The 56,969-nt window shown below is 61.2% G+C and carries 53 protein-coding genes (2 of these 53 cut by a window edge); 22 read left to right on the top strand and 31 right to left on the bottom strand.

What is annotated here, in order from left to right; all coding sequences use genetic code 11:
- The 3 genes in view from M2497_RS17565 to pepN are tightly spaced (at most 13 nt apart) and all read left to right on the top strand, a layout consistent with a single transcriptional unit that may run on beyond the window.
- Nucleotides 1-108, top strand: the 3' end of a protein-coding gene (locus M2497_RS17565) for a DUF1315 family protein (protein WP_017528545.1). 153 nt of this gene lie to the left of the window's left edge; only the last 108 of its 261 coding nucleotides appear in the window; its start codon lies off the left edge, out of view; its stop codon occupies nt 106-108.
- A complete protein-coding gene (locus M2497_RS17560; protein ID WP_248481963.1) occupies nt 105-935 on the top strand; it encodes a DUF2797 domain-containing protein in 831 nt (276 codons plus the stop codon). The genes M2497_RS17565 and M2497_RS17560 overlap by 4 nt, the downstream gene beginning before the upstream one ends.
- Before the next feature lie 13 nt (nt 936-948).
- Nucleotides 949-3,606: an aminopeptidase N gene (gene pepN / locus M2497_RS17555; RefSeq protein ID WP_248481961.1), complete on the top strand. Its 2,658-nt coding sequence runs from the start codon at nt 949-951 to the stop codon at nt 3,604-3,606.
- Between the two features lie 51 nt (nt 3,607-3,657).
- Here the strand turns inward: pepN and M2497_RS17550 are convergent, their stop codons facing one another.
- Nucleotides 3,658-4,704, bottom strand: coding sequence for an aldo/keto reductase (locus M2497_RS17550; RefSeq protein ID WP_248481959.1), 1,047 nt, complete (start codon nt 4,702-4,704; stop codon nt 3,658-3,660).
- Nucleotides 4,705-4,865: 161 nt separating this feature from the next.
- Here M2497_RS17550 and M2497_RS17545 point away from each other — a divergent pair, with 161 nt between their 5' ends.
- From M2497_RS17545 to M2497_RS17530, 4 genes are all read left to right on the top strand, one after another.
- Nucleotides 4,866-5,582 carry a YafY family protein gene (locus M2497_RS17545; protein ID WP_248481957.1) on the top strand — a complete coding sequence of 239 codons (717 nt, stop codon included), beginning with the start codon at nt 4,866-4,868 and terminating at the stop codon, nt 5,580-5,582.
- A gap of 52 nt (nt 5,583-5,634) precedes the next feature.
- Entirely contained in the window at nt 5,635-5,970 is a 336-nt protein-coding gene (locus M2497_RS17540; protein WP_071490655.1) for a nuclear transport factor 2 family protein, read from the top strand.
- A 15-nt stretch (nt 5,971-5,985) separates the two neighbouring features.
- Nucleotides 5,986-7,089, top strand: coding sequence for a cell division protein ZapE (gene zapE, locus M2497_RS17535; protein ID WP_248481955.1), 1,104 nt, complete (start codon nt 5,986-5,988; stop codon nt 7,087-7,089).
- Nucleotides 7,090-7,262: 173 nt separating this feature from the next.
- Nucleotides 7,263-7,754 carry a GNAT family N-acetyltransferase gene (locus M2497_RS17530; protein WP_248481953.1) on the top strand — a complete coding sequence of 164 codons (492 nt, stop codon included), beginning with the start codon at nt 7,263-7,265 and terminating at the stop codon, nt 7,752-7,754.
- A gap of 88 nt (nt 7,755-7,842) precedes the next feature.
- Here the strand turns inward: M2497_RS17530 and M2497_RS17525 are convergent, their stop codons facing one another.
- The 4 genes from M2497_RS17525 to M2497_RS17510 form a co-directional block, all read right to left on the bottom strand.
- Nucleotides 7,843-8,064: a hypothetical protein gene (locus M2497_RS17525; protein ID WP_071496030.1), complete on the bottom strand. Its 222-nt coding sequence runs from the start codon at nt 8,062-8,064 to the stop codon at nt 7,843-7,845.
- A gap of 144 nt (nt 8,065-8,208) precedes the next feature.
- On the bottom strand, nt 8,209-10,437 hold the full coding sequence (locus M2497_RS17520; protein ID WP_248481951.1) for a TonB-dependent siderophore receptor: 2,229 nt from the start codon (nt 10,435-10,437) through the stop codon (nt 8,209-8,211).
- Nucleotides 10,438-10,551: 114 nt separating this feature from the next.
- Entirely contained in the window at nt 10,552-12,309 is a 1,758-nt protein-coding gene (locus M2497_RS17515) for a phosphoethanolamine transferase CptA (protein ID WP_248481950.1), read from the bottom strand.
- 161 nt (nt 12,310-12,470) lie between these two features.
- On the bottom strand, nt 12,471-12,650 hold the full coding sequence (locus M2497_RS17510) for a DUF6026 family protein (protein ID WP_255337132.1): 180 nt from the start codon (nt 12,648-12,650) through the stop codon (nt 12,471-12,473).
- 269 nt (nt 12,651-12,919) lie between these two features.
- Between M2497_RS17510 and gnd the strand changes: the two genes are divergently transcribed.
- From gnd to M2497_RS17490, 4 genes are all read left to right on the top strand, one after another.
- Nucleotides 12,920-13,903, top strand: coding sequence for a phosphogluconate dehydrogenase (NAD(+)-dependent, decarboxylating) (gene gnd / locus M2497_RS17505; protein ID WP_248481948.1), 984 nt, complete (start codon nt 12,920-12,922; stop codon nt 13,901-13,903).
- On the top strand, nt 13,900-15,423 hold the full coding sequence (gene zwf / locus M2497_RS17500) for a glucose-6-phosphate dehydrogenase (RefSeq protein WP_248481947.1): 1,524 nt from the start codon (nt 13,900-13,902) through the stop codon (nt 15,421-15,423). The genes gnd and zwf overlap by 4 nt, the downstream gene beginning before the upstream one ends.
- Nucleotides 15,420-16,253, top strand: a complete 834-nt coding sequence (locus M2497_RS17495) for an HAD family hydrolase (protein ID WP_248481946.1) — start codon at nt 15,420-15,422, stop codon at nt 16,251-16,253. The genes zwf and M2497_RS17495 overlap by 4 nt, the downstream gene beginning before the upstream one ends.
- Before the next feature lie 153 nt (nt 16,254-16,406).
- On the top strand, nt 16,407-16,622 hold the full coding sequence (locus M2497_RS17490) for a hypothetical protein (protein WP_248481945.1): 216 nt from the start codon (nt 16,407-16,409) through the stop codon (nt 16,620-16,622).
- A gap of 1 nt (nt 16,623) precedes the next feature.
- On the opposite strand, the gene M2497_RS17485 is transcribed toward M2497_RS17490, so the two are convergent.
- Complete coding sequence (locus tag M2497_RS17485; protein WP_058424885.1) at nt 16,624-16,884, bottom strand: hypothetical protein; 261 nt, start codon at nt 16,882-16,884, stop codon at nt 16,624-16,626.
- Nucleotides 16,885-17,227: 343 nt separating this feature from the next.
- Between M2497_RS17485 and M2497_RS17480 the strand changes: the two genes are divergently transcribed.
- Nucleotides 17,228-18,553 carry a sigma-54 dependent transcriptional regulator gene (locus tag M2497_RS17480; RefSeq protein ID WP_248481944.1) on the top strand — a complete coding sequence of 442 codons (1,326 nt, stop codon included), beginning with the start codon at nt 17,228-17,230 and terminating at the stop codon, nt 18,551-18,553.
- 153 nt (nt 18,554-18,706) lie between these two features.
- On the opposite strand, the gene M2497_RS17475 is transcribed toward M2497_RS17480, so the two are convergent.
- The 7 genes from M2497_RS17475 to M2497_RS17445 form a co-directional block, all read right to left on the bottom strand.
- Nucleotides 18,707-20,008 carry a hypothetical protein gene (locus M2497_RS17475; RefSeq protein WP_248481943.1) on the bottom strand — a complete coding sequence of 434 codons (1,302 nt, stop codon included), beginning with the start codon at nt 20,006-20,008 and terminating at the stop codon, nt 18,707-18,709.
- A gap of 49 nt (nt 20,009-20,057) precedes the next feature.
- Entirely contained in the window at nt 20,058-20,801 is a 744-nt protein-coding gene (locus M2497_RS17470; protein ID WP_058424882.1) for a hypothetical protein, read from the bottom strand.
- Between the two features lie 38 nt (nt 20,802-20,839).
- A complete protein-coding gene (locus M2497_RS17465; RefSeq protein ID WP_058424881.1) occupies nt 20,840-21,520 on the bottom strand; it encodes a C39 family peptidase in 681 nt (226 codons plus the stop codon).
- A gap of 61 nt (nt 21,521-21,581) precedes the next feature.
- Nucleotides 21,582-22,328, bottom strand: coding sequence for a hypothetical protein (locus M2497_RS17460; RefSeq protein WP_248481942.1), 747 nt, complete (start codon nt 22,326-22,328; stop codon nt 21,582-21,584).
- 67 nt (nt 22,329-22,395) lie between these two features.
- Entirely contained in the window at nt 22,396-22,947 is a 552-nt protein-coding gene (locus tag M2497_RS17455) for an adhesin (RefSeq protein ID WP_248481940.1), read from the bottom strand.
- Nucleotides 22,944-23,405 (bottom strand): hypothetical protein, encoded by a 462-nt coding sequence (locus M2497_RS17450; RefSeq protein ID WP_058424878.1) that lies wholly within the window; start codon nt 23,403-23,405, stop codon nt 22,944-22,946. Before M2497_RS17450 ends, M2497_RS17455 begins: the two co-directional genes overlap by 4 nt.
- 330 nt (nt 23,406-23,735) lie before the next feature.
- Nucleotides 23,736-24,731: a FecR family protein gene (locus M2497_RS17445; protein ID WP_248481938.1), complete on the bottom strand. Its 996-nt coding sequence runs from the start codon at nt 24,729-24,731 to the stop codon at nt 23,736-23,738.
- 154 nt (nt 24,732-24,885) lie between these two features.
- On the opposite strand from M2497_RS17445, the gene M2497_RS17440 reads away from it, so the two are divergent.
- Nucleotides 24,886-25,155 (top strand): PepSY domain-containing protein, encoded by a 270-nt coding sequence (locus M2497_RS17440; protein ID WP_248481936.1) that lies wholly within the window; start codon nt 24,886-24,888, stop codon nt 25,153-25,155.
- Between the two features lie 18 nt (nt 25,156-25,173).
- On the opposite strand, the gene M2497_RS17435 is transcribed toward M2497_RS17440, so the two are convergent.
- On the bottom strand, nt 25,174-30,330 hold the full coding sequence (locus M2497_RS17435; RefSeq protein WP_248481934.1) for a DUF6543 domain-containing protein: 5,157 nt from the start codon (nt 30,328-30,330) through the stop codon (nt 25,174-25,176).
- A 189-nt stretch (nt 30,331-30,519) separates the two neighbouring features.
- Here M2497_RS17435 and M2497_RS17430 point away from each other — a divergent pair, with 189 nt between their 5' ends.
- Complete coding sequence (locus tag M2497_RS17430) at nt 30,520-31,548, top strand: Ldh family oxidoreductase (protein WP_248481932.1); 1,029 nt, start codon at nt 30,520-30,522, stop codon at nt 31,546-31,548.
- A 33-nt stretch (nt 31,549-31,581) separates the two neighbouring features.
- Here M2497_RS17430 and M2497_RS17425 read toward each other — a convergent pair whose 3' ends face one another.
- Nucleotides 31,582-31,902: a DUF883 family protein gene (locus tag M2497_RS17425; RefSeq protein WP_032887039.1), complete on the bottom strand. Its 321-nt coding sequence runs from the start codon at nt 31,900-31,902 to the stop codon at nt 31,582-31,584.
- Nucleotides 31,903-32,065: 163 nt separating this feature from the next.
- On the opposite strand from M2497_RS17425, the gene M2497_RS17420 reads away from it, so the two are divergent.
- The gene (locus tag M2497_RS17420) at nt 32,066-32,320 is read left to right on the top strand and encodes a hypothetical protein (protein ID WP_058424873.1); all 255 of its coding nucleotides are present in this window, start codon (nt 32,066-32,068) and stop codon (nt 32,318-32,320) included.
- On the opposite strand, the gene M2497_RS17415 is transcribed toward M2497_RS17420, so the two are convergent.
- The gene (locus M2497_RS17415) at nt 32,292-33,206 is read right to left on the bottom strand and encodes a LysR family transcriptional regulator (RefSeq protein ID WP_248481931.1); all 915 of its coding nucleotides are present in this window, start codon (nt 33,204-33,206) and stop codon (nt 32,292-32,294) included. The two genes, M2497_RS17420 and M2497_RS17415, sit on opposite strands and share 29 nt — an antisense overlap.
- Nucleotides 33,207-33,290: 84 nt before the next feature.
- Between M2497_RS17415 and M2497_RS17410 the strand changes: the two genes are divergently transcribed.
- Nucleotides 33,291-34,217 (top strand): carbon-nitrogen hydrolase family protein, encoded by a 927-nt coding sequence (locus tag M2497_RS17410; protein WP_248481929.1) that lies wholly within the window; start codon nt 33,291-33,293, stop codon nt 34,215-34,217.
- Nucleotides 34,218-34,244: 27 nt separating this feature from the next.
- Here M2497_RS17410 and M2497_RS17405 read toward each other — a convergent pair whose 3' ends face one another.
- Entirely contained in the window at nt 34,245-34,706 is a 462-nt protein-coding gene (locus M2497_RS17405; RefSeq protein WP_248481927.1) for an LEA type 2 family protein, read from the bottom strand.
- 12 nt (nt 34,707-34,718) lie between these two features.
- Nucleotides 34,719-36,146 (bottom strand): nucleobase:cation symporter-2 family protein, encoded by a 1,428-nt coding sequence (locus M2497_RS17400; protein WP_058424869.1) that lies wholly within the window; start codon nt 36,144-36,146, stop codon nt 34,719-34,721.
- A gap of 234 nt (nt 36,147-36,380) precedes the next feature.
- On the opposite strand from M2497_RS17400, the gene M2497_RS17395 reads away from it, so the two are divergent.
- On the top strand, nt 36,381-38,006 hold the full coding sequence (locus M2497_RS17395) for a methyl-accepting chemotaxis protein (protein ID WP_248481924.1): 1,626 nt from the start codon (nt 36,381-36,383) through the stop codon (nt 38,004-38,006).
- A gap of 129 nt (nt 38,007-38,135) precedes the next feature.
- Here M2497_RS17395 and M2497_RS17390 read toward each other — a convergent pair whose 3' ends face one another.
- The 10 genes from M2497_RS17390 to M2497_RS17345 form a co-directional block, all read right to left on the bottom strand.
- On the bottom strand, nt 38,136-39,113 hold the full coding sequence (locus M2497_RS17390) for a D-glycerate dehydrogenase (protein ID WP_248481922.1): 978 nt from the start codon (nt 39,111-39,113) through the stop codon (nt 38,136-38,138).
- Complete coding sequence (locus M2497_RS17385) at nt 39,110-40,402, bottom strand: MFS transporter (protein ID WP_248481920.1); 1,293 nt, start codon at nt 40,400-40,402, stop codon at nt 39,110-39,112. Before M2497_RS17385 ends, M2497_RS17390 begins: the two co-directional genes overlap by 4 nt.
- A 45-nt stretch (nt 40,403-40,447) precedes the next feature.
- On the bottom strand, nt 40,448-41,389 hold the full coding sequence (locus M2497_RS17380) for a sugar kinase (protein WP_248481918.1): 942 nt from the start codon (nt 41,387-41,389) through the stop codon (nt 40,448-40,450).
- Complete coding sequence (locus M2497_RS17375; protein ID WP_248481916.1) at nt 41,382-42,164, bottom strand: sugar phosphate isomerase/epimerase; 783 nt, start codon at nt 42,162-42,164, stop codon at nt 41,382-41,384. The genes M2497_RS17380 and M2497_RS17375 overlap by 8 nt, the downstream gene beginning before the upstream one ends.
- 44 nt (nt 42,165-42,208) lie before the next feature.
- Entirely contained in the window at nt 42,209-43,222 is a 1,014-nt protein-coding gene (locus M2497_RS17370) for a LacI family DNA-binding transcriptional regulator (RefSeq protein WP_282579060.1), read from the bottom strand.
- A gap of 109 nt (nt 43,223-43,331) precedes the next feature.
- Nucleotides 43,332-43,919 (bottom strand): LysE family translocator, encoded by a 588-nt coding sequence (locus M2497_RS17365; RefSeq protein WP_248481912.1) that lies wholly within the window; start codon nt 43,917-43,919, stop codon nt 43,332-43,334.
- Nucleotides 43,920-43,973: 54 nt separating this feature from the next.
- Nucleotides 43,974-44,813 (bottom strand): AraC family transcriptional regulator, encoded by an 840-nt coding sequence (locus M2497_RS17360; RefSeq protein ID WP_248481910.1) that lies wholly within the window; start codon nt 44,811-44,813, stop codon nt 43,974-43,976.
- 73 nt (nt 44,814-44,886) lie between these two features.
- A complete protein-coding gene (locus M2497_RS17355) occupies nt 44,887-45,528 on the bottom strand; it encodes a DUF1345 domain-containing protein (protein ID WP_248481908.1) in 642 nt (213 codons plus the stop codon).
- A 146-nt stretch (nt 45,529-45,674) separates the two neighbouring features.
- Nucleotides 45,675-48,767 carry an efflux RND transporter permease subunit gene (locus tag M2497_RS17350; protein WP_248481906.1) on the bottom strand — a complete coding sequence of 1,031 codons (3,093 nt, stop codon included), beginning with the start codon at nt 48,765-48,767 and terminating at the stop codon, nt 45,675-45,677.
- A 6-nt stretch (nt 48,768-48,773) separates the two neighbouring features.
- On the bottom strand, nt 48,774-49,916 hold the full coding sequence (locus tag M2497_RS17345; RefSeq protein ID WP_248481903.1) for an efflux RND transporter periplasmic adaptor subunit: 1,143 nt from the start codon (nt 49,914-49,916) through the stop codon (nt 48,774-48,776).
- 289 nt (nt 49,917-50,205) lie between these two features.
- On the opposite strand from M2497_RS17345, the gene M2497_RS17340 reads away from it, so the two are divergent.
- Both M2497_RS17340 and M2497_RS17335 read left to right on the top strand, forming a co-directional pair.
- A complete protein-coding gene (locus M2497_RS17340) occupies nt 50,206-50,907 on the top strand; it encodes a response regulator transcription factor (RefSeq protein WP_248481901.1) in 702 nt (233 codons plus the stop codon).
- A gap of 3 nt (nt 50,908-50,910) precedes the next feature.
- Nucleotides 50,911-52,212: an ATP-binding protein gene (locus M2497_RS17335; RefSeq protein ID WP_248481899.1), complete on the top strand. Its 1,302-nt coding sequence runs from the start codon at nt 50,911-50,913 to the stop codon at nt 52,210-52,212.
- Here M2497_RS17335 and M2497_RS17330 read toward each other — a convergent pair whose 3' ends face one another.
- Genes M2497_RS17330 through M2497_RS17320 form a run of 3 tightly spaced genes read right to left on the bottom strand, consistent with a single transcriptional unit; the run spans nt 52,213 to nt 53,968 of the window.
- Nucleotides 52,213-52,881, bottom strand: a complete 669-nt coding sequence (locus M2497_RS17330; RefSeq protein ID WP_248481897.1) for an anti-sigma factor — start codon at nt 52,879-52,881, stop codon at nt 52,213-52,215.
- A complete protein-coding gene (locus M2497_RS17325) occupies nt 52,878-53,393 on the bottom strand; it encodes a sigma-70 family RNA polymerase sigma factor (protein WP_248481895.1) in 516 nt (171 codons plus the stop codon). Before M2497_RS17325 ends, M2497_RS17330 begins: the two co-directional genes overlap by 4 nt.
- A 50-nt stretch (nt 53,394-53,443) precedes the next feature.
- Entirely contained in the window at nt 53,444-53,968 is a 525-nt protein-coding gene (locus M2497_RS17320) for a DUF3455 domain-containing protein (RefSeq protein WP_248481893.1), read from the bottom strand.
- A 138-nt stretch (nt 53,969-54,106) separates the two neighbouring features.
- Between M2497_RS17320 and M2497_RS17315 the strand changes: the two genes are divergently transcribed.
- The 3 genes from M2497_RS17315 to M2497_RS17305 form a co-directional block, all read left to right on the top strand.
- Nucleotides 54,107-54,877, top strand: coding sequence for a class I SAM-dependent methyltransferase (locus M2497_RS17315; protein WP_248481891.1), 771 nt, complete (start codon nt 54,107-54,109; stop codon nt 54,875-54,877).
- A gap of 91 nt (nt 54,878-54,968) precedes the next feature.
- Nucleotides 54,969-55,754, top strand: a complete 786-nt coding sequence (locus tag M2497_RS17310) for a sulfite exporter TauE/SafE family protein (RefSeq protein ID WP_058424851.1) — start codon at nt 54,969-54,971, stop codon at nt 55,752-55,754.
- An 82-nt stretch (nt 55,755-55,836) separates the two neighbouring features.
- Nucleotides 55,837-56,969: the 5' portion of an IS256 family transposase gene (locus M2497_RS17305; RefSeq protein ID WP_248481889.1), read on the top strand. Its footprint extends 118 nt past the window's final position; the window shows 1,133 of its 1,251 coding nt (coding positions 1-1,133); it begins with the start codon at nt 55,837-55,839; the stop codon falls past the right edge of the window.

Raw genomic sequence — 56,969 nt, 5'->3', positions numbered from 1 at the left:
CAGAACCTGCCGGAAGACCAGCGCACCGGCTACATGGGCCCGCAGGAATGCCAGTCGAAATCGACCACCGTGCCGAACATCCTGTTCAAGTCGGATGCGATCCATTGATTGAAATTGGTCGCGGTGCAGTCAGCAAGATGTCGGCGCAACTCGGTGAGCCGACCGTTCAATACGCATTTCGCCTAGGCGACGCCGAGGTGCCGGTCAACCCGTTGATCGGCACCCACGTGCGCCTGGAATACCTGGGTGCCATCCATTGCAGCCATTGCGGCCGCAAGACCAAGACCAGCTTCAGCCAGGGGTATTGCTACCCGTGCATGACCAAGCTGGCCCAGTGTGACCTGTGCATCATGAGCCCCGAGCGTTGCCATTACGACGCCGGCACCTGCCGCGATCCAGGCTGGGGCGAAAAATTCTGCATGACCGACCATGTGGTGTACCTGGCGAACTCGTCGGGGATCAAGGTCGGCATCACCCGCGCCACCCAGCTGCCGACGCGCTGGCTCGACCAGGGCGCGAGCCAGGCGCTGCCGATCATGCGCGTGGCGACCCGCCAGCAGTCCGGTTTCGTCGAAGACCTGTTTCGCAGCCAGGTGGCCGACAAGACCAACTGGCGCGCACTGCTCAAGGGCGACGCCCAGTCCGTCGACCTCAAGCAGGTGCGTGACGAACTGTTCGCCGCCTGCGCCGAAGGCCTGCTGGGTTTGCAGGAACGCTTTGGCCTGCAGGCCATCCAACCGGTGACCGACATCGAACCGCTCGAAATCCGCTACCCGGTAGAGCAATATCCGGCCAAGATCGTCAGCTTCAACCTGGACAAGAACCCGATTGCCGAAGGCACGCTGCTGGGGATCAAGGGCCAGTACCTGATCTTCGACACCGGCGTTATCAATATTCGTAAGTACACGGCCTACCAGCTCGCCGTGCATCAGTAGAAGGATGCCACCCATGCGCACCGAACAACCGAAGATGATTTACCTCAAGGACTATCAGGCGCCGGACTACCTGATCGACGAGACCCACCTGACCTTCGAGTTGTTCGAGGACCACAGCCTGGTCCACGCGCAACTGGTGATGCGCCGCAATCCTGAGCGTGGCGCCGGTTTGCCACCATTGGTGCTGGACGGCCAGCAGTTGGAACTGCTGAGCGTAAACCTGGCCGATCAGGCACTGACTGCTGATGACTACGAACTGACCGACAGCCACCTGACGGTACATCCGAGCAGCGCGACGTTTACCCTGGATACCACGGTAAAGATCCACCCGGAAACCAACACTGCGCTGGAAGGCCTGTACAAGTCCGGCAGCATGTTCTGCACCCAGTGCGAGGCCGAGGGCTTTCGCAAGATCACCTATTACCTCGACCGCCCGGATGTGATGAGCACCTTCACCACCACGGTGATCGCCGAGCAACACCGTTACCCGATCCTGCTCTCCAACGGCAACCCGATTGCCAGCGGCCCCGGTGAAGATGGCCGTCATTGGGCAACCTGGGAAGACCCGTTCAAGAAGCCGGCGTACCTGTTTGCCCTGGTGGCCGGTGACCTGTGGTGTGTCGAAGATACCTTCACCACCATGACCGACCGCACCGTGGCGCTGCGCATCTACGTCGAACCGGAAAACATCGACAAGTGCCAGCACGCCATGACCAGCCTGAAAAAATCCATGCGCTGGGATGAAGAAACCTACGGCCGTGAGTATGACCTCGACATCTTCATGATCGTCGCGGTGAACGACTTCAATATGGGCGCCATGGAAAACAAGGGCCTGAACATCTTCAACTCCAGCGCCGTGCTGGCCCGCGCCGAAACCGCCACCGACGCCGCGCACCAGCGGGTCGAGGCGATCGTTGCCCATGAATACTTCCACAACTGGTCGGGCAACCGCGTGACCTGCCGCGACTGGTTCCAGCTGTCGCTCAAGGAAGGCTTCACCGTTTACCGTGACTCGCAATTCTCCGCCGACATGAACTCGGCCACGGTCAAGCGTATCCAGGACGTGGCGTACCTGCGTACCCATCAGTTCGCCGAAGACGCCGGTCCGATGGCCCACGCGGTGCGTCCGGACAGCTTTATCGAGATCTCCAACTTCTACACCCTGACCGTGTACGAAAAGGGCTCGGAAGTGGTTGGCATGATCCACACCTTGCTCGGCGCCGAAGGCTTCCGCAAAGGCAGCGACCTGTACTTCGAACGCCATGACGGCCAGGCCGTGACCTGCGACGACTTCATCAAGGCCATGGAAGACGCCAACGGCGCCGACCTGACCCAGTTCAAGCGCTGGTACAGCCAGGCCGGTACGCCGCGCCTGGCGGTGAGCGAGGCCTACGACGCCGCGGCGAAAACCTACAGCCTGACCTTCCGCCAGAGCTGCCCGCAAACCCCGGACAAGGTGGAAAAACTGCCGTTCGTAATTCCGGTGGAGCTGGGCTTGCTGGACGGGAAGGGCGCTGGCATTGCCTTGCGCCTGGCCGGTGAGACGGCTGCGGGAGGCACGTCGCGGGTGATTTCGGTGACCGAGGCCGAGCAGACGTTTACCTTCGTTGATATCGCCGAACAGCCGTTGCCTTCGCTGCTGCGCGGGTTCTCGGCGCCGGTGAAGCTGAGCTTCCCGTACAGCCGCGACCAACTGATGTTCCTGATGCAGCATGACAGTGACGGTTTCAACCGTTGGGACGCCGGCCAGCAGTTGTCGGTGCAGGTGCTGCAGGAGTTGATTGAGCAGCATCAACAGGGCCAGGCCTTGAAGATGGATCAGCGCTTGATCACTGCGCTGCGCAGCGTGCTGAGTGATGAAAGCCTGGATCAGGCGATGGTCGCGGAAATGCTGTCGTTACCGGGTGAAGCCTACCTGACTGAAATCAGCGAAGTGGCGGATGTGAATGCCATCCACGCCGCCCGTGAGTTTGCGCGCAAGCAACTGGCGGACAACCTGCACGAAGCGTTGTGGCCGCGTTACCAGTCCAATCGCGAGCTGTCCAAACAAACACCGTACGTGGCGGCCGCCGAGCACTTTGCCCGTCGCGCGTTGCAGAACATCGCGCTGTCGTACCTGATGCTCAGTGGCAAGCCCCAAGTGTTGGCCGCGACGCTGGACCAGTTCGACACCAGCGACAACATGACCGAGCGCCTGACCGCGCTGGCGGTGCTGGTGAATTCGCCGTTCGAGGCAGAGAAGGCCAAGGCGCTGGCGGTGTTTGCCGAGAACTTCAAGGACAACCCGCTGGTCATGGACCAGTGGTTCAGCGTGCAGGCTGGCAGCACGTTGCCGGGCGGGCTGGCGCGGGTCAAGGCGTTGATGGAGCACCCGGCGTTCACACTCAAGAACCCGAACAAGGTGCGTGCCTTGATCGGTGCCTTTGCCGGGCAGAACCTGATCAACTTCCACGCGGCGGATGGCTCGGGCTATCGTTTCCTGGCGGACTTGGTGATCCAGTTGAATGGCTTCAACCCGCAGATCGCTTCACGCCAGTTGGCGCCGCTGACCCGCTGGCGTAAATACGACAGCGCGCGCCAGGCGCTGATGAAAGCCGAACTGGAGCGGATTCTGGCGTCCGGTGGGTTGTCGAGTGATGTGTTTGAGGTGGTCAGCAAGAGTCTTGCCTGAGTTGCATCGTTGAATAAAAAACGGCCTGTTGAACAGGCCGTTTTTTTTGCCTCAGATAACCGGTGGTCGCGCGGTGTCGAGGCCGTTATCGATGGGGAAGCGCTCTGCGATGATCCCGTGCGGCACGCCAAGCGGGATGGCGCTGGCGCTGTCGAGACGGGTGACGTGATCGGCCGACAGTTGCACATTCAACGCGCCAAGGGTGCTGTCCAGCTGGGCGCGGGTGCGCGAACCCAGGATCGGCACCAGCGCGGTGGTCGAGCGCCGGGCCTTTTCCCGCAGCCAGGCGATGGCGACGTGGGTCGGCGTGGCGTCGATTTCACCAGCGACCGCCAGCAACGCGTCGAGCACGGCGGTTTCACGCGCACTGTGTTCGGCGTGCACCAGGATCCCGAGTTTGTTGGCGCGGTTGTCGTCCTGGGTGTTGCGGTACTTGCCGGTCAGGAAACCGCCGCCCAGGGGGGACCACAGCGTGGCGCCCAGCCCCAGCGCTTCGGCCATTGGCAGCAACTCGCGGTCGGCGCTGCGTTCCACCAGGCTGTATTCCACCTGGACGCCGATGATCGGTGCGAAGCTGCGCACGTCGGCCAGCAGGTCGGCGCGGGCAATGCGCCAGGCGGGGAAGTTGGACAGGCCGGCATAGTGGATCTTGCCGGCGCGTACCAGGTCATCGAGGCCGCGCAGGATCTCTTCCATGGGCGTGACGTTGTCGCTCATATGTGCCCAGAGCAGGTCGATGCGCTCGGTGTTCAGGCGCTTGAGGCTTTCTTCCACCGAGCGCACCAGGTTCTTGCGGTTGTTGCCGACGCGGATTGTGCCTTCATCGGACGGCTCGGTGCGCAGGGTGTACTTGGTGGCTACCACCAGGTTGTCACGTTCCGAGGCGATAAATTCCCCCAGCAGCTTTTCGGCCTGGCCGAACTGGTAACCGTTGGCGGTATCGAGGAAGTTGCCCCCGGCTTCGAGGTAACCATCAAAGATCGCCTTGGCTTCGTCGCGCTCGGCGCCATGGCCCCAGCCCGTACCGAAATTACCGGTGCCCAAGGCCAGTTCAGATACCTGCAGGCCGCTGCGGCGGCCAAAGATTTTATTACGCATACAAGGACTCCAGAGGCAGTGATTGTCTTACATGTTTGGTAACATTTATTTAATATGATCTGCATAATTTATCGGGTCAAGCGACTTTTTTACTGCTGACGATTTCTGACAGGGGGCTTTGCTATGCTGCTGCACTTTTCCATTTTCTGGCGGGAAGCCCCGTGTCACGTACCACTCGTCTACTGACTTTGCTCCAGGCCCTGCGGGGCAAGAAGCGTCCGGTGACCGCTGCCGTGCTGGCGGCGCAGTTGGAGGTGTCCGAGCGCACGCTGTATCGCGATATCGCCGAATTGACGGCCTTGGGCGCGCCGATTTTTGGTGAGGCGGGGGTAGGGTATGTGTTGCGCAGTGGCTTGTTTCTGCCGCCCTTGATGCTGAACGCCGAGGAAACCGAAGCTATCGTGCTCGGCTTGAGATATGTGGACCAGCGCGGCGATGACGTGCTCAGCCGCGCTGCCGCCAATGCCCTGGCGAAGATCGCCGATGTACTCGACCCTGCCGCCCAGGAAGCCTTGCGCAACCCGACGCTGCTGCCGGGGCCGCCCGGCTTCGGTTACCCGGAAAACCGCGTGCCGCTCAATGTGTTTCGCGAGGCCATTCGCAACCAGGCCAAGCTGCAGATCGATTACGCCGACGCCAGCCAGACCCAGAGCCAACGCCTGATCTGGCCCCTGGCCCTGGGCTTTCTGAATGAAGTGAGGGTGATTGTGGCCTGGTGTGAATTGCGGGGGGCCTATCGCACCTTTCGCACCGACCGCGTGGCGAGTGCACAGGTGCTTGGCGAACGTTACCCGGGGCGGCGCAGCGATTGGCTGCGGGCCTGGCGCAAGTTGATGGAACAGAACGAATCCGGGCCGTTTACTCCTGACAAAAACTGACACAACCCTGGCTTAGCATGGCACTACAAATCACCCAGAAAGGAGCTGTGTCATGTCTATCCCTGAGTTGGCACCGGCCATCGTGGCCTATATCGCGGCGGCCAATACCCGTGACACCTCGGCTATCGCCCAGTGTTTTGCCGAGGATGCCAATGTGTTCGATGAGGGCCAGCACCAGGTCGGCGCTGCCGCCATTGCGCGCTGGATGGAAGACACCGGGCGTCGTTACCAGCCGCGGGTCGAAGTGCTCAAGGTGCAACACCGTACCGGCAAGGTGCTGGTCAGCAATATCGTGTCCGGCAATTTCCCGGGCAGCCCATTGGAGCTGCGCTACACCTTTCGCTTGAACGAGCAGGGCAAGATTTCGCGGCTGGATATTTCGCTGTAGTTCATACTGGCGGGCATGACTTTCGACTCGCCCCTCGCTGCCTACCAATACGCCGTTGCTCAACCGGGTTTCGTCGCCGACGCCGCTCAGCGCCGCGCGGTGGACGCCCTGCAAGCCTGCCACGAAGCCCTGCACCACAGCCATGCACCGATCACCGGCGTGTACCTGTGGGGCCCGGTGGGTCGGGGCAAGACCTGGCTGATGGACCAGTTCTACCAAAGCCTGCAGGTGCCAGCGCGGCGTCAGCACTTTCATCACTTCATGCAGTGGGTGCATCAGCGCCTGTTCCAACTGACCGGCACCCACGACCCCTTGCAGGCCCTGGCCCGGGAGCTGAGCCAGGCAGTACGCGTGCTGTGCTTCGACGAATTGTTCGTCAATGACATCGGTGACGCGATTATCCTCGGGCGGCTGTTTCAGGTGATGTTCGATGAAGGCGTGGTGATGGTCTGCACCTCCAACCAACCACCTGACCAGCTGTATGCCGAGGGTTTCAACCGCGAGCGATTTTTGCCGGGCATTGCGGCGATCAAGCAACATATGCAGGTGGTTGCGGTGGATGGGGGAGAGGATCACCGGTTGCATCCGGGCGCGGGTATTCAGCGCTACTGGGTCAACCAGCCCGAGGCGCTGGCGGGGGTGTTCCAGCGCTTGGCCCAAGGTCAACCGACTCGCAGCGGGCCGCTCGTGGTAGGGCATCGCGCCATCGTCGCCGTGCAGTCCAGCGACACGGTGCTCTGGTGTCGTTACGCCGACCTGTGCGAACAACCGCTGGCGGCCATGGACTTCATGCTGCTGTGCGATTGCTTCAAGGCGATCCTGCTCGGTGAAGTCCCCAACCTCAGTGCGCAAAAACGGCCTGGCCGGATTGCCCGCGGCACTGAGGATGGCGTGCAACGTGTAGTGGCCGGTGATCGCGAATTGCCGGAGTTGTCGGTGCACGATGACAGCGTGCGTCGGTTTATCGCCTTGGTGGACGAGTGCTACGACCGTAAAGTGCCATTGTTCATTGAGGCCCAGGTGCCGCTGGAGCGACTTTATACCGAGGGCTACCTGGAATTTCCCTTCCGCAGGACACTCAGCCGCCTGCAAGAAATGCAGTTGCAGCGTTTCGGCTGACGCCCGTACGAAAAAATCCAGGAGTCGGCCGGTTGCGCGTTTTCAACCGAGTAACCTTCGCGCTTTCGTGCGCATATTTGTAGTTAATCTCCTTCATCTGGCGCCTGCTCCACGCTTACAATCGTGCCCCTCACAGGGAGCCGAATCCCTTGTAATCGTGATCGAGGAAGGACATGGACACCCCAGACATCCTGGTGCTGCAAGCCAGCTACACCAACCCCGTGCATGCCGACGCCATCGGCCGCGTGCTCAACCATTACGCCGAAGACCCGATGGGCGGTGGCCACAGCCTGCCCGCCGACCTCCTGGAGCAACTGCCAGGCGAGCTGGCAAAGCGGCCTCATGCATTCAGCGTACTGGCGTTTGTAGGCGGTGAGCCAGCGGGTCTGGTCAATTGTTTTGAAGGGTTTTCCACGTTTGCCTGCCGTCCTTTGGTCAACGTCCACGACGTGGCGGTGATGGAGGCGTTCCGTGGTTTGGGGCTGAGCCAGAAAATGCTGCAAAAGGTCGAGGAAATTGCCCGTCAGCGTGGCTGCTGCAAGATCACCCTGGAGGTGCTCGAGGGTAATGCCGTGGCTCAATCGGCATATCGCAAGTTTGGTTTTGATGATTCGAAGTTTGACCCGGCCCACGGGCGCATGTTGTTCTGGAGCAAACCGCTTTAATAAATAACAGGCAAAAAAAGGCGCCATTAAATGGCGCCAAGTTGACCTTAACCAAAGGAGCGGGATGGCAAAGGGTATTACGGTTACATCAAGTGTTTGGTTGTTGCTCGGCAGCGGACTGGTCAGCGGTTTCTTTCTTCACGTTCTTTCCATCGGCAAGCGCGGTTTGTGCAGCGGTGCCGTGGGTTTGTTGCTGCACGAAGGTGAAGTCGTTGTAGAACGCCTTGGAACGCTCGGAGCCGCCTTCGGCAAAGGCGGCGGCGGAGGTCAGGGTCATCAGGCTGGCAAGCATCAGGGTGGAGAGTTTCATGGCAGTGTTTCCGGTAAGTGTGATCGGTATCCGCTCTGTCCTTGATCAGATTCATGGGGCGAGTGTGGAGGGAGTTTATTAAGTAGGAATTAACGCCAAAAAAACCAAAAGCTAACAATTTCGTTAACTTTTGGTTAAAAGGTCCTACATCTTCCAGTCCAATGCCAAGGTGATCGAGCGTGGGTCACCCCAATACACGCCGTTATAAAAACCAACGCGCTCGTAATACTTTTTATCAAATAGATTGTTGACGTTTAACGACGCCGTAACATGTTCATCGAACTGATAGCGGGACATCAGGTTGACCACGCTGTAGGCCTGCTGAGTGATCTTTGCCCGTGTGGTGATCCGGTTGCCCTTGCTGTCACGAGCCCCCGTTGGCCGGTTGCTGAATTCGTAGATATCGCTCTGCCAGTTCACGGCACCGCCGACCGTCAGGTTGCGCCATGCACCGGGTAAACGGTAGGCACTGGAGACCTTCAGCAGGTTCAGCGGCTGGCCGGTGTTGTTGCGTTTGTGCGTGCCATTCAATGAGTGGGTATAGGTGTAGCCGGCCGTGAGATTCCAGTCCGGCATCACTTCGCCGGCCACCTCCAGCTCGAAACCGCTCACCTTGTTACCCTTGCCGCCTGACTTGTAGTACTCCTCGCCCGTTTTGGGGTTCGGCAGTACGGAGTAGTCCCGTTCGGCGACGTTGTCCTGCTTGCTCCAGAAATAGGCGGCCGCTACGTTCAAGCGCTCCTGCAGCAAGCTGCCCTTGAGCCCGACTTCATAGTTGCTGCCCACCACGGGCTCCAGGTACTTCTCGTTGACGTCCTTGAGGCTCTGCGGCTTGAAGATGTCGGTGTAGCTGGCGTAGACGGTGTACTCCGGCGTGATGTCGTAGAGCAGCCCGGCGTAGGGCGTCCACATATCGTTGTGGGTCTGGCGGGTCTTGTTGGCCCTGAGCAATTGGTCATTGGCCGTGTATTCAGGCGCCGCGCTTTCCAGCTCCCAGCTGCCATAACGGCTGCCGAGTACCGCATGCAGGCGCTCTGTAAGGCTCAGGCGCGTGGCCAGGTAGCCAGCTTTCTGTTGCTTGCTGCTGTGCTCACCCTTGAGCTCGGTCACGGTGTCGGCGAACTTGCCGATCCCGCCCATGTATTTCCAGTCTTCGATGCTGTAGTAGCCGCCGGGGATGCTGCTGCGCATCACGGGCGAGACGTCCCGCTGCGTGGCCTCGCCATAACCCATCATCAGTTCATGTTCACGGCCCAGCAGCGCATAGCTGCCAGCCAGGTTCAGGTCAATCGCCTCCATTCTCGACGTGCCGCGCATATGGCTGGCCCAGGCGGTCATGCCGCTGCGGTCGTCGTTGGGGAACCCCGCACCGCCGTAGTAGACCTTGCCGTCCGTGTCGCTCTGGCGATGGGTGTAGGCCGCCTTCAAGTGCCAGTCGCCATTCAGGCGGTGATCGAGGCTGGCAAAGGTGGTCTTGTCGGTCAGCGGCCAGGAGCTCCAGTGCGCTGCCATATTGGTGGAGCGCGACAACCCAGCCTTGCCGCCCTGGCTGTTCCAGTAGGGCACAGTGCCCCAGGATGTGCCCTGTACCTTTTTGTCCTGGTAATCAAAACCGACCGCCAGCACGGTGTCGTCCGACAGGTCGCCTTCAAGGATGCCGTAGCCGACTGCACGCTGCAGCGCGTAGTTGTCACGGAACGATTTGCTGTCGCGATAGGCCAGCACTGTACGCCCGCGCAGCTTGCCGTCGTACGCCAACGGGCCGCCGACATCCACGAAGCTGTAGTAGTTGTCATGGCTGCCACCGCTCACCCCGGTTTTCGCCTGCCACTGGGCGGTGGGGCGCTTGCGCACCATATTGACCGTGGCCGAGGGGTCACCCGCACCAGTGGTCAAGCCGGTAGCGCCGCGAACCACCTCGATGCGGTCGTAGATGATGGTGTCGGAATCGGACTTCATGTAGCCGAAGGTGTTGAGCATCCCGTCAATCTGGAAGTTGTTGATGCCGTAGCCACGGGAGGAATAGGACACACGGTCGGAGTCGTTGTGCTGGACGTTGACCCCGGTGGTCTGGCGTAGCACTTCGGTCAATGTATTGAGATTGAAATCATCCATCTGCTGGCGAGTGATCACCGAGATCGATTGTGGGGTTTCCTTGACCGAAAGGTTCAGCCGTGTGGCCGTGCTCATCGAGCCGGTGGTGTAGGCCCCGGTGTGCTCGGTGGTGGCGCCCAGGCCCTCGGCGGTGATGCTGGTGGCCCGCAGCTCGAGGGCTTGGTGTTCGGGGTCGGTTTCAGCCAGCAGGTCGGGGCTTGCGCCCACGCTGAAGAGGCCGAGGGTGAGCGTCATGGAACGGGTGAAAGGCGCGAACATCGCGGAAGACTCCTTGTCGTCTTTGCGGCCTTTCCGGTCGGAAAAGGCCTTGGTTCAAAGACGAAAGGACAGGGGGAACTTTAGGCTTAAACGAGAATGATTGTTATCTTTCTGTTACAAGGCCGGTTTTTCCTGCAGCACCACGTCGGTCGGGTTGGCCTTTTTCGGCTTGATCAGGCTGAAGTCGATCAGGGGCTTTTGTTGGCGCTCGTAAGGGTTGCCAATCATCCGCGGGCGCGGTGTGAAGCTGTCACTCACCAGGCTTTTTGTACGGTCCAGTTCATTGAAGCTAAGACCGGCCAGATCAGCCCAGGTGTGAATCAACTGCGAGCTGGAGTAGGGCCGTTGCAAGTCACCGGCGAAGCTCCAGTCGTGGGTTTCGCGCCATTTCGGTGAGGCATAGGCCATGAACGGAATGGTGTACATCGGCGCTGTCGGCTTGCCTTCGTTACGTCCCAGGGTGGTGTGGCCAATCGAGTCGAAGACATCTTCGCCATGGTCCGACAGGTACAGCAGGAAGCCGTTCGGATCGGTCTTGGCGTAGTCCTTGATCAGGCTTGACACCACGAAGTCGTTGTACAACACCGCATTGTCGTAGCTGTTGTAGGTGGGTAACTGGTCGTCGCTGATGCCCGCGGGCACGCCCTGGCGGTCGGTGAATTTGTCGAAGGTTGGCGGGTAGCGGTACTGGTAGCTCATGTGGGTACCCAGCAAATGCACCACGATGAACTTGCGCTCGGCCGGATCGGCCAGGGCCTTGGAAAACGGCGCCAGCACGTCGCCATCGTATTGGCGGGCGTTCTGGTTGCGGTTGTTGTTCAGGTACACCTGCTCGTCGGCCTGTTCGGAAAAGGTCGTGAGCATGGTGTTGCGCTTGGTCATGGTCTGCTGGTTGGTGATCCAGTAGGTCTTGTAGCCGGCCTGTTTCATCACGCTGACGATGGACGGCGTCTTCAGGTACAGGTCGGGGTTTTCTTCGTCGGCGAAGGTCAGCACCTGTTGCAACGCCTCGATGGTGTAGGGGCGCGGGGTGATGACGTTGTCGAACACCGCCAGTTGGTCACGCAGTTTGTCCAGCTCCGGCGTGGTGTTGCGCGGGTAGCCGTAGAGGCTCATGCGCTGGCGGTTGGTGGACTCGCCGATCACCAGCACCAGGGTCGACGGTTGGCCGGCCATGGTGTCCTTGAGGTTGGTCAGGGGCGGGATCTGGCTGGCGCTGTCGAGCATGCCTTGCATGTTGTCCAGTTGCTCGGTGTAGCGGCGGTAGGCGACGATCATCTGCCACGGCACGGCCGGTTCGATACGGGTTTCAAAGCGATCGATGGCCTGTTCCATGTTGTCGCTGGTGGCGATCTGCTTGACCAGCGGATAACCCACCACCGCCAGCACAATCGCTGCCGCCGCCAGCATCGACTGGCCGCGAGGCAGGTAGACCGGGCGCAGCCGCGTCCACAGGAAGACGGCGAAGGCGGTATGGGCGATGAACGCCAACACGATCCACCAGGCAAAATACTGGGTGGCGTATTCGCCGGCTTCCGAGATGTTCGACTCGAACATGATGAAGATGACGCTTTGGGAGAATTCCTGCTGGTAGATGAAGAAATAACCCAGGCTGGCCATGGAACACGCCCACAGCACCACGCCGATCAAGGCGGCGAGCAGTCGTGTACGGCGGGGGAACAGCAGCATGGGCGCAAGCCACAGTGCACTCATGAAGAAGGCTTGGCGAAAACCACTGAAACCGGAAGTCCCAGTCAACTGGATCAGCAGTTGGGTAATGCCCGAGAAGTACCAGAAAAACAGGAACAGCCAGCCAAGGCCGGCCCAATCAAAGCCTTTCGCAGACGTGGTGCTGCGTTTGAACATCGCCATCCAGCGCTCCAACCCGTTGATGTTTCAGTTGACGCGCAGTGCTGCACGCAACAGAAGCCACCCTTGCATGGGGTGGCCCTTGGGGGCTGGAGTATCGGGAGAGGCATGTGAAAACTTTGTGAGATTTTTGTAGCGGTTATCTTACAAAGCGATGACGGGGCTCAGCAGAGCGCGGGTTGTGCACCGGCGGGCTGGTCCAATTGGGCCTGGATGATATGGGCACGCAGGCGCAGGACTTCCTGCTGCAGCTGTTCGCGCTCGTCTTTCAACTGGCGCAACTCGTCGCGACGGATAGTGACGTAGAGGGTCTGTGGCGGACGTGTCATCTGTGCAGTGCTCATTGCTTACCTCGCAAATAGCCGGTGTGTCGCGGTTTGCCAGAACGCTTGAGTCGAGGTTCTCGGCAGCAGTCAGGGCAATTCTGAATTCTTTTTGCAGGCAATGGAACTTTTTTATTTTTGATGGTCGTGTGACTTTTTGTGCCGTGATGCTGAAACGATGGCAACTTTTTTCCATGAAACTAGCGGTATCCGCGCTGGACTAACCCTCATTAGCCGCATTGCGCTATAAACTATGTCACACATTTTTTAGTAGTTAGGAGCATCAGCACATGCAACTGGGGATTATCGGACTAGGCCGCATGGGCGGGAATATTGCACGGCGCCTGATGCTCAATGGGCATACCACCGTTGTTTACGACCGTAACGAAGCATTTGTAAAAGGCCTGAGCGAAGAGGGCGCCACCGGCGTTTCCGACCTCAAGGCCCTGGTTTCCGGGCTGCAAAAGCCACGCACCGTGTGGGTCATGTTGCCGGCGGGCGCGCCCACCGAAGACACCATCAACGAATTGAGTACGCTGCTGGAAGACGGTGATGCAATCATCGACGGTGGCAACACCAACTATAAGGACGACGTGCGCCGGGCCAAGGCCCTGGCGGCAAAGGGCCTGCACTATGTCGACGTCGGCACCTCAGGCGGCGTCTGGGGCCTGGAGCGCGGCTATTGCATGATGATCGGTGGCGACGCCGAGACCGTGCAGCGCCTTGACCCTATCTTCAAGAGCCTGGCCCCGGGCCTTGGCAATATCCCGCGTACCAAGGACCGTTCCGCCAGCGCCGACCCGCGTGCCGAGCAGGGTTACATCCACGCAGGCCCTGCCGGTTCCGGGCACTTCGTGAAGATGATCCACAATGGCATCGAGTACGGGATGATGCAGGCGTTTGCCGAAGGGTTCGACATCCTCAAGACCAAGAATTCGGAAAACCTGCCCGAAGACCAGCGTTTCGACCTCAACGTCGCTGACATCGCCGAAGTCTGGCGCCGTGGCAGTGTGGTCTCGTCCTGGCTGCTGGACCTGACCGCCGACGCCCTGGCCACCGACCCGAAGCTCGACGGCTACTCAGGCTCGGTGGCCGACAGTGGCGAAGGCCGCTGGACCATCGAAGCCGCCTTGGAACAAGCCGTGCCGGTGCCAGTACTGTCCACTTCGCTGTTCGCCCGCTTCCGTTCGCGCCAGCAGAGCACTTACGGTGACAAAATGCTCTCTGCCATGCGCTTCGGCTTTGGTGGTCACGTGGAGACTTCCAAAAAATGACCGCCAACGGCAAGAAACCCAAGGCCGAACCCGCTCCGCCCACCACCCTGTTTCTGTTTGGTGCCCATGGTGATCTTGTCAAGCGCCTGCTGATGCCGGCGCTGTACAACCTCAGCCGTGATGGCCTGCTGGGCGATGGCTTGCGCATTGTCGGCGTGGATCACAATGCGATCAGCGACGCCGACTTCGCCAAGAAACTCGAAGACTTCATCCGCACCGAAGCGGCGAGCAAGGTCAAGGGCAATGCCGATAACGCTCTCGACCCAGCGTTGTGGGCGCAACTGGCCAAGGGCATCAGCTACGTCGAGGGCGACTTCCTCCACGACAGCACCTACGCCGACATCGGCCAGAAGATTGCCGACAGTGGCACTGGTAACGCGGTGTTCTACCTGGCCACCGCGCCGCGCTTCTTCAGTGAAGTGGTGCAACGCCTGGGCAGTGCCGGCCTGCTGACGGAAACCGACGACAGCTTCCGGCGCGTGGTCATCGAGAAGCCCTTCGGCTCCGACCTGGCCACCGCCGAGGCGCTGAACGCCAGCCTGCTCAAGGTGATGAGCGAGAAGCAGATCTACCGTATTGACCATTACCTGGGCAAGGAAACGGTGCAGAACATCCTGATCAGCCGTTTCTCCAACGTGCTGTTCGAGGCGTTCTGGAACAACCATTACATCGACCACGTGCAAATCACCGCCGCCGAGACCGTCGGCGTTGAAACCCGGGGCAATTTCTTCGAAAAAACCGGCACCCTGCGCGACATGGTGCCCAACCACCTGTTCCAGTTGCTGGCGATGGTGGCCATGGAGCCGCCCGCAGCCTTTGGTGCCGACGCCGTACGTGGTGAAAAAGCCAAGGTGATCGGTGCCGTGCGGCCCTGGTCCCTGGAGGATGCGCGGGCCAATTCGGTACGCGGGCAGTACACCGCCGGTGAAATCGGTGGCAAATCACTGCCGGGCTACCGTGAAGAACCCAACGTAGCGCCTGACAGCAGCACCGAGACCTTCGTCGCCCTGAAGGTAATGATCGACAACTGGCGCTGGGTCGGCGTGCCGTTCTACCTGCGCACCGGCAAGCGCATGAGCGTGCGCGACACCGAAATCGTGATCTGCTTCAAGCCAGCACCTTATGCACAATTCCGTGACACCGAGGTCGACGAGCTCAAGCCCACCTACCTTAAAATCCAGATCCAGCCGAATGAAGGCATGTGGTTCGATTTGCTGGCGAAAAAGCCCGGGCCGACCCTGGACATGGCCAATATCCAGTTGGGTTTTGCCTACAAGGACTTCTTCGAAATGCAGCCGTCGACCGGGTACGAAACCCTGATCTACGACTGCATGACCGGCGACCAGACCTTGTTCCAGCGTGCCGACAACATCGAGAACGGCTGGCGTGCGGTGCAGCCCTTCCTGGATGCGTGGAAGGAAGACGACGGCATCCAGGCCTACAAGGCCGGTGAAGACGGCCCGGCTGCCGCCGACGCGTTGCTGGCCCGTGATGGCCGCACGTGGCACAGCCTCGGATGAGTGATGCAGCGATTCACCCCATCCGTTTTATCCTCAGTGACGTGGACGGCACCTTGCTGCACCCGGACCACCACCTCAGCCAGCGCACCGCCGACGCGGTGCGTGCGCTGCGTGACGCCGGGGTGTTTTTCAGCCTGGCCAGCGGGCGTCCGCCCAAGGCCATGCTGCATCTGATCGAAACGTTCGGTATCGATGTGCCGGTGGCGGGCTTCAACGGCGGTACGCTGATCAACCCGGATGGCAGCATCCTGGTTGCCCACCATTTGCCGGCGGAAGCGGCGCTGGTCACCCTGGCGCTGTTTTCAGGCGAGCCGGACGTGGAAGTGTGGGTGTTTGCCGACGGTGACTGGCTGCGTCGCCATCCGCCCGGGCCGATGGTGCAGCGCGAAGCTGATGGCCTCGGCTACGGGCCGGTGGTGGTGGAGAGTTTCGAGCCCTACCTGGATCGGATCGACAAGATCGTCGCGGCGAGCAACAACACCCAGCGGCTGGTCGAGCTGGAAGCGCAGTTGCAACCCAAGGTACAGGGGCTGGCACACGTGTCGCGCTCACAACCGGTTTATCTGGATGTGACGGCGATGTTGGCCAACAAGGGTGAAGCCCTGAAGACCCTGGCTGCACACCTGGGCATACCACTGGAGCAGACCGCGGCGATCGGCGATGGTGGCAATGACCCGGCGATGTTTGAAGTGGCCGGGTTGTCGATTGCCATGGGGCAGGCGGAGGAAACCGTCAAGCGTCAAGCCAGTGTGGTCACCGGCAGTAACCTCGAGGATGGCGCCGCCGAGGCGATCGAGCGGTTTATCCTGGCCGGCTGCAACATACGCTAGACAGTTACAGCGATAAGGCAATGCAGTACGCCAACAATGGACGCTGAATTCTGCGCCCCACACCTCGGGGCGTTGACTTTGCCGCATGGCCTTCATGTCATGAGGTTGCCTTGCGGGTGATGGTACGTCTGTTGATTCTGGAGTTCGAGGTGCGTGAAAAGTCCACGAGCCGGTCGCTGCACGGATATCGATTACCACTTTATCCGTGGACACCTCAAACGCTATGCCGAGCGCAACATCGGCTACGCGAAGTTAAAGGACTACGCCTCTAACCGGGAACTTCTGATCAATGTTCTGCGCTCGAACATTGATCACGAAGTTGCCGAAACGGTGTTCTTTAGCGAAGACGTCAGCTCAACGGTGCGCTGAGTTACTTCGGCATGGCCCAGGCTTGCAACTGATAGCCGCTCTTGTCCAACTCGGCACGCGCCTGCAACAGCAAGTCTTCAAGTTGTGCGGGGTTGGAATAAGTGCGCGCATCCAGTTGCCGGCTGCCGATACGGGTATTGGTGCGGTCGATGACGCTCAGGCTCAGGGCGCCATTGCCGTCATGCCAGGCCACGCACTGAAAGGGTTGGAAAGCACGGTCTGCGATCAAAAGAGCTTCGTTGATGCGGAGCGGGGCGTTCATGTGGGTCGTCTCTCTAAATGCCCATTCAAGTGATTGCCGGCGGTTGGGCTGACCGTGCGGCGGGTTACTTGTACTGATGCACGATGGCGGGGTACGGGTCACATGTTAGAGCAACTATTTTAAACTTTTAGTGATTGACGTCATGTAAGCGGCTGTTTTGAAAGCTGAATGAAAGTTTCGGCATAGCCCAACTTTTCGGCAAAGGCGCGCAGAAGTGGCTTTTTGCCCCGACTTATAGCGAAACGGTACAAGCGGTGCGTCAAGACCTTGCTAGTGTTAGCCGCAGGCGTCACAAACCGTTGTTTCTAAATAACTTTAACAATTTTGACGCCAAGGAACAGTCATGGGTGTGCCCCCCGTTCAACGTCGGTTGCTAGTGGTTGATCCCTGTGACGATTGCCACGACCTGCTGCCCGGTTTGCGCACGGCCGGCTGGGCGGTCGACAGTTGCCCATTGGAGGCGGTTGGCGAGCGGTCCTGCGATGTTGGCCTGTTACGCTTGCAACCCTCCCACTTGGAGCGCCCCGAAGCGGTCAAGGAGTTGATCGGCCGCAGCGGCACCGAGTGGATTGCCGTCCTCAGCCCGGATGTACTGCGCCTGCAGAACGTGGGTGATTTTGTCTGCGAGTGGTTTTTCGACTTCCACACCTTGCCCTTCGACGTGGCCCGGGTGCAGGTCACCTTGGGCCGTGCCTTCGGCATGGCGCGCCTGCGCGGCAAGGGCCACACCCTGGTGGATGAGCCGGAGCATGAGCTGCTGGGTGACAGCCGGGCAATCCGTGAGCTGCGCAAACTACTATCAAAGCTGGCGCCCACCGAATCACCGGTGTTGATCCGTGGTGACAGCGGCACGGGTAAAGAGCTGGTGGCCAAGACGTTGCATCGTCAATCCCAGCGGCATGCCAAGCCCTTTGTTGCGATCAACTGCGGGGCGATCCCGGAACACCTGATCCAATCCGAGTTGTTCGGCCATGAAAAGGGCGCGTTTACCGGCGCCCATCAGCGCAAGGTCGGGCGCATTGAAGCGGCTCACGGCGGCACGCTGTTCCTGGATGAGATCGGCGATTTGCCGATGGAGCTGCAAGCCAACCTGCTGCGCTTCCTTCAAGAAAAACAGATCGAGCGCGTCGGCGGCAGCCAGCCCATTCCCGTGGATGTGCGGGTGTTGGCCGCGACCCACGTCGACCTGGAGGCCGCAGTCGAAAGGGGCGCTTTTCGCGAAGACTTGTATTACCGGCTCAACGTCCTGCAAGTGGTGACGGCGCCGTTGCGTGAGCGTCATGGTGACGTGGCGATGCTGGCCAACCACTTTTCGCGCTTTTACAGCCAGGAGACGGGTCGCCGCCCGCGCAGTTTCAGCGAGAGCGCCCTGGTGGCCATGGCGAAGCACGCCTGGCCGGGCAATGTGCGCGAGCTGGCCAACCGCGTGCGCCGTGGCCTGGTGCTGGCTGAAGGGCGCCAGATCGAGGCCGTTGATCTGGGATTGCAGGCTGAACAGGCAGTTTCGCCGCCGATGGCTACACTGGAAGACTACAAGCACCGCGCCGAACGCCAGGCGCTGTGCGATGTGCTCGACCGGCACAGCGACAACCTGAGTGTCGCGGCCCGTGTGCTGGGGGTTTCCCGGCCGACGTTCTACCGGTTGCTGCACAAACACCAGATCCGCTAGGGCGGGTAAACCGAAAAGCCCCGCAACGACCCTTATCGTTGCGGGGCTTTTCCTTGTGTGCTGTAGCGAGCGGGCTCGCCGTGGTAAGGCGGCTTGCTGTGGCGAGCGGGCTTGCCCCGCGTTGGGCTGCGAAGCAGCCCCCCCCGGCTCTCCCTAAAAGTAATACGGAAACTTCAAGCTAAACGTAAAATCCGGCGCATCATCCGTCATCCCGATCGCCAGGTTCGGCACGATCGTCAGGTTATCCGACGCCGCAATGGTCATGCCCACGTTGAAGTAACCGGCGTTGGCATCGCTGGACACCACCGACTGCCAATCCCCACCGTTAGGCTTGAGCTTGCTCTTGCGTTGCACCAGGTCGGAGACCGAGAACGACATACTCATCTTCTCGTTCAGGGCGAACGCCACGCCCACACCGAATTGGAAGCTGTCGCCCAGGCTGACCTTGCCGCCGACTTTCTGGTTGACGTCGCTGCTGATGTCGTCAAACGACTCTTGAAAGTTGTGGGTGTAGGAGAACGAACCAAACAGCACCGCAGGGTCGAACGTCTTGACCAGCGAGATACCTGGCGTAACCGACCACACGCCATTACCGGTGGGCAGGTTTTCCGGCACATACAGGTTGTCGTTGGCGGTTGACCTGACCAGCTTGATGCCAAACGGTTCTTTACCCGTTGGCGCCTTGACGCGCAGCGACACCACCGCATCCGGCAGGGTGGGGGTTTCGTCGAGGAACTTGTAGGCCACCCCGAAGTTGACGTCGCCGATGGTCGGGTCACGGCTCACGGATTCTTCCGAGGTGGCGTTGGCGTTGTTGCCGGCGCCGCCGGACTGATAAGTCGACTCGCGGTAAACCACCGGCACGTTCACATCGAACTGCCAACGGTTATCGACGTTGTAACGCCCCGTCAGGTCCAGGGTCCAGTTGTCCGACTTGATTCGGTCCAGGTTGATATTACCCAGGAAGATCGAGTCCAGCGCCAGGAAGCCGTTGAGCGTGAGCTGGCGCGCATCGTAACGCGCATACGTGATCCCGGTTTCAAAGCTGAATTTGCCGTTACCGAAGAAGCCGCTGGCCTCGTTATAGAGGTTGCTCACGCTTTGCGCAGGCGCTGAATCGTCCTTGAGCGACTGCCCATAGGAACTGCCGCCGCCTGCACCGCCGGATGCCGCTGCCGCTCCCGTGCCAGCCACCGTGGCACCGCTGGCTTTCTGAAAGTCCGCCGGGGATTTGGCCAGGCGTTTGGGTGCTGGCGTCGCCGGCGTGTCCTCGACCTGGCGCACCCGTTGCTCCAACACCGCCAGGGCTTTTTGCTGCACTTCGTACCGCTGCTTGAGCTCCAGAAGTTCCTGTTTGAGGGTCTCGATATCGGCGTCTGGCGCGGCATACAACATGGATGCGGGCAAGAGCGTACTTAAACAGACCACCGCACGTAGCGATAACGATCGATGCATGAAATAAGCCGTCCTTTTCTAATGCGAAAGTGTCGAGGGTCAGCGTAGTTCAATAACCGAGAGTGCGTAGGCCTTTGAGTTGATCCAGGTTGCAGTTCAACGCGGGGTTGTTCAATCCGTTATTCATTACCACGTTGAGCTGGGTCATGTTGTTGACGAAGTTGTTGTTGCCGGTCAGTACCGTGCCTTGCAGCACCTGGCCGCCACCAATCTGCTGGAGGCTGTTGCCTTGGTTATGATTGGCCTGGATCGCCATCTGCAAGCCGCCATTGTTGGCCGAGACGCTCACCCGGCCTGCCGCGCTGTCGCCGGTGACAGTACCGCCGGCCACCAGCACCTGCCCCGATTGCGCGGCATTGGAAGGCGCAAAGCCGTTTTCAGTGACGTTGATCCCGACATTGTTGTAGGCGGTGTTTTTGTCGCCGGCAGCGCGCACGCTCTGGGTCACGCCTGTGCCGGTGCCCAGGCCGGCGCCTCCGGTGACGTTACCGGTGCCGGTGCTCGGGTTGGTGCCATTCCCGGTCGAGCCGGTGGTCTGCACGTAGAACTGTGGCGTAATGGTCGATGAGTCGACTTGCATGCTGGCCTTGCCGGTGAGGGTGTCGCCCACGGCATTGGTCCAGGTGCTGCTCATGACAATACCGAAGCTGATGATCCGCCCCGGCATCACATAACGGCCGCGCAACTCGGCCATTTCCGAATCCTTGAGTTCGATCGGCTTGAATGCCGATGAAGCATAAGCGGGCATTGAGGCTGCCAGACACAAGACCGTCAGCCAACGGGAAGTGTTCATCTGCTGCTCCTGGAGCGTCCTGCCCCTTATTGCGCTTCTTAGAAGAAGTCGCTCTGGATGAAACCGAAATCCATCAGCTCGGCATCTTTTACAGGATGGAATTTGTCCAGCTGGTTCTTCGCGGTGAGCGGTGTGGGCGGGTCGAGCAAGGCATTGGCCTTGTCGTAGCCTTCACCCAGCACGGCGAACACGATGCCGTTCCAACCCTTGACGAAGTCGTCGCGCGAATAGCGCTTGTGGCCCAGCACCGGGTCGCCGATATAGACCCAGTCCTTGTCGGCGCGCTGCAACACCACGAAGTGCTTGTAGCCACGAATCTCCAGCAGCACCACCACGGGGATTTTCACGGTCACCAGGGTGTCCGGCGAAATCTTGTAGCCCCGGGCCCGCATGCCGATGCTTTCGAGGTAGCGCTTCATGTCCAGCATGGAAAAACCCTGGGTGCGAACCAGGTCCTGGTCTGCATTGACCAGCATGCCTTTGATCACGTGGTCTTCGTCGACGTCGAGCCAATAGCCCTGGCGCAGGATGGTGGCGAGTGCCGCGGCACCGCAGCTGAAATCGGTTTTCTGTTCCACCAGGTTGGCGAAGCGGCGTTCGCGGATGCTCTCGACCTTCTTGTAGATGACTGCACCACCAGGCATGGCGGAAATCGCCATGGTGCCTGCCCAGGTCGGGCCGGTGAGCAGCATCAAGAGGGTGAGGGTCGTGAGGCGCATGATCGTCTGACCTAATGGACACTGGAATAAAAAAGGGCCTTGTTGCCAAGGCCCCGTTGGATCAGAAGCGCACGCCGCTGCTGCAAACGCTGCAGCCTTGGCCTACAGACAGGCTGTTGCTGGCTTGGTTGCCTGCACCGGATTGCAGGTTCACACCGATGTTGCCGGAGTTGTTGTTGATCGAGTTATCGGCACTGGCGTTGTTCGACACATATTGAGGTTTGCCGCCGTGATGGCCGTACCCGGTAGCGGCGGTATTGAGGTAGTTGTTGGCGAGCGAGTTTTGTTCGGTATTGGCAGCCGCTGCGATGTTTTTGCCATCAGCCGTGGTGATTGCCAGGTTGTTTTTACCCTGGTTGCCTTGACCGGCTTGACCGTTGTAACCCACGTTGCCGGAGTTACGGTTCACGGAGTTATCCAGGGAGGCGTTGTTCTGGGTGCCTTTGTTGACGAAGTTGTTCAGTGCGCTGTTTTGATTCACATCGACCACAGCGAACACAGTTGCAAAGTCGCCTTTGGCGCTGGAGATGGCGCCAGAGTTATCGGCCTGGTTGCCACTGCCGGCCTGAATGTTGACGCCGGCGTTACCGCTGTTGCCGTTTACCGAATTATCGGCAGAGGCGTTGTTTTCGGTCTTGGTGTCGTCGTATTTGTTGCCAATGCTGTTTTGCACATCGGTCACGACAGAGGCAACCACGCCAGTTGGTTGAGGCGCTGGATGCCAGCCACCGCCACCTGCTTGAGCTGCAGCAGCCATGAGTGCGGCGAGCGCGAAAACCATTGGTTTCAGAGCCATTTGAGGTTTCATGGTGTTTCTCCTTGCTTCTAATTAGTTGGTTAAGTGTTGGTACGGTCTAGCTAGTGCTACCAAGCTGTTACTTGATAGTGATGCCCAGGGTGTTAGCCACTCGGTTCCCCACCCCGGCACTCTGGTTCACCTGTATCACTCCTCGGCTGCCGGTGAAGGCCTGGTCGCTTGTCACGACCTGGCGGCTGCCAGTGGTGGGGGTGAGCCCTGAGTCGGTTGCCAGCGTCGTCGTGTTCTGTTGCAACAGGACGCTGTCGTCGATGGCTTGCGGGCCAGGATTGACGCTGATCCGCACGGCATTGACTAATTGGTTATTGGCCCCGGCGGACTGGTTGACGCCCAACATGCCGTTGCCATTGGTAAAAGAAGTACCCTCGATCGCCGCCTTGGCGTTCAGGGCAGGATCGACCTTGCCGTCCATCCTCTGGATATTGCCGGTGGTGGCCTGGCCGCCCAGCGTGACAGCGCGGTTGTTCGCTGTTTGCTGCTGGTTGCCCGCCGCCTGGTTGATCATCAGGTTGCCGGTGTAGTCCTTGCCGCTGTTGTTGATCACGGCGTTGTTGTCGGCCATCGCCACGGCGCTGCCCAGCAGGGCCAGAATGAACAGGGAGCGTTTCATGGTTTGCCCCCCAGCATGCCGCCCAAATTGTTCAGGGGCGCCATGCCGCGCTGAATCGAATCGCTGATCTGCCCACCCATGCTGCCGCTGCCGCCCGAGCGGCTGGCTGCTGCGCCTGCGCCCAGCGTGGACATGCCGTTTTGCGTGGCACTCAAGCCGGTGAGGTTGCTGTTGGGCTGGAGGGCGGTGCGAGTGATGCCCAGGCCACTGCTGACGCCGCCGAAGTCACGGTCGCTCAACTCGCCCGACAGGGCGCTGTTGATTTCTCGGCTGGGATTGGCGTTGGCGGTCTGGGGGTAAGGATCCGGGCCAAAGGAGGAGCGACCATACATATGACCCTGTACGTCGCGGCCCGTCACGATCACACCATCACCTGCCAGGGCTGGAAGACTGATACTGGCGCTGAGTACACAGCTGGCCAGCAGTACGTTCATCGAACCTTGAGTGAGTGTGATCACGGCGGCATTCCTTATTCTTCACGCTGACCCTAAACAGCGTTGTCAGGGAAAGAGCAGAACCCGTGCCGCTTTTGATTTATTACTGTTTTTCAAAGGCTTGCGATAACTGCAAGGCATAATGATGGCCTTGCTGTATCAGCCGTGAGACAACCGCCCTCGAAGGCCCGGCTATCCATCCACTGCACAACCGCTTCACCCCGTTGTATCAGCGCCGTAACACCGTGCATGACGAAACGATGAATCCGCTGTGCACGGGCGATCCAGGGACGGTGTGTGTAAAAAAAATGGACAGTGCGGCCGCAACGAAGCCAAAAGCACGACGCAACAGGCTCAGCCTTTGGGGGCTTTACGCGGAATGGAATTGAGGACGGGATTGCCGTCCTGGTTCTGGGTCAGGTAGACCGGCAAAACCTTGGGCAGGGAGGGGATGAGGTTGCTGACCTCGTTGATGTTGTAGATGCCACCGATGCGAATCGCCCCGGTGCTGGCGTCGGCCAGCATCGCCGGTTTGCTGAGGTAGCGGTTGATCAGCGGCAACGCATCGGCCAGGGCCAGGTTGTCGAGGATCAGCTTGCCCTGGCGCCAGGCCAGTGCTGTGTCGTTGGGGCTGATCGCCTGCACACGGGGCGTGGCATCGCCCTGTTGATAGCTGGCCTGCATGCCAGGGGTGAGGGGGACGCTGCCGTGCACTGGGTCGCTGCTGATCTGCACCGAGCCTTCAAGCAGCATCACCCGCACCTGGTCTTCATATTTCCAGACGTTGAACTGGGTACCCGTTACGCGCACCTGGCCTGTGCCAGCGTGCACGACAAACGGGTGCGCACTGTCATGGCTGACCTTGAAGAACGCCTCGCCTTTGTTCAGGGTGACGCGGCGCTGGTCTTTGTAGTTGCTGTAGACCAGCTCGGTGCCCAGGTTGAGTTCCACCTGGCTGCCGTCGCCGAGCGTCACTTGGCGCAGGCCTTTGGCAGCATCGAACCGTTCATAGGAACTCGGCAGCCAACCGGCTTGCCAGCCGGTAAAGGCGGCGAGGGGCAGGGCGGCCAGGCAGATAGCCGCTGCCACCGCATAGGTGCGCAAACGGCTGCGCGGTTTGAATGGCACCACCACCGGCGCTGTGTCGCTGCGCGGCAGGTGGTCGGCGACGTCCCAGATCTCCAGCATCGCCGCGTATTCAAAGGCGTGCAGGGGGTGCGAATCATGCCACTGGGCAAAGGCCTGACGTTCGCCGGGCGTGCAATCGCTCGCATGCAGGCGCATGCACCAATGCGCGGCGGCGTCGGTGATAGCGTCATATTCGGCTTCTGAAAGGGCTTTTTCGCTCATTAACTCGTCCTGATTTCGCACATTCTAACCTCCTGGGAGGGACGGCGAGAACAGCCATCATGGCGATTGCACATCAATTGGAACTTATTCTCGTTTGGATGCGCCTAAAAATTTCAGGACACGTGTCAGTCATTACCACCAATGGAGTACGAAAATGCTGAAGAAAACATTAATCGCCCTGTGTGCAACCTCCGCATTGCTCAGCGCCGGCGCCGCCATGGCCGACCGCCCGGGCGCCGGTTGGATCACCATTGAAAAAGCCATCGAGGTGGCCAAGACCAAGGCCGGTTACGTCGAGGTCTACGGCGCCGAAGCCGATGACAACGGCTACTGGGAAGTCAAGGGTCGCAAGTCGGATGGCGTGGTGTACGAAGCCCGCATAGATGGGGCTTCGGGCAACGTCATTCGCGATCAGAAAGACTGATATCCACCCGGGGGCTGCTCAGGCTCCCGGGTCCAGTTCTCGACCCAGGTGAGTGATCATGTAGGCGATTGAATCGGCGTTGGCCAGGATGATGTTGATGCGTTTGCTGTCGTCACTCATGAACACCTGGCGCGCATCGTCGAGTGTCTTGGCGCCGGTGATGTTCAACACCCGGGTGCGTGCGGTCCGGGAGGCGTGGCGCCTGCCCAGTTCTTCGAATTGCTGCGCGTAATCGTCCCAGACCTTGAACAAGATGACGCCGGGTGTCTGGGTAGACAGGGCGTTCAAGCGCAAGTGATCCAGTTCGGCATGGAGTTGCCTGCCACGCGGGGACTGCACATTGATCAGGTCGGTAAACGGCCGCATGCTGTCCAGGTAGGCCAAGTCTTCAGAGTCAGACACCAAGTGGGTCAACTCGTGGATCAAGGTCGTGGCGCGTGCGTGGGCCATGATGTTGAAAGGGGCATTCAAGCGGTTCTGGTACATGTCCAGATCGGGGGCAAAAAAACGGTCGAGCAAATAGATTTTTTTGTCGATGTCGTTGGGCAGGGTGAAGGCAATCAGGTGTTCCGGGCTGTAGCGCGCGGTCCCCGTGACAAAGCGTATCGAGTCAGGATTGATCAACGTGGGGTTCACCAGTTCGTTCAACACCTCATCGATCCGTGTTTCCACTTTGCCGACGTGATCGGGCGTCAAGGCATGAACCCCGAACAGCTCGGTAAAAAAGCGGCCCAACCGGCTCAGCGGGTCGCGCGTGAGCGCGAAGTTGAGGATGTTGCGTTTGCAGGTCACCGTGTAGTACGTGGCGACGTTGAGCGCCTCGTTGATGCACTGGGCTTTCCAACTGGACAGTGCGGCGATCTGCGTCATGCCGACCGCTTCGATATTGATCGAGCCCCATTCCCCTATGCGAGTCGCGGCCCGGCCGGCAAACCGCGACATCGATTTGCCGAAACGAGGATCACGGTTTCGCAAGTCCAGCACCCATTGATTGGACGGCGTAAGCGCCAGCCCAGGCCCTGACTCTTCATCGCGGTGGATACGCCAGTGGGTACCGGCGTTTCGCGCCGGGTAGACTTTGCCTGCCACCGGCACGTAGTCCCGGCCAGTGTCCACATGGTGATAGACCTGGGTCTTGGGGTCGTGCCTCAGGTCCGTCAGGGCGACTTCGTGTTGTTCGAACGCCTGCAGGTGGGTGCGCTGCGGGGCGGTGATATCCAGCGTGGCGAGGGTGGTAGTCGCAGAGGCCTGCGTCCAGTCATTGTCATCAAAGGTGGTCGCAGGTTCACTGTCCGGGTACAGCCGGTTGAGCGCCTTGCGCAAGGACGCCAATTCGGCCACGCCGCCGACAAAGGTCCTGAGTGCCTCGCCCCAGCGATGTTGTTGCAAGTGTTCACTCGAGGCCTTGAACAGCTTGTAGCTGCGCCACACCACCAATGGGTACGCGAGCTTGCCGGCCATGAAGGTCAGCGCATTCGGAACACCCTTGTGCAGCAGGCGACCGACCACTCCCCATTGCGCCGCGCCTTGCTTGTCGAATTGACAGGCGAGCATTTTCGTCAGCAGTACGACGTTGTCCTTGAACAGGCGCATGAGAATATTGCCCAGGATGGGAGCAGACCCCAACCGAATGTCCGCCGTGTCGCGCCGATGCTGCGCCAGCAGGTTTCGATAGGTGGCCTGGTGGGGTGGGTCCAACTGTTGGAGAACCCATTCCTGCAAGTGCCCTGGGGTGGTGAGTTCACTCAGCAAGTCTTCTTCCCGAGCGTACTCGCGCAGTACATGGTGCGGGCTGTAGGGCGCGTATAACACCCAGGGGCCTGTGGCATTGGTCTGCGGCCCGATCAGGTAGACACCCTGCACGTCGGCCACTGACGCGCCGGCTGTGGCAACCAGTTGCAAGGGGCGAATGCACGCTGTCACGCCACTGACTTGCGCACGGGCGACCGCGTCGGGCATGTCGAAGACCTGCTGGATAAACCCCCAGGCCGTGGCGGAAATCCGTTCTTCGAGTTTTTCCTCATGGGCGTATTGCAGCAACTGCCAGGGCAGCTGCCGGCAGTAGCGTTGCCGGCGTGTGTGCGCGTCGTTGTCCGTGGCCAGCAGATGGGTGGTCAGCCACGTCTGATACACCGATTTGAGGTCCAACTGCTGCACCATTTGCACCACTGCTGTGCCGTCCAGCGTCGCGGGCAAGGGTGTCGCGGTGCGCGAGCGTGGGTGGATTTCATCGGCCTGCAGGTCGGGCAGGTGACGCTGGGCAAAGTCGGTCAGGCTCTGGGTGTTGCCGTTCAGCGCCTTGCGGATCGGGACCAGGATGTTGTCGGGGTGCAGTCCCAGGCCTGGGAAACGTGCTTCCAGCAGCGTGACCAATGCAGCGCTGACCTGCTCGTTCAGTGGTGTGATTCCGTGCAGGTAATCCTGTTCATCCGGTGCACTGACGCGATATTGCTCGAGCAATTCGGCGTGCAGGATCTGCTCATCGGGCGCCGCCATCCCCAGCCATACGGGGAGTGCCTGCTGGTTGGCCATGGCCCGTGCCAGTTGCATGGCCCTGGGCAGGTTGGTGGGCACGGCCTGCTGCATCACCACGTCCAGATAGTCCTGCAGGCGCCGCGCCCCCAGGTTCATCGCCAGCACCGTATCGACGTTATCGGTGAGGGTTTCGGTATGGCTTTGCAGGCGGTTGTCCAGCAGGTCGTCGTCGATACGTTGCAGTGGGCCGAGGGTGTAGGCCTGGTGCGGCGTGCGCAGGCGATTCGGCAGGTTTTCCAGGAAGGGCAGGCGTTGGATGGGGTCTTGCAGGCGTTTTTGCAAGGTTTCGCGCAGGTGCTGTATGGAGTTGAACACTTCATGACCGCGGCGGGGCGTCCACAGCACCGCCTGGCCGGAGCGCTGCGGGTCGGTGCCGCCGCGTTCGGTCAGCACCAGGCAGTTGGCCAACGGCTGCGCGGGTGAAGCGGCGTCAACCATCAGCGTCAACCCGTAGGCGTCCGGCAGGAAGCCATTCAAGGCGTGGCGCTTCACCCGCGTCAGGCTGTCGGTGCGCAATACGGTGTCGAGCATTTCCTGGCCGCGCTGCCTGAGGGTGTTGTCCAACCGGCGCAGTTCTGCCTCGCTGCGCAGCCCGAGCATCAGGGCGTGCCGCAGGTGAGCGCGATGACTGTTGAGGAACATCTGCGGGAGTGGGCGTACATCATGGTTGGCGAATGTCACCATCGCGCTGTCGATGATTGTGTTGAAGGTTGTCGTGCTCAGGCTGTTCAACTGTTTAGCGATACCGCTGCGAGGTGCGCTGTAGAACCCGACAGTGGTCGATTCGGGGACCGAAACGGCTTCATGCGCCAGGCGCTCGATGAAGTGCTCGACCATATTCAATGAGCGCAGAGGAGCACGTTCTTCGCGCTGTTGTGCGGCGGTCGCGTAGGTATTGATATTCACCTCTTCGGCCATCAACGGAAGTTGGTGTTTATCCAGCTCCGCATTCAGCGCATGGGCTGCCAACCGTCTGAGTGTCGGATGCGCCGCACGGTCCGAGGCCAGTGCCTGTTCAACTGTGTTCAACTGCTGCCATTGTTGTTTGGCGCGTTCGGCCTGCACCGTGGACGGGCGTCCATTGCTGCTGGTGATGGGGTGCAGGCTCCAGCGCCCGCCGGCGTCCAGCGTGTGCAGGCGATGGTCGATCAGGCCGCGTACATCCAGGGCACAGTCCAGCAGCGCTTCCAGGTTTACCTGGCCGTCGCTGCGACGGTACAGGCCCAGGGCGTATTCCATGTTGCTCAGTTGCTTGGCCGCAATGTCTTTGGCCAGTTCGGTAAAGATGTCGCCGTTGATGGGCACACCGATGATCTGCAGCGGGTCAAGGCCGAGCAGCACATTGCGTTCATCCAGGGATAGGAAATTGAGCAATTCGTCCTCATGCCCGCTGGCCTTGAGCATGCTGATCAAGGTGGCGTTCAGATCCTCCATGTTCTTGAGCACCTGCAGGCCGCGGGTCTGGGTGTACAGGTAGGCGTGGCTATTGCTGATCATTAGCGTGCCAGCCAGGTCGACATAGTGCTGGGAGGGCGCGCTGACGCGGATCTTTTCGATGCGCAGGTTCTCGGCATGGGCGGTGCGCGCTGCCGCGTCCGGGAGAAACATGGCCAGCAACTGCTGGCTGTCTTCGGCGCTCAGGATGCCTTGTTGGCGCTTGAGCAGCAGCTCGGCACGGAACGTGTCGCTGAGGGTCTGGGCCACTAGCTCCAGGCGGGAGTGGCCGTCCTTGATGTCTTCGTTCCAGTAGGTCTGCAACAAGCTGCCGAGCAGCTTCGACAGGATTCCCGCTGTCTGCTCCACCACGCTTTCCCAGCGACGCTGGTCCTGGGCCACCTGTGTCGGCGTCCAGCCCGAAGTGACCTGTTTGGGATGGGTAAAGGTGCGCGTCTGCCCGATGGGCCAGGTCTGTTTCAAGTAATAGTGCAGCAAGGCCTCGCTCAACGGCACGGAGGCCAGCCATTGCGGGTCGGCAGTAGGCGCTATGTCACTGAGCGCAAAGCTGTTCATGCGTGTATCGCGGTGATCGAGGCTGGGGAAGTAGGCGCGCGCCATGACGGCCAGGGACGTGTCGAGCATCGTTGGCAGCCCGGGAATACGACGCAATTGGTCGAGCATGCCCTGCACGTTGTGCAATTGGGCGTGCTGGATCGCCTGCTCCTGATGTTGCATCACCGGGCCTTCAATGGCCTGTGCCGCCACGGTCGGTGCTTTGGCAGCGTCCAGGGTTGCGCGCTGGGCAATCGACAGCAAGCGCAGCAAGTCGGCGCGGCGTGAGCGGTCCTTCAGGCGCTCGGTGATCTCGGTGAGCACGTCGGCGCGGCTGTCGAACACTTCCAGGCCGTCATAGGGCGTATAGAGCAGTGCCTTTTGCCCGTCGGGGCTGGGGCTCATGATGAACGCGCCGGCGAGGGGGATGTCCGGTTTCTGGTTGATCTGCAGCAGCAGGCTTTCCACGACCATAGGCGCTTCCTGGTGCACCGGGTTTCGGCGTGCGTGGTCGGTCGCGTAATACAGGCGATGCAGCCAGTCCAGGTCCTTGACGGTCAACCCCAGCGCACGTTCTCGCGGTGTGGGTTCGTCTCGTTTTATGGGCAGCAGGAATTCATCGAAGAAGTAGGGAGGGGTGACCCGGGCCATTGCATACTCACCGTCATTGTATGAAGGCCTCAGGGTAAGGAGGGCCGGTTCGGGCTCGGCGGTAAATAAGTGCAGCGGTGGGGGCTGATGCACAAACAGACGTTGACAGCATGCGCGGGCCGCGTTGTTTAATCGTGGGCCTGGATTTCACGCTGGTTGCCCCTTCCAATCATAAAATCGGAGCTTCAGATGTCACAGGTCCATGAGCAGGCTACGGCCCGCATCGGCTTTACCGAACTGGTGGCGTTGCTTCATCAGGTCTTCGTGAACCATGGCACCTCCCCCGAGGTGGCCGCGATCCTGGCGCGCAACTGCGCCTGTGCCGAGCGCGATGGCGCCCATAGCCATGGGGTGTTCCGTATTCCCGGTTACCTCAGCACCCTGGCCAGCGGCTGGGTGGATGGCAAGGCGGTGCCGGTGGTCACGGATGTCGCCTCAGGGTTTGTTCGCGTGGACGCAGCCAACGGCTTTGCGCAACCGGCGCTCGAAGCCGCCCGCGCGCTGTTGGTGGAGAAAGCCCGCAGTGCTGGCATTGCGCTGATGGCGATCCACAACTCCCACCATTTCGCCGCCCTGTGGCCGGATGTCGAGCCGTTCGCCGAAGAAGGCCTGGTGGCCCTGAGCGTGGTCAACAGCATGACCTGCGTGGTGCCCCATGGCGCCGACCGCCCGTTGTTCGGCACCAACCCCATCGCCTTTGCCGCACCTCGCGCCGATGGCATGCCGATTGTGTTTGACCTGGCCACCAGCGCTATCGCCCATGGCGATGTGCAGATCGCCGCGCGCAAAGGCGAGCGCCTGCCGCCGGGCATGGGCGTCGACAGCCTGGGCCAGCCGACCCAGGACCCCAAGGCGATCCTGGAAGGCGGTGCACTCCTGCCATTTGGCGGGCACAAAGGGTCGGCGTTGTCGATGATGGTCGAACTGCTGGCTGCGGCGTTGACCGGCGGCAATTTTTCCTTCGAATTCAATTGGGCCGATCATCCGGGGGCGCGTACACCCTGGACCGGCCAACTGTTGATCGTGATCGACCCGAGCAAGACCGCCGGGCAAGCGTTCGCCGAGCGCAGCCAGGAGCTGGTGCGGCAGATGCATGCGGTGGGGTTGCGGCGTTTACCGGGGGATCGGCGCCATCGCACACGGGCGAAGTCGCAGGAGCAGGGGATCGAAATCGATCGCAAAGAGTTGGCACACTTGCGGGAGATCGCGGGACTTTAAACAGGGCTGCGCCGCTGGCGCAGCCCGTCTTGCTTAGTTGCGGCGACCGAGCAGCAGGCCGACCACCAGGCCAAAACCTGCGGAAATCGCCACGGTCTGCCATGGGTGGCCACCGATGTAGGTCTCGGTGGCGTCCACCACCGGCTTGCTGCGTTCGCGCACATTGGACACCGAGTCCAGGGCTTGCTTGAGCTTGATGGCGACCTGCTCACGCAGGGTTTCGCCTTCTTCGCCGACCAGGGCGGCGCTGCTTTTGAGCAGTTTGTCCGATTCTTCGATCAGCGCGGTCAGTTCGCTGAAGGCTTGGTCCTTGATTTGGTCTTCGACGGCTTGGGCAGCGGTTTTGCGGGCCATTGTGTGACTCCTTGCGAGTGAATGTGGCAGTGAACAATGGAGTGTCGGCCAGCGGCAAAAGTTGCAGTTTTTTTGCCGCTGCCTGTTCTTGAGCAAAATCCGGATCAGGAAATTTCGACCTACAGTGTAAGATGTCACCTATTTGTGCAGCAGGTAATTCAACATGAGCTTCAATCTCGCCAACAAGACCCTCGCCGAACGCGCCGAGCTGGAAGATGAAAAGTCCCGCCTCTACGACCTGTGGCAAACCAACCTGGGCAAGGCCAAGGGCGAAGCCGCACGCTTGTTCGGTGAGCGCGCCAAGCGCAAGGGCAAGTGGGCCGAATGGGTCCGCGCAGAGCTCGACGGCATGTCGCCGCCGGAGTTCTCCAACATGGTGCGCAGCGAAGTCAACAAGCTGATGGCGGCCAACAAGTAAAGCTCGCCACGATCGCTTCACGCACTTTCAGCAACAACGGATCAAGCTGCGCCTGGGTACGCCAGCCCAGCTCCACCGGGTAGCGCGGCAGTACCAGCGGGCAGGGCAACACGCGCAGGCCGGTCATCTCTGCAATGGCCTGGGCCGCATGCCCCGGAATTGTGGCTACCGCTTGGCTGCCCTTGAGCAAAAACGGTAGCGCGGCAAAGTGGCTGGTCGACGCGCACACCTGGCGGCTCAGGCCCTGCGCCGCCAGGCCTTCATCGGTGATGCCGATAAACCCGCCTGACGACACCAGAATGTGCTCACGCGTGACAAACTCGTCCAGGCTGATGTGTGCCTGGTCCGAATCCACCAGGCAGCGATAATCACCTTCCCCCAGCACCTGGCGGCTCAGCCTGCCCTGGGCAAAACCGCCGGCGGTAATTGCCAGGTCCAGGGTGCGGTCGAGCAGGGCACCGGCGACGATCTGGCTGTGGGTCTGACGGAAAATCACCCGCAATTTGGGTGCACGCTGTGCAATCGCCTCTATAAGACGGCGGCCATAGGCCAGCTCGAAATCATCGGATAACCCAAGCACCACCGAGCGGCCCTGATACTGCTGGTTATCCGGATTGACCATTGCCAGGCTCTGCCGACAGCGGTCCAGCGCCTCACTGATCACCGGTTTCAACTGGTTGGCCCGCAACGTCGGCGCCAGGCCGCGCCCGGTACGCACGAACAATTGATCGCCATACACCTCGCGCAAGCGCCGCAAACCTGCACTGATCGCCGATTGCGTGACGCCCAGGCGCAAGGCTGCGCGACTGGCGCTGGACTCGTCGTGCAGGGCTTCGAAGGTTTTCAGCAGGTTGAGATCGATCTGGGCGATATTCATCTGGCTCATATCATTCAGCACTGAAGTGGGCTTTATTCATGATCGAGGCTGGCGGGAGAATGGGCAACCCCCCCTTTATTTGGAGTGATCGTGATGCCTGTTTCTACTGTGGCAGCCCTGCAAATCGGTTCCTTGCCCGGCGGCAAGGGTGAAACCCTGGCGCAAATCCTGAGTTATGAGGACCAGATCCTGCGCAGCGGCGCGCAATTGGTGGTGATGCCTGAAGCGCTGCTGGGTGGCTACCCCAAGGGCGAGGCGTTCGGCACACAGTTGGGTTACCGCCTGCCGGAAGGCCGCGAAGCCTTCGCCCGTTACGTTGCCAATGCCATCGATGTCCCAGGTGTGGAAACCGAGGCGCTGGCCGGCCTGTCGGCGCGTACCGGGGCCAGTCTGGTGCTCGGTGTGATCGAGCGCAGTGGCAGCACCCTGTATTGCACCGTGCTGTACTTCGAGCCGGCGGGCGGCCTGGTGGCCAAGCACCGCAAGCTGATGCCCACCGGTACCGAACGGCTGATCTGGGGTAAGGGCGATGGCTCGACGCTGCCGGTGATCGACACAGCGGTGGGCCGCATCGGTGGCGCAGTGTGTTGGGAAAACATGATGCCTCTGCTGCGCACGGCGATGTATGCCAAGGGCGTGGAAGTGTGGTGCGCGCCGACAGTGGATGAGCGTGAGATGTGGCAGGTGAGCATGCGTCATGTGGCGCATGAAGGGCGTTGCTTTGTGGTCAGCGCGTGCCAGGTCCAGGCCTCGCCTGAGGCGTTGGGTATCGAGGTGGCCAACTGGCCTTCAGACCGCCCTTTGATTGCGGGCGGCAGTGTGATTGTCGGGCCGATGGGCGACATTCTCGCCGGGCCGTTGCTGGGAGAGGCCGGGCTGCTGACGGCCCGCATTGATACCGATGAGCTGGTGCGCGCGCGGTACGACTATGACGTGGTGGGGCATTACGCCCGGCCGGATGTCTTCGAGTTGACGGTGGACGAACGCGCCAAGCCTGGCGTGCGCTACATCACCGACTGAGCACAACCTTGTGGCAAGCCGTGTCAATTACCAGGTGGCGGTATTGGGCAGGTTCAGCGTGCCACGGTCCACAAAGCGCATCGTGCCGAACAGCCCACCCGCCAGTTTGCCTCGCAGCACGTAGGGCAGGTTGTTCAGGCTCTGGGTCTGGCTCAGGCCCAGGGTCTGACGCAACACGGAGAACGCCGAAACACTCACCGGGACCATCAGGACGGTCTCGGAGAAACGCGGGATGGAGCCGCTCTGGTCACTTACCCCTGATGCCAACGGCCGGCCATTGACCTCCAGGTCCAGGGCCACGCCGTTGTAGTCGATCGCCGTTTCATTGGGGTTCTGCACCCGCAGCTTCACGGCGAAGCGCACTTCCAGGTCCTGGCTTTGCAGCGGCTCGATGCCGACCACATTGATGTTCACCGGATCACGGTTGGGGAACAGCGCACAGGCGCTCAAGCTCAGCAGCAACAGCGATAGAACCATGAGCCTGCGCATACAAAGGTGCTCCTATTTCGTGACGTCCGGGTCCTGCATCACTTTGAGGGTAGAGGACTCCGGATCAAATTCATCTTCTTCCAGCTCTATGAACTCTTCCGGCAGGAAAATGTTCAGCAGGATTGCACAGAAAGCGCCCACGGTGATCGGCGACTCGAAGATGTTGTGCAGCGCCTTGGGCAGCTCGCGCAATACTTCCGGCACCGCGGCGACGCCCAGGCCCATACCGAGGGAGATCGCCACGATCAGCACATTGCGCCGGTGCAACCCGGCTTCGGCAAGGATCTTGATCCCGGCCACGGCCACGGTGCCGAACATGATCAGTGTGGCGCCGCCCAACACCGGTTTGGGCATCAGTTGCAGTACCGCGCCGATCATCGGGAACAGCCCCAGCAGCACCAGCAGCCCGGCGATAAAGTACGCCACGTAGCGGCTGGCCACGCCGGTCAACTGGATCACGCCGTTGTTCTGGGCGAAGGTCACCATCGGCAGGCTGTTGAAGGTGGCGGCCATCGCGGAGTTGAGACCATCGGCCAGCAGGCCGGACTTGATGCGCTTGATGTACAGCGGGCCCTTGACCGGCTGTTGGGAAATCATCGAGTTGGCCGTCAGGTCACCGGCTGCTTCCAGCGGCGAGATCAGGAAGATCACCGCCACCGGGATAAACGCCACCCAGTCGAACGAGAAACCGTACTTGAACGGCACCGGCACGCTGATCAGCGGCACTTCAGGCAGCGCCGCCATGTCCACGCGGCCCAGCAGCCAGGCCACGACGAAGCCCAGGGTCAGGCCGATCACGATCGAACCCAGGCGCAGGAAGGGGTTATTGAAGCGGTTCAGCACCACGATAGTCAGCAGTACCAGCGCCGCCAGGCCCATGTTGCTCGCCGCGCCAAGGTCGCTGGCGCCAAACCCGCCGGCCATGTCGGTGACCGCCACCTTGATCAGCGACAAGCCCATCAGCGTGATGATGGTGCCGGTGACCACCGGGGTGATCAGTTTGCGCAGCTTGCCGATGAATTGGCTGAGCACCACCTCGATGAAAGCGGCGAAAAAGCAGATGCCAAAGATCGTCGAGAGGATCTCGTCGGTGCCGCCACCCCGGGCCTTGACCATGAAGCCCGCGCTGAGAATCACGCTGATAAACGAGAAACTGGTGCCTTGCAGGCACAGCAGCCCCGAGCCGATCGGGCCGAAGGTGCGCGCCTGCACAAAGGTGCCGAGCCCTGACACGAACAGCGCCATGCTCACCAAGTACGGCACTTCGCTTTCCAGGCCCAGCACGCCGCCGACGATCAGCGTAGGCGTAATAATCCCGACGAAGCTCGCCAACACATGCTGCAGTGCGGCAAATATGGCGGCGGTGAAGTGCGGGCGGTCTTCCAGGCCGTAGATCAGGTCGGATTTATAGCGGGGGCGGGGAGCTTGAGCGTCAGACAAAATGCGGGCTCGGGTCAGAAAATGGAGGCGCAGGATGCCAGAAACTGCCTGTCGTCAGAAGTGTAAAAAAATATTTATAAAGCCCCCTGCGGGAAACCACAGCGCCAGCCGATAGCGTGGTTAGGCCCACATACTAACGACAACAGTGGTGACCAAGGTCCGAGCAGCGCGTTGACGCTGACGGATCGTTTCGCGGCAGGGACGCTCGCAAACACTACTTCTGAGAGCACCCCTATGTCCCTCCGTAATCTGAATATCGCTCCTCGCGCTTCTCTTGGCTTCGCGTTTATTGCTGTGTTGGTGGTTGTATTGGGGGTGTTTGCGGTCAACCGTATGACGCTGATCCGCCAGGCCTCGGTGGACATGAGTGCCAACCAACTGCCCAGCGTGACGTCACTGGCGGTGATCACCGAAAACGTGCTGCGTTTGCGCATTCTCTCCTTCCGCGTACTGGTCAACCGTGAACTGGCTGGCCTTCAGGAAGCTGAAGTGCGTATGGGCGTGCTGGCCGACAAGGTCAAAACCGCCCAGGCCAGTTACGCCGCCATGCCGGCCGGCCCGGAGGAGGCCGCTCTGTACAAAACGTTCACGGTCACCCTGGACAACTATTTCAAGGCCCAGGCCGAAATGCTGGCGCTGTCCAAGCAGAACAAGGTCGATGACATGCGTGCCCTGATCAACACGCGGATCAAGGACGGCACCGACCAGATGGGCGAGCAACTGAACAAGCTGATCGCCATCAATGCGGCCGACGCCAAGCAAGCCAACGAGGACGCCGGGCAAAGTTACGACAGCGCTATCACGGGCGTTATTGCGGTTTCAGTTACCGCCGCATTGCTGACCGTATTGCTGGCCTGGTTGCTCACCCGCAGCATCGTCGCCCCTTTGCGCAAAGCCGTGGAAGTGGCCGAAACCATCGCTGGTGGCAACCTGACCAAAATCATTGAAGACGACGGCAAGGACGAACCGGCCCGTTTGCTCAACGCCTTGTCGACCATGCAATGCAACCTGCGCCAGACCATCCAGCACATTGCCGGCTCGGCCACCCAACTGGCGTCTGCCGCTGAGGAGTTGAGCGCGGTCACCGAGGAAGCCTCCAAGGGCCTGCAGCAACAGAACAATGAAATCGACCAGGCCGCCACGGCGGTCAATGAGATGACGGCGGCGGTGGAAGAAGTGGCGCGCAACGCGGTGTCCACCTCCGAGGCGTCGACCCAGTCCAACCAGGCGGCGCGGGAAGGGCGTGACCGTGTGGTGGAAACCGTCGGCGCGATCCAGACCATGACCCAGGACGTGCAGAACACTGCCGCGATGATCGAAGGCCTGGCCACCCAAGGCCGGGACATTGGCAAGGTGCTGGACGTGATCCGCGCGATTGCCGAACAGACCAACCTGCTGGCGCTTAACGCCGCCATCGAAGCGGCGCGTGCCGGTGAAGCAGGGCGTGGCTTTGCGGTAGTGGCCGACGAAGTGCGGGCATTGGCCCACCGTACGGCGCAGTCGACCCAGGAAATCGAGAAAATGGTCGCCGGTATCCAGAACGGCACCGGTGAAGCCGTGCAATCGATGCAACAGAGCAACCAGCGTACCCAGGACACCCTGGAAATGGCCCGCGCCGCCGGTGTGGCCCTGGAGCAGATCACCCAGTCCATCAGCCTGATCAACGAGCGTAACCTGGTGATCGCCAGCGCTTCGGAAGAACAGGCCCAGGTGTCCCGCGAAGTGGACCGCAACCTGGTCAATATCCGCGACCTGGCGACCCAGTCGGCGGCGGGTGCCAACCAGACCAGCGCGGCCAGCCATGAGCTGTCGCGGTTGGCGGTGGACCTGAATGGGATGGTGGCGCGGTTCGTTATCTGACCTGAAATAGGGTCAAAAGGTGGGAGGGGGCTTGCCCCCGATTGCAATGTGTCAGCTAGACATTGGCTGACTGATACACCGCCATCGGGGGCAAGCCCCCTCCCACATTTGCCCTGTGTTGTGTCAGCGCTATTGCTTCCAGGCCCCTGGGTTCACCAGGTTTTTCGGTTTTTCACCCGCCAGCGCCTGCAACAGATTCTCCACCGCACACGTAGCCATGGCTTCCCGCGTCTCATGGGTGGCCGAGCCGATATGCGGCGTGGCCACCACATTGTTCAAGCGCAACAACGGCGAGCCATGATCCAGCGGCTCCTGCTCGAACACATCCAACCCCGCCGCCCGAATGGTGCGCTGTTGCAACGCCTCCACCAGCGCCGCCTCATCCACCACCTTGCCCCGCGAGATATTGATGAAGATCGTGTCCGGGCCCATCAGCGCGAATTGTTCGGCGCCGATCAACTTCTCGGTTTCAGCGGTGAGTGGCAGCGTCAGGCAGACAAAGTCGGCCTGTTGCAGCAAGTCGTTCAGGCTGCGGTATTGCGCGCCAAAGCGGGCTTCCACCGCAGGCTTGGGCGAGTGGCTGTGGTAGATCACCGGCATGCCAAAGCCAAAATGCCCGCGCTGGGCCAGGGCTTCGCCGATGCGGCCCATGCCGATGATACCCAGGGTCTTGCCATGCACATCGCTGCCGAAATGCGCCGGGCCGATGTTTTTGCTCCATTGGCCGGCGCGCACCATGTCGGCCAGCTCGACCACGCGCCGCGCGGTGGCCAGGATCAGTGCAAAGCCGGTGTCGGCGGTGGTTTCGGTGAGCACGTCCGGGGTGTTGCTGAGCAGGATGCCGCGCCCGGTGAGGTAGTCGATATCGTAATTGTCGACGCCCACCGACACGCTCGCCACTGCCTCCAATTTTGGTGCCAGGTCCAGCAGCTTGGCGTCCAGGCGCAGGCTTGCGCCCAGAAGGCCGTGGGCGCCGGGCAGCGCGTCGCGCAACTTGGCCAGGCCGGTGTCGTCCAGTGCTTCGATCAGGGTGACCTCCGCCTGTTCATGCAGGCGGGCCATCAACGGCGCGGAGAGTTTCTTGTACAACACGACAGACTTTTTCATGCGGTCTTTACCTTCAATTCCAGGTTGGGCGCCGGTGTGCGGTCACTGGCACCGGGCTTGAGAAAAATCGTCAATACCACCGACAGCAGCAACGCGCCGCTCATCAGCAGGTACGAGGCGCCGGGCGAACCGGTGCTGCTATTGAGGTAGCCCACCAGGTACGAACCGCCGAACGAACCGAGGGCGCCCATGCTGTTGATCAGCGCCATGGCGCCACCGGCGACGTTGGCCGGGAGGATTTCCGGGACAATCGCGAAAAACGGTCCGTAAGGCGCATACATGCACGCGCCGGCAATCACCAGCAGGGTGTACGACCACCAGAAGTGTTCGGCGCCGAGCACGTAGGAGGCATAGAACGCGATGGAGGCGATCAACAACGGCGGCCACACGAAGCGCTTACGTTTTTGCAGCTTGTCCGAGCCCCACGACACCACCAGCATGCCGATCACCGCCGCCAGGTAAGGCAATGCCGACAACCAGCCGGCCTCGACCATGTCCATCTGCAAGCCTTGCTTGAGGATCGACGGCAGCCACAACACGAAGCCGTACACACCAATGCTCCAGCAGAAGAATTGCAGGGCCAGGATGATCACCTTGGGCGAGCGGAATGCCTCGGCATAGTTCTTCACCGCCTTGATGCCCACCTGTTCAGCGGCCAGCGCGCTTTCCAGGTCTTGTTTCTCGGCGTCACTCAGCCATTTGGCCTGGGCGGGCTTTTCATCCGCCAGTTTCCACCAGATAAACGCCCACAACACCGCCGGCAGGCCTTCGATGATAAACATCCAGCGCCAGCTGAAATGCTGCACCAGGTAGCCCGACACCACCGACATCCACAGCATGGTCACCGGGTTGCCGAGGATCAGGAAGGTATTGGCGCGCGAGCGTTCGGCACGGGTGAACCAGTGGCACAGGTACACCAGCATCGCCGGCATCACCGCCGCTTCCACCACGCCAAGCATGAAGCGGATCACGATCAGCATGTAGGCGTTGGAGACCACGCCGGTCAGGGTAGCGAGGCCACCCCACAGGATCAGGCTGACGAAGATCAGCTTCTTGACGCTACGCTTTTGCGCATAGATCGCCCCCGGTACCTGGAAAAAAAAGTAGCCGAGGAAAAACAGCGCCCCCAGCAACGACGACATGCCGGGGGTGATCATCAGGTCTTCGGCCATCCCGGAGGCGGCGGCGAAGCCATAGTTGGCGCGGTCCAGGTACGCCAGGCTGTAGGTGATAAAAACGATGGGCATGATGTACCACCAACGGCGGGTGGCGAGTTTCACGGTGTCCATGGGGTTGCTCCTGAGCTTGTTGTAGTTGTGGCAACAGGGAATGAATCAGGCAACGGATCGAGCGGGTAACTCTGAACGGGTGGGCAAGCCTTCCATATCGCCACGGCTTTGCACGGCGCGGCTGCCGATCCAGTTGCCGCGCTGTACCGCTTCGCGGAAGCTGAGGTTTTCCAGCAGGGCGCTGATCATGCCCACGGCAAAGCCGTCGCCGGCGCCGACGGTATCGACCACCTTGTCCACGCGCACGGCGGCGACGAAGCCTTGGTCCATTTGCGTGCGGTAGTAGGCGCCGTCCGGGCCGAGCTTGATCGCCACGGCTTCGGCGCCCTGGTCGAGGTAGAACGCGGCGATGTCGGCCGGGTCATCGAAGCCGGTCAGCAGTCGACCTTCGCCCAGGCCCGGCAGCACCCAATCAGCCAGGCCGGCAAGGGCGTTGATTTCGCGGATCATCGTCTGTTCGCTGGCCCACAGCGACGGGCGCAGGTTGGGATCGAACGACACGCTGCGCCCGGCCTTGCGCATCTGCGTCATCAGCTCGGTAGACAACTCGCGGGTGGCGGCGGACAACGCTGGCGGAATGCCGGTGGCATGCAGATGGCGGGCTTGCAGCAGGGCAGGGCTGAAGGCCGCAACGGACAAATGGCTGGCCGCCGAGCCTTTGCGGAAATACTCGACCTGAGGGTCATCACCCGTTTCTTCACGGGACTTGAGCTGAAAACCGGTGGGGTGCAACGGGTCGACCGCCACATGCCGGCAGTCCAGGCCTTCTTTGCTCAAGGTCTCCACCACAAAGCGCCCGAGGGAATCATTGCCTACCCGGCTCAGCCAGGCCACGTTGAACCCCAGGCGCGACAGGCCGATGGCGACGTTGCTATCGGCCCCGGCAATGCGCTTGTGAAACTGCGCCACTTGCGCCAGGTCGCCGCTCTGTTCGGCGACGAACATCGCCATGGTTTCCCCAAACGACAGGATATCGATCTCAGACATGGGCATTCTCCACGCGCGGTTGGCCAAGGACGGCGAGGGTGGCAACGTGCCGGGCGGTGACCTCGACCAAGTCATCGCCTTGCAGCGGGAATTCCACCGCCCGGGTAATTCCTTGAGTCATATGCTTAAGCAGTTGTTCCCACAGATGCAGGTCGGTGGCGCCCGGCGGCACGGCGACCAGCTTGCCGTCCGGGCGACGGGCCACGGCCTTGCAATGCAGGTAGTCCACATGTCGGCCCAGCAGGCGTGCGGCGGTGAGGGCGGATTGGTCCTGCCACTGCCAGTTGCCGATATCGAAGGTCATCTTCACCGGCAGGGCCAGGCGCTCCACTTCGCTGAAGAAGCGTTGCATCGGCTCGATACGCCCGCCGTGCAGGGTCTGGTCGTTTTCCACCAGTAACTGCACGGGTTGGCGGCGGAGCAGGGCGTGCAGGCTGTCCAGGTCGTTGGTGTCGGTGAAGTAGCCGAGGGATACTTTCAACCATTGCGCGCCGAAAGCCTGTGCGCGGTCCAAGGTCGCTGCCAGTTCGGCATTCGGTTGGGCGCGGCCGGCGACCCACAGTTCCAGGGGCGATGAGAACACCGATTCCAGGTTCTGTTGCGCCGCGGCCTCGGCCAGTTCCGTGGGCTGTTCGTGGGTTAAAAGCTCTTCGCGCCATTCGATGCGCTGGGCGCCGGCGGCGGCGAGAACCTCGACAAAACTCAACTGGCCTTGTTGGCGTACCAAGTCTGCGCCGTAGCTGGAAAGGCTGATGGAGACGGGGTATTTATGCATTGTTGTTTACCTCTGAAACCGGTTTCATTTTTGTTCAAAATTTTTTAGACGTGCCGGGTCGAGCCACGAAGGATCAACTCGGGCAGGAAATCCAGGGTCCGTGTTGGCTCGGTATCGCCGCGCAAGCGCTTGAGCAGGCAATTGAATGCCGTTGCACCGATGGCTTCGGTCGGCTGGGCGAGGGCGGTGATGCCAGTGCCTACCAGCGGATACCAGTCCAGGTCATCCAGGGCGATCAGGCCGATGTCGTCGAACAGGTTGCAACCGAGGTTCTTCAGCACCCGGGTGCAGGCCAGCGCCGCGACGCCGTTGGCACAGAACAGTGCCTTGGGGCCAGGTTTGGCAAGAAAGGTGTGCAGGTGTTTTTGCAGTGTTTCATCCAACTCCAGCACAGCGCCGGTCAATGCCGGGCGGCTGGCGATTTCAGCTTTGAAACTGTCCAGGCGCTCCAGGCGCGAGCTGGTGCCATCGGTGGCTTCACTTACCATCAGCACATCGCGGTAACCCTGTCGCTCCAGATGTTCCACGGCCATGCGCACTGCCGCCGGGTTGTCCAGCCCCACCAGATCGCTGTGCAGCGGCTCGACCTTGCGGTCCACCAGCACCAGCGGCATTTCCCGTTGCAGTTCCAGCAGTTGGTCGAGGTGATGGCCGAGGGTGTTCACGATCAGCCCTTCGATGTTGTACGAACGCAGCGCCGCCAGGTGTTGGCGCTCCTGCGCGTCATCGCGGTCGGTGTTGCACACCACCAGGCTGTAGCCATGCTGGCGGCACGCAGTTTCGACGCCGTGCATCACGGCAATGGAATAGGGGTTGCGGATATCGGCCACCAGCATGCCGATCAGGCGCGTGCGGCCGCGTTTCAAGCCGCGAGCCATCTGGTTGGGGCGATAGCCGAGTTCATCGATGGCTTGTTCGATGCGCAGGGCGATGGCATCGGAGAGCAGGGCGCGGTCGTCGCCGATAAAGCGCGACACGCTAGCCTTGGACACGCCGGCGCGCTCGGCGACGTCGAGCATGGTCACGCGGCAGCGCTGGGCGGCGGAAAATTTGTTCACGGTCATCGACCTTCTTTTCTTATTGGAATGACTGAAACCGGTTTCAGGAGAGCACTAAACCAGTAAAGTCGTCAAGAAGATGCAGGGCAAGGCCAGATGACCGGTACGTTCAGACCAGCACACCCAACCAGGTCGCGCCCAACAGCAGCAGGGCCATACCCCGATTGAAACGTTGCATGGCCGTGGCCGAACGAAACACCCGTGAAGCGCCGGCCCCCAGCAGCGCCCAAGTGCCCAGGCAAGGTATCGAGATCAGGAAAAACACCAGGGACAACTGCACCACCTGGCTTTGGCGCTCGGCACCCTGGCCGGCAAATACACTCACCACCGCGAGCGCCATCATCCAGGTTTTCGGGTTGATCAATTGCAGGCTGGCGGCGCCTATCAGGCCAAGGGGTTTTTCGCTGGCGGCCACTTCGACGGCTTGGGCGGGTGCACTGAAGATCTGCCAGGCCAGGTAGCTCAGCCAGGCGACGCCGGTCCATTGCATGGCCGTTTGCACTTTGGGCAAATGCACCAGGGACTGGCCCACGCCGGTCCCCACCAGCAGCACAAGGCCGGCAGCCCCGACGCAGGCGCCGAGGATTATGGGTAACGCGGCTCTCAAGCCATATCGCGCGCTGTTACTCAGCACCAGGATATTGGTAGGGCCTGGCGTAATCGAGGCGACAAAGGCAAACAACATGAACGGCAACATTGCAGGTGACTCCGACAAATCCAGTGATGGCGTCGATCTTCACTGGCCGGTATGTCATCTGTCTGGAAGATTTGAGCAGCGCTTGCGGTACGCGGCGGGTGTCAAGCCGTAGGCGCGCACGAACCAGCGGCCCAAGTGGCTCTGGTCGGCAAAACCGAGGGCCATCGCGACATCGGCGGGTTGCTCGCCCTTGGCCAGCAAGTGGCGGGCGCGGGCCAGGCGCAGTTGTACCAGGTAGGCGTGGGGCGGCAGGCCGAATGCGCTCTTGAACGCACGGGTCAGGCGGAAACGGTCGACGCCGCAGGCCAGGGCCAATTCGTCCATGCCCACATCAACGTGCAGATGGGCGTGCAGGTATTCCCGCGCCTTGTGCGCAACCAGTGGCAGGCGCGGGTCTTCACGGTAGCGAGTGCGCCAGTAGAGTTGGTCGGTGAGGCGCTCCAACAGCTGGTCCATGGCGCGCTGGCGCACGATGCGCAGTTCGCCGCTGTGCAGGGTCTGGAAGGCTTGGCTGGTCGCCATGGCCAGGCGCGGGTCGCGGGTCAAGGTGCTGGCGAAAGCCAGTTGGCTATTGAGCGGTGCTTCTTCAAACACCGCGCTGACTTCACGCGCCAACCACTGTGGGTCGAGGTAGAGCATGTGGTAAGTGAAGCCATCTACAGTGGGCGCATCGCCGTCATGCAATTCGCCGGGCTCCACCAGGAATACCTGGCCGGGCACGCTGTTATGTCGGGTACGGCGGCAGTTGAATTGCTGCACGCCTTGCTCGGTTACGCCGATCAGGTAGCTGTCGTGCCAATGCGGGTCGTACGCATGACCTTCAAAATGCGCGCGCAGGGTCTCGATGCCGGTGTCGGCGTCCTGGGACAGGTCGATCCAATTGTGCGCGGCCATAAATCACCGAAGCGGAATACGTGAGGCTATTAGCGCCCAGCGTCGGGTGGGCGTCTAGAAGGTTTGTGCAGCATCAACCGAACAACCCGGCGGCGATATTGATCGAGAACCCCAGGATCGCGGTGTTGAACAAAAAACCGATCAGCGATTGCCCCAGCACTACTTTGCGCATCGCCCGGGTGGCGACGCCCACATCGGAGGTCTGCACCGCGACGCCGATGGTGAACGAGAAATACAGGAAGTCCCAATAGTTGGGCGTCAGCAGCCCTTCGGCAAAGCGCAGCGCCGGCTCCTTGCCGTCCCAGGTGTAATACAGGCGCGCGTAATGCACGCTGAAAATCACCCCGATCAGCAACCATGAACCGATCACTGTCAGCCCGGTAAAGCCGTAGTGCAGCAGACGTTCAGTGGTGGCCAGGTCCTTGCTGCCGACCAGTTCAAAGGTGATGGTCGCCAGGCTGGCGATGGCGGCGATGCACACGGTGAACAGCACCAGCCCGGCGTTTTCATCTTCGACCTCGGCGATGCGCTTCACGTCCTCGGCCTTGGCGCGACGGGTGAGCCACAGCATCAGTACCAGGTAGGTCCAGACCCCGGCGTTCCAGCCAATCAGGATTTTGCTGACCAGAGTGTCAGCCGGCGCCAGGATGCCCACGGCAAGGCCGAGCACGGCGGCGACGGAGAGGCGAGGGTGGGTGCGGGCGAGGAAGGGCATGGCGGCTCACAGCTGACAGTGGGTCAACTGACTGTACCTCATCATGTGGGAGGGGGCTTGCTCCCGATGGCGGTGTATCAGTGAAAAATGGTTCAGCTGACATACCGCATCGGGGGCAAGCCCCCTCCCACAGGGTTTAACTCGGTTTACCGGGGAGATTTCTTCACTAGCTTCATGACTACCACAAAGAACACCGGCACAAACACCACCGCCAGCGTTGCGGTGATCATGCCGCCAATCACACCGGTGCCAATCGCCTGCTGGCTCGCGGAACTGGCACCCGTGGCAATTGCCAGCGGCACCACGCCGAGGATGAACGCCAGCGAGGTCATGATGATCGGTCGCAAGCGCAAGCGCGCAGCCTTCAGGGTGGCGCTCATCAGGTCTTCACCCTGGTCGTACAGGTCCTTGGCGAATTCGATGATCAGGATCGCGTTCTTCGCCGACAGGCCGATGATGGTGATCAGGCCCACTTTGAAGAACACATCGTTGGGCATGCCACGCAAGGCCACGGCCAATACCGCGCCCAGCACACCCAGCGGCACCACCAGCAGTACCGAGGTCGGGATCGACCAGCTTTCATACAACGCCGCCAGGCACAGGAACACGATCAGCAGCGACAAGCCCAGCAGTATCGGGGCCTGGGAGCCGGACAAGCGCTCCTGCAACGACAAGCCGGTCCATTCCTGGCCCAGGCCGGCGGGCAGTTGGCTGACCAACCGCTGGATCTCGTCCATGGCTTCGCCGGTACTGTGCCCCGGAGCGGCTTCGCCGGAAATCGCGATGGCCGGGTAGCCGTTGTAACGGGTCAACTGAGCCGGGCCCTGGGTCCATTTGGCTTCGACAAAGGCGGACAGTGGCACCATCTTGCCGGCGTTGTTGCGCACGTTGATTTTCATCAAGTCCGCCACCTGGCTGCGCTGGTCGCCTTCGGCCTGCACCACCACGCGCTGCATGCGGCCCTGGTTGGGGAAGTCGTTGATATAGGCCGAACCGATGGCCGAGGACAGCACATTGCCGACATCGGCAAACGACACGCCCAGCGCATTGGCCTGCTTGCGGTCCACTTCAAGCTGCACTTGCGGTGCTTCGGCCAGCGCGCTTTCGCGCACGTTGGCCAGGATCGGGCTTTTCGCGGCCGCTGCCAGCAACTCGGTACGCGCGGCCATCAACGCGGCATGGCCCACGCCACCGCGGTCCTGCAGGCGGAACTCGAAGCCGCTGGAGGTACCCAGACCGTCCACGGGCGGCGGCAGAATCGCGTAGGCCACCGCATCTTTCAGCTCGCTGAAGGCCATGTTGGCGCGGTCGGCAATCGACGAAGCGGAATCGTCGCTGCCGCGCTGCGACCAATCCTTGAGCGTGGTAAACGCCAGCGCTGCGTTCTGCCCGGAGCCGGAGAAGCTGAAGCCCATGATCATGGTGGTATCACCCACCCCAGGCTCCTCGGCGTTGTGCGCTTCGATCTGCTCGGCCACCTGCACCGTGCGGTTCTTGCTCGCACCGGGTGGCAACTGGATGTCGGTGATGGTGTAGCCCTGGTCTTCCACTGGCAGGAACGAGGAGGGCAGGCGGCTGAACATCCAGCCCAGGCCCACCAGCAACACCAGGTAGATCAGCAGGTAGCGGCCGCTGCGCTTGAGGGCATAGGCCACCCAGCCTTCATAGCGGTCGGTGAACTGATCGAAACGCCGGTTGAACCAGCCAAAGAAACCGCCCTTGGCATGGTGCTCGCCCTGGGGGATCGGCTTGAGCAAGGTGGCGCACAGGGCCGGGGTCAAGGTCAGGGCGAGGAACGCCGAGAACAGGATCGAGGTGGCCATCGACAGCGAGAATTGCTGGTAGATCACCCCCACCGAACCGGCCATGAACGCCATCGGAAGAAACACCGCCACCAGCACCAGGGTGATGCCGATGATGGCGCCGGTGATCTGGCCCATGGCCTTTTTCGTCGCCTCCTTGGGCGACAGGCCCTCGGTGGCCATGATCCGCTCGACGTTCTCCACCACCACAATCGCGTCGTCCACCAGGATACCGATGGCCAGTACCATGCCGAACATGGTCAGCACGTTGATCGAAAAGCCCAGCAGCAACATGGTGGCGAAGGTGCCCATCAGCGCAATCGGCACCACCAGCGTCGGGATCAAGGTGTAGCGCACGTTCTGCAGGAACAGGAACATCACCGCGAACACCAGCGCCATGGCTTCAAGCAGGGTGTAGACCACCTTGGTGATCGAAACCTTGACGAACGGCGAGGTGTCGTACGGAATCTTGTATTCCACATTGGCCGGGAAATAGCGCGACAGCTCGTCCATCTTCGCCCGCACCAGCGTCGCGGTGCTCAGCGCATTGGCGCCGGGCGACAACTGCACGCTGACCGCGGTGGAGGGCTTGCCGTTCAGGCGTGTGGAGAACTGGTATTCCTGGCTGCCGACTTCCACCCGTGCCACATCGCCGATGCGCACGGTGGAGCCGTCCGGGTTGGCCTTGAGCACAATGTCGGCGAATTCAGCCGGCGTCGACAACTGGCCCTTGACCAGGATCGCGGCGGTGATTTCCTGGGTATTCGTGCCCGGCAGGTCACCGATGCTACCCGCCGAGACCTGGGCGTTCTGCGCGCTGATCGCGGCGTTGACGTCGGCTGGCGTGAGGTTGAAGCCGATCAGCTTCTGCGGGTCGATCCAGATCCGCATGGCACGCTCGGCACCGTACAGCTGGGCCTTGCCCACGCCATCCAGGCGCTTGAGCTCGTTCATCACGTTGCGCGCCAGGTAGTCGCTGAGCGCCACGTCATCGAGCTTGCCGTCGTTGGACGTAAGGGTCACCAGCAACAGGAAGCCGGCGGAGACCTTCTCCACCTGCAAGCCTTGCTGAGTCACCGCTTGCGGCAGGCGCGGCTCGACAGCCTTGAGGCGGTTCTGCACATCCACCTGGGCCATTTCCGGGTTGGTGCCCGGTTGGAAGGTGGCGGTGATGGTGGCCGAACCCAGGCTGCTCTGGGATTCGAAATACAGCAGGTGATCGGCACCGTTGAGCTCCTGCTCGATCAGGCTGACCACGCTTTGGTCCAGGGTCTGGGCCGAAGCGCCAGGGTACACCGCGTAGATTTCGACTTTTGGCGGCGCAACGTTGGGGTACTGCGCCACCGGCAACTGCGGGATGGCCAGCAAGCCGGCCAGCAGGATAAACAGGGCGACCACCCAGGCGAAGATCGGGCGGTCAATAAAGAACTGCGGCATGGCGGGTTATTCCTTTACGAGCGGGCTGTCGTCCACTTCAACTTTTTCACCGGGGCGCGCGTGTTGCAGGCCTTCGACGATGATGCGGTCACCGGCCTTGAGGCCGCTGCTGACGATCCAGCGATCGTTGACCACCGCGCCCAACTCCACCGGCTGCTGGCTCACGGTCTGCTCGGCGTCCAGCAGCAAGACCATCGGGATACCGGCGCTGTCACGGGTGATGGCGCGTTGCGGCACGCTGATGCCTTGCTTGTCGACGGCTTGCTCCAGGCGCACCCGCACAAAGCTGCCGGGCAGCAGGTCGAGGTCCGGGTTGGGGAACTCGCTGCGCAGGATGATCTGCCCGGTGCCGGGGTCGACGCTGATCTCGGCGAACAGCAACTTGCCTGGCAGTGGGTACAGGCTGCCGTCATCCTCGATCAGCGTGGCCTTGGCCTGGTCCTGGCCAACCTGCTTAAGGCTGCCAGCGCGGAAGGCGCGGCGCAGGTCGTTGAGTTCGCGGTTGGACTGGGTCAGGTCGGCGTGGATCGGGTCCAGTTGCTGGATGATCGCCAGCGGCGTGGCCTCGTTCTGGCCGACCAGCGCGCCTTCCGTTACCAGCGCACGACCGATGCGCCCGGAAATCGGCGCGGTCACAGTGGCATAGCCCAGGTTCAAGCGGGCGCGCTCCACGGCGGCCTTGTTGGCGGCGACTTCGGCGTTGGTCTGGCGCACGGCGGCGCGGGCGTTGTCGTAGTCCTGGCCGCTGATGGCGTTGCCTTCCACCAATTGGCTGTAGCGCTGCTCCTGCAGGCGCGCCTTGAAGGCATCCGCCTCGGCCTTGCTCAGGTTGGCCTGGGCGCTGTCGAGGTCGGCCTTGAACGGCGCGGGGTCGATGCGAAACAGCACGTCGCCCTGTTTCACGTCATGGCCTTCCTTGAACACCCGTTGCATCACCACACCGGCGACCCGTGCGCGCACTTCGGCGATGCGCGGCGCGGCAATGCGCCCGCTCAGTTCGCTGCTGATCGACAGCGGCTTGGCTTCCAGGGTTTCGATGCGCACTTTGGCCAGGGGCATTTCCGGCGCTTCGGCGGCAGAGTCACCACATGCGCTCAGGGCCAGGGTGAGGGCCAGCAGGCAAAATGGCGCAAACAGATTCTTCGACATGCTCTTATCCCAATATTGACTGGCGCATCCTAAGGTCACCTGCGCCGTGGTGCTGTGAAGCTGTGTAGCTCGTGTGTGAAGAAATGTAAGGTGCGGCGCGCGGGGCGCCGGGGGCGTATATCCTTGCACAATCCTGCAAACACTGGAGATGCCATGTGGGAGGGGGCTTGCCCCCGATAGCGGTGTATCAGTCGAAATATGCTTCACTGAGCCACCGCTATCGGGGGCAAGCCCCCTCCCACATGGGATTTGTGTACGACCAACAACTGTATTTTCTGGAAACACCTTTATGCCCAACATCCTCCTGGTGGAAGACGACGCCGCACTTTCCGAGCTGATTGCCAGCTACCTGGAACGCAATGGCTACCACGTCAGCGTGCTCAGCCGTGGCGACCATGTCCGTGAACGCGCACGCCTGAACCCACCGGACCTGGTGATCCTCGACCTGATGCTGCCCGGCCTCGACGGCCTGCAGGTGTGCCGCCTGCTGCGTGCCGACTCGGCGGGCCTGCCGATCCTGATGCTCACCGCCCGCGATGACAGCCACGACCAGGTGCTGGGCCTGGAAATGGGCGCCGACGACTACGTGACCAAGCCCTGCGAGCCGCGTGTGCTGCTGGCGCGGGTGCGTACGTTATTGCGCCGCAGCAGTCTTTCCGAGCCCCAGGTCGCCAACGACCAGATCACCATGGGCAACCTGTGCATCGACCTGTCCGAGCGCACCGTGACCTGGCGCGACCAGGCGGTGGAGTTGTCCAGCGGCGAATATAACCTGCTGGTGGTGCTGGCGCGGCATGCGGGTGAAGTGCTCAGCCGCGACCAGATCCTGCAACGCCTGCGCGGCATCGAGTTCAACGGCACCGACCGGTCGGTGGATGTGGCCATCTCCAAGCTGCGCCGCAAGTTCGACGACAACGCCGGCGAGGCGCGCAAGATCAAGACGGTGTGGGGCAAGGGCTACCTGTTCAGCCGTTCCGAGTGGGAATGCTGAGCCATGTTTCGTGTATTGCTACGCCTCTACCTGATCACCATTGTTACCTACAGCCTGGCGATCTATCTGATCCCTTCGTTGGTGATCCAGCTGTTCGAACACCGCTACATGAACTACAACATCGAGCAGACCCGCGGCCAGCAAAAGCTGATCGTCAAGCAATACCAGCGGGCGCCGGTGGAGCGTTGGTCACAGGTGACCGAGCAACTGGGCCGCGATTTTGCGCCGCTGAAAGTGCAATTATTGCTGCGCCAGGACGCCAGCTACACCCCGGCAGAAGAACAGTTGCTGGAGCAGGGAAAGTCGGTGGTGCGCCTGGGCGAGTGGGGCTGGATGGAGCAGATCAGCTCGCCGATCAATGAGCAATTCGTGGTCAAGCTGACCATACCGCCCGACCCGATGGACATGAACGTGCTGTATTGGGCGATCAACGTGCTGATCGTCGCCGCGTTACTGGCCTGCCTGCTGGTATGGCTGCGCCCGCATTGGCGCGACCTGGAACGCCTGAAAAGCACCGCCGGGCAACTGGGCCGGGGCAACCTGGCCGAACGCACACAGCTGCCAGCCAGCTCCAGCATCGGCAGCCTGGCGGCGGTGTTCGACACCATGGCCGACGACATCGAGCACCTGCTCAACCAGCAGCGCGATTTGCTCAACGCCGTTTCCCATGAACTGCGCACGCCGCTCACGCGCCTGGATTTCGGCCTGGCGCTGGCGCTGTCCGAAGATTTGCCCGAGGCCAGTCGTGAACGCCTGCATGGCCTGGTGGCGCATATTCGCGAGCTGGATGAGCTGGTGCTGGAGCTACTGTCCTACAGCCGCCTGCAAAACCCGGCGCAACTGCCGGAGCGGGTCGAGGTGGTGCTTGATGAGTTTATCGACAGCGTACTGGGCAGCGTCGACGACGAACTGGAAAACCCCGAGATCGTTATCGATGTCGCGCTCGACTGCGCCGTGGAGCGCTTCAGCCTCGACCCGCGCCTCACCGCCCGCGCCTTGCAGAACCTACTGCGCAATGCCACGCGTTACTGCGACAAACGCATTCAGGTCGGCGTGAACGTCTGCGCCAAGGGCTGTGAAATCTGGGTGGACGATGACGGCATCGGCATCCCGCTCGACCAGCGTGAGCGCATCTTCGAGCCGTTCTACCGCCTGGATCGCAGCCGTGATCGCGCCACTGGCGGTTTCGGCCTCGGCCTGGCCATCAGCCGGCGCGCCCTGGAAGCCCAGGGCGGCACCTTGACCGCGCTGGCGTCACCGTTGGGCGGTGCGCGGTTCCGCGTGTGGTTGCCCAACGTCGCTTGATCAAAGCACCTTGACGGCGCGGCCGATCGCCTGGATTGGTCCGGTGGGCTTGCCGGTCGGCGAGCCCCGTGGGTCTTCCAGGGTCAGCTCGAACAGCTGGTTCTGCGTCAACGGTGGCAGCTTGTCCAGCGGCACCGACAGTGTCTGGCCGGGCTTGACCAGCCCCAACGACACCGGCCCCTGCCACCCATCGCCCTTGGTCCAGAACTGCAAGGCCTTGTCGGCTGGCACTTCCATCACGCCCAAGGGGATCAACTGAATCTGCTGGTCATTGCTGGCCTGAATCACCCAGCCCGGTGCTTGGCTTTGCGGCGCGACCAGCACCACCACAAAGCGGGGTTCCAGGACGGGCGGACGCGTCAGCAACAGCGTGGCCAGGGCCAGCGTGGTGACCAGCCCGGCACCGGCCAGGCCGCGCCATACGGCCAGCAGGTTCCACCAGGGGGTGTGGGCGCTGGCAGTGTGGCGCTCGATGCGTCGCCACAATTCAGCGGAGGGCGGCACGGGCTCCGCCAAGGCGGTCAACGGCAACAGACGCTGCTCCCAGGCGTCGACTGCGGCGCGCAGCTCGGCGTCGTGCTTGAGTCGTTGCTCCACTTCGGCGCGCTGTTCGCCGGGCAGGGTGCCCAGTACATATTCGCCGGCCAGTTCGTCCAGAGGGTTGCTCATGCCATGCACTCCCGCAGCGCGGCGAGGCTACGTTTGATCCAGGCTTTGACGGTCCCCAGCGGGGTGTCCAGTTTCCGGGCGATTTCGCTGTGGGAAAAACCGTCGACATAGGCATGCAGGATGCACGTGCGACGGGCCGGGTCGAGCTGCTCCAGGCAGGTGTGGACTTGCCCGGAGCGTGTGGTGAATTCAAAGGTGTCGGTGGCTGCGACCTGCTCGTGTTCATCGTCCAGCGGCACTTCGCGGTAGTGATTGCGCACCACATTGAGCGCCAAGTGCCGGGTCACGCTGAACACCCAGCCACGGGCTGAACCGCGGCTGGGGTCGAAACTGCCGGCGCCACGCCAGATCTTGATGAACGCGTCATGCACGATGTCTTCGGCCAGGGCCTTGTCCCGGACGATGCGCAGCGCCACGCCGAGCAAGCGGCTGCTGTCCTGCTCGTAGAGCTGGCGCAAGGCGCGTTGGTCACCACGGGCGCAGGCCTGCAGGCAGGCGTCGTAATCAAACACGTGGTGCTCCCCCCAACGATCGGTATTGGGGGCAGCGTAGCCGACTTTGCTCAGTTGGCCGCCCAGAAGATGTAATCCGCCTGGTACTTCACCACTTCCTGCTTGCCCTTGTTGGCCGCGGTGCATGCGCTGTTCGGCGCCACGCCACCCTTAAGCGCCACGCGCTGGATGTAGCTTACGCCGCTCATTGCCCCCTTGCCTTCGGCCGGGTTGGCCTTGACCAGTTGATACGGCAGGTTGCCCGCGCCGGACGGCGCCACGGCCAACTGTGTGCCGGTGATTTTCGAGCCGTCCTTGGCCTGCCAGGTGGCGGGTGGGCCGAAGTAGGTGCCGACTTGTTTGCCGCTGCGGTCATTCAACACCGCCTTGGGCCCGACAAACGTCCACTCGGTCTGGCCGGCAGCGTTGGCTGTGTCACGGCACTCGTAGGTGATTTCGCCGACGCCGGTGGTTTCCAACGCCACTTTGTGGCCGTCCGGCACCTTGATGCTGTCGGGCAAGTCGGCCTGGGTTGCAAAGGCGGCCGGCGCGGCGGCGAGCAGGGCGGTGAGGCAGAACAGTGCTTTAGCGTTCATGGGTACTTCTCCATTTCAGTAAAACAGCGGGGTGACTGAAAGGACTACCCACGGCGAGCACGATTGGATGCAGCGATTAGAAAATAAACCTCAGAGGGCGCACACTGTGTCCCCGTTTTACCCGAGGAGAGATTGGCAATGACTGGTGTGCACACGTCTGCTCAACAAGGTTTCTCTACCCAGGCCGTTACCTACGCCCAGGGGCGGCCGGATTATCCACGGCAACTCACCGGCTGGCTGGCCGACACATTGCGCATCAGCGCGCAGTCCAGCGTGATTGACCTGGGCGCCGGCACCGGCAAGTTCACCCGTTTGCTCAGCACCCTGGCACCGACCCTGATCGCGGTCGAGCCGGTGGCGGCGATGGGCGCGCAGTTGACCAAACTGCTGCCGGATGTGCGCCTGCTCAATGGCACCGCTGAATCCATCCCCTTGCCAGCCGCCAGCGCCGATGCAGTGGTGTGCGCCCAGGCGTTCCACTGGTTTTCCACCGAGGCGGCCCTGGCGGAAATCCATCGCGTGCTCAAGCCTGACGGCCGCCTTGGCCTGGTGTGGAATGTGCGGGATGAATCGGTGGATTGGGTCGCCGCGATCACCGACATCATTACCCCGTACGAGGGTGATACGCCGCGCTTTCATACCGGCCGCTGGCGTGATGCCTTCAGCGGCAAGTATTTTTCCCAACCCGAAGTGACCTGTTTCCCCTACAGCCATGTTGGCAGCCCTCAGGAGGTGATCATGGATCGTTTCCTCTCCGTGAGCTTTATTGCCGCGTTGGCCGATGAGCCCAAGGCCCGCGTCACCGCGCAATTGCAGGCGCTGGTCGACACCCATCCTGCATTGAAAGGGCGCGACACCGTGGCCTTCCCGTATCAGACCCAGGCTTACGTCTGTCATCGACTGGTCTAAAAGGCATAAAGTCAGATCATATTGGTATAAGTCGTTATAAGAAAAATCGCTATCCTGCGGCCAGAAATTTATAAGGCCGCAGGTAGCTGTAATGGATGTGGGTAATTTTGGTTTCGTGGTTGCCGGCCTGATCGTTGGTTTTATCGTGGGCATGACCGGTGTGGGCGGTGGTTCGTTGATGACGCCAATCCTGTTGTGGTTCGGCATCAACCCGGCCACCGCGGTAGGCACCGACCTGCTGTACGCCGCCATCACCAAGTCGGGTGGGGTGCTGGTGCACGGCAAGAACAAGAACATCGACTGGACCATCACCGGCTGGCTGACCCTGGGCAGCGTGCCTGCGGTGTTGCTGACGCTGTGGTTCCTGGCCAGCCTGCACACCGATCCCAGCGCGATGAATGCGGTGATCAAGCAGGCGCTTGGTGTGGTGTTGCTGCTGACCGCGTTGGCGATTCTGTTCAAGAACCGCCTGTTGGCGTTTGCCCAGCGGCATGCGGGTGATAGCTATCACATGAGCCCGCGCAATCTGAATGCGCTGACGGTGGTGACGGGGGCGATCCTCGGTACCATGGTGGCGCTGACGTCCATTGGCGCGGGAGCGCTGGGGACGGTCGCGTTGTTTATTCTGTATCCGTTCCTGGCTACGCGGCGGCTGGTGGGGACTGAGATCGCGCATGCGGTGCCGCTGACCCTGGTGGCGGGGTTGGGGCATGCCAGCATGGGGAATATGGATTGGCATCTGCTCGGGTTTTTGTTGATGGGGTCTTTGCCGGGGATCTATGTTGGTAGTCATATGACGGGGAAGCTGCCGGACGGGGTGTTGCGGCCTTGTTTGGCGGTTATGCTCATGGCCATTGGTTATAAACTGGCTTTCTGATTGGGGGTATATCCGTTATTTAGGTAACGGGGGGGTGTCAGTAATTTTGTGTTCGGGCATAACATGAGTAAGAGGTGCATGTATGCCAACCAAAAAGAAACCCGCGTTGCGAGAGCTGCCGAAAATCCCGAAAGAGCTTCTCGAGCAATTCACCGATGGTCCGATGACCGCTGAAGCCATCGAGGACGCGTCTGCGGCGTTCAAGAAGGCTTTGATCGAGCGAGCGCTGAGTGCTGAGCTCGGTCATCACCTGGGCTATCCGCCGGGCGCACAGCGCCCAGAGGATGAAACCAACCAGCGCAATGGCAAGAGCGGCAAGACGGTTCTCACCGGCGATGGCCCGCTCCGACTGGATATTCCACGTGATCGGGACGGCAGTTTTTCCCCTATCCTGATTCCCAAGCACGAGCGCCGCTACACCGGGTTCGATGACAAGATCATTGCCATGTATGCCCGTGGAATGACGGTCAGAGAGATCCGGGCGTTTCTTTCCGAGCAGTACGGTACTGATGTTTCTCCGGACTTCATCAGCTCTGTGACCGACGAGGTCATGGCAGAGATCGGTGCATGGCAACAGCGGCCTTTGGAGCCGATGTATCCGGTTATTTTCTTCGATGCTCTACGGGTCAAAATCCGCGAAGAGGGGCTGGTTCGCAACAAGGCGATCTACTTGGCCCTGGGTGTTTTGCCTGACGGAACACGCGATATTCTCGGCATCTGGATAGAAAATACCGAGGGCGCCAAGTTCTGGATGAAGGTTTTCAACGACCTCAAGACACGCGGCGTCGAAGACGTGTTGATTGCTGTGACCGATGGCCTCAAAGGCATGCCAGAAGCGCTCAACGCCGTGTTTCCAGACACGACACTGCAAACATGCATTGTTCATCTGATCCGCAACAGCCTTGATTACGCGGCTTGGGACAAGCGTCGCGAACTGGCCAAGGCGCTTAAGCCGATCTATCAGGCGGTGACCGCCGAAGCGGCCGAGCAGGCGCTGGATGCGTTTGAAAGTGGGCCATGGGGCAAGCAATATCCGACGGTAGTGGCTGCCTGGCGTCGCGCTTGGGATCGTGTGGTCCCATTTTTCGTGTTCCCGCCGGCGATCCGAAAAGTGATCTACACGACCAACGCCATCGAGAGCATCAACGCTCAGTTGCGCAAGATCATCAAGACGCGCGGCCACTTCCCGACCGACGATGCGGCGACAAAACTGAT

The organism is Pseudomonas sp. CYM-20-01 (assembly GCF_023169845.1).
Lineage (GTDB): Bacteria > Pseudomonadota > Gammaproteobacteria > Pseudomonadales > Pseudomonadaceae > Aquipseudomonas > Aquipseudomonas azotoformans.
Note: the sequence above shows the minus strand (reverse complement) of the source record. Positions and strands in the feature narration are given on the sequence as shown.

Coding starts and splice junctions, on each gene's coding strand:
- M2497_RS17420 (WP_058424873.1), top strand. CDS start 32,066: ATGAGCTTCAATCTCGCCAACAAGACCCTCGCCGAACGCGCCGAGCTG.
- M2497_RS17340 (WP_248481901.1), top strand. CDS start 50,206: ATGCCCAACATCCTCCTGGTGGAAGACGACGCCGCACTTTCCGAGCTG.
- M2497_RS17530 (WP_248481953.1), top strand. CDS start 7,263: ATGGACACCCCAGACATCCTGGTGCTGCAAGCCAGCTACACCAACCCC.
- M2497_RS17315 (WP_248481891.1), top strand. CDS start 54,107: ATGACTGGTGTGCACACGTCTGCTCAACAAGGTTTCTCTACCCAGGCC.
- M2497_RS17405 (WP_248481927.1), bottom strand. CDS start 34,706: ATGCGCAGGCTCATGGTTCTATCGCTGTTGCTGCTGAGCTTGAGCGCC.
- M2497_RS17485 (WP_058424885.1), bottom strand. CDS start 16,884: ATGAACGCCCCGCTCCGCATCAACGAAGCTCTTTTGATCGCAGACCGT.
- zapE (WP_248481955.1), top strand. CDS start 5,986: ATGACTTTCGACTCGCCCCTCGCTGCCTACCAATACGCCGTTGCTCAA.
- M2497_RS17470 (WP_058424882.1), bottom strand. CDS start 20,801: ATGAACACTTCCCGTTGGCTGACGGTCTTGTGTCTGGCAGCCTCAATG.
- M2497_RS17345 (WP_248481903.1), bottom strand. CDS start 49,916: ATGTCGAAGAATCTGTTTGCGCCATTTTGCCTGCTGGCCCTCACCCTG.
- M2497_RS17435 (WP_248481934.1), bottom strand. CDS start 30,330: ATGGCCCGGGTCACCCCTCCCTACTTCTTCGATGAATTCCTGCTGCCC.
- zwf (WP_248481947.1), top strand. CDS start 13,900: ATGACCGCCAACGGCAAGAAACCCAAGGCCGAACCCGCTCCGCCCACC.
- M2497_RS17415 (WP_248481931.1), bottom strand. CDS start 33,206: ATGAGCCAGATGAATATCGCCCAGATCGATCTCAACCTGCTGAAAACC.
- M2497_RS17520 (WP_248481951.1), bottom strand. CDS start 10,437: ATGTTCGCGCCTTTCACCCGTTCCATGACGCTCACCCTCGGCCTCTTC.
- M2497_RS17440 (WP_248481936.1), top strand. CDS start 24,886: ATGCTGAAGAAAACATTAATCGCCCTGTGTGCAACCTCCGCATTGCTC.
- M2497_RS17360 (WP_248481910.1), bottom strand. CDS start 44,813: ATGGCCGCGCACAATTGGATCGACCTGTCCCAGGACGCCGACACCGGC.
- M2497_RS17445 (WP_248481938.1), bottom strand. CDS start 24,731: ATGAGCGAAAAAGCCCTTTCAGAAGCCGAATATGACGCTATCACCGAC.
- M2497_RS17380 (WP_248481918.1), bottom strand. CDS start 41,389: ATGTCTGAGATCGATATCCTGTCGTTTGGGGAAACCATGGCGATGTTC.
- M2497_RS17495 (WP_248481946.1), top strand. CDS start 15,420: ATGAGTGATGCAGCGATTCACCCCATCCGTTTTATCCTCAGTGACGTG.
- M2497_RS17465 (WP_058424881.1), bottom strand. CDS start 21,520: ATGCGCCTCACGACCCTCACCCTCTTGATGCTGCTCACCGGCCCGACC.
- M2497_RS17460 (WP_248481942.1), bottom strand. CDS start 22,328: ATGAAACCTCAAATGGCTCTGAAACCAATGGTTTTCGCGCTCGCCGCA.
- M2497_RS17430 (WP_248481932.1), top strand. CDS start 30,520: ATGTCACAGGTCCATGAGCAGGCTACGGCCCGCATCGGCTTTACCGAA.
- M2497_RS17515 (WP_248481950.1), bottom strand. CDS start 12,309: ATGGCGATGTTCAAACGCAGCACCACGTCTGCGAAAGGCTTTGATTGG.
- M2497_RS17365 (WP_248481912.1), bottom strand. CDS start 43,919: ATGTTGCCGTTCATGTTGTTTGCCTTTGTCGCCTCGATTACGCCAGGC.
- M2497_RS17525 (WP_071496030.1), bottom strand. CDS start 8,064: ATGAAACTCTCCACCCTGATGCTTGCCAGCCTGATGACCCTGACCTCC.
- M2497_RS17455 (WP_248481940.1), bottom strand. CDS start 22,947: ATGAAACGCTCCCTGTTCATTCTGGCCCTGCTGGGCAGCGCCGTGGCG.
- M2497_RS17510 (WP_255337132.1), bottom strand. CDS start 12,650: ATGAGCACTGCACAGATGACACGTCCGCCACAGACCCTCTACGTCACT.
- pepN (WP_248481961.1), top strand. CDS start 949: ATGCGCACCGAACAACCGAAGATGATTTACCTCAAGGACTATCAGGCG.
- M2497_RS17550 (WP_248481959.1), bottom strand. CDS start 4,704: ATGCGTAATAAAATCTTTGGCCGCCGCAGCGGCCTGCAGGTATCTGAA.
- M2497_RS17350 (WP_248481906.1), bottom strand. CDS start 48,767: ATGCCGCAGTTCTTTATTGACCGCCCGATCTTCGCCTGGGTGGTCGCC.
- M2497_RS17335 (WP_248481899.1), top strand. CDS start 50,911: ATGTTTCGTGTATTGCTACGCCTCTACCTGATCACCATTGTTACCTAC.
- M2497_RS17475 (WP_248481943.1), bottom strand. CDS start 20,008: ATGCATCGATCGTTATCGCTACGTGCGGTGGTCTGTTTAAGTACGCTC.
- M2497_RS17320 (WP_248481893.1), bottom strand. CDS start 53,968: ATGAACGCTAAAGCACTGTTCTGCCTCACCGCCCTGCTCGCCGCCGCG.
- M2497_RS17310 (WP_058424851.1), top strand. CDS start 54,969: ATGGATGTGGGTAATTTTGGTTTCGTGGTTGCCGGCCTGATCGTTGGT.
- M2497_RS17540 (WP_071490655.1), top strand. CDS start 5,635: ATGTCTATCCCTGAGTTGGCACCGGCCATCGTGGCCTATATCGCGGCG.
- M2497_RS17410 (WP_248481929.1), top strand. CDS start 33,291: ATGCCTGTTTCTACTGTGGCAGCCCTGCAAATCGGTTCCTTGCCCGGC.
- M2497_RS17390 (WP_248481922.1), bottom strand. CDS start 39,113: ATGAAAAAGTCTGTCGTGTTGTACAAGAAACTCTCCGCGCCGTTGATG.
- M2497_RS17395 (WP_248481924.1), top strand. CDS start 36,381: ATGTCCCTCCGTAATCTGAATATCGCTCCTCGCGCTTCTCTTGGCTTC.
- M2497_RS17355 (WP_248481908.1), bottom strand. CDS start 45,528: ATGCCCTTCCTCGCCCGCACCCACCCTCGCCTCTCCGTCGCCGCCGTG.
- M2497_RS17385 (WP_248481920.1), bottom strand. CDS start 40,402: ATGGACACCGTGAAACTCGCCACCCGCCGTTGGTGGTACATCATGCCC.
- M2497_RS17375 (WP_248481916.1), bottom strand. CDS start 42,164: ATGCATAAATACCCCGTCTCCATCAGCCTTTCCAGCTACGGCGCAGAC.
- M2497_RS17425 (WP_032887039.1), bottom strand. CDS start 31,902: ATGGCCCGCAAAACCGCTGCCCAAGCCGTCGAAGACCAAATCAAGGAC.
- M2497_RS17480 (WP_248481944.1), top strand. CDS start 17,228: ATGGGTGTGCCCCCCGTTCAACGTCGGTTGCTAGTGGTTGATCCCTGT.
- M2497_RS17330 (WP_248481897.1), bottom strand. CDS start 52,881: ATGAGCAACCCTCTGGACGAACTGGCCGGCGAATATGTACTGGGCACC.
- gnd (WP_248481948.1), top strand. CDS start 12,920: ATGCAACTGGGGATTATCGGACTAGGCCGCATGGGCGGGAATATTGCA.